The 56,905-nt window shown below is 63.1% G+C and carries 51 protein-coding genes and 4 tRNA genes (2 of these 55 only partly in view); 35 read left to right on the forward strand and 20 right to left on the reverse strand.

Going from position 1 to position 56,905, the window contains the following annotated elements:
* The 3 genes from gyrB to dnaA all read right to left on the reverse strand — a co-directional run.
* Positions 1-146: the start of a DNA topoisomerase (ATP-hydrolyzing) subunit B gene (gene gyrB, locus CQ050_RS04480; protein ID WP_105555640.1), read on the reverse strand. 2,302 nt of this gene lie to the left of the window's left edge; 146 of the gene's 2,448 nt are visible here — the first part of the coding sequence; it begins with the start codon at positions 144-146; its stop codon lies off the left edge, out of view.
* Positions 147-241: 95 nt separating this feature from the next.
* The gene (gene dnaN / locus CQ050_RS04485; RefSeq protein ID WP_006227714.1) at positions 242-1,351 is read right to left on the reverse strand and encodes a DNA polymerase III subunit beta; all 1,110 of its coding nucleotides are present in this window, start codon (positions 1,349-1,351) and stop codon (positions 242-244) included.
* A 2-nt stretch (positions 1,352-1,353) separates the two neighbouring features.
* Complete coding sequence (gene dnaA, locus CQ050_RS04490; protein WP_105555641.1) at positions 1,354-2,808, reverse strand: chromosomal replication initiator protein DnaA; 1,455 nt, start codon at positions 2,806-2,808, stop codon at positions 1,354-1,356.
* Between the two features lie 404 nt (positions 2,809-3,212).
* Here dnaA and rpmH point away from each other — a divergent pair, with 404 nt between their 5' ends.
* From rpmH to CQ050_RS04515, 5 genes are all read left to right on the forward strand, one after another.
* Positions 3,213-3,347: a 50S ribosomal protein L34 gene (rpmH, locus tag CQ050_RS04495; protein ID WP_006228069.1), complete on the forward strand. Its 135-nt coding sequence runs from the start codon at positions 3,213-3,215 to the stop codon at positions 3,345-3,347.
* Positions 3,348-3,458: 111 nt separating this feature from the next.
* Positions 3,459-3,830 carry a ribonuclease P protein component gene (locus CQ050_RS04500; RefSeq protein ID WP_105555642.1) on the forward strand — a complete coding sequence of 124 codons (372 nt, stop codon included), beginning with the start codon at positions 3,459-3,461 and terminating at the stop codon, positions 3,828-3,830.
* A complete protein-coding gene (gene yidD, locus CQ050_RS04505; RefSeq protein WP_233213807.1) occupies positions 3,830-4,102 on the forward strand; it encodes a membrane protein insertion efficiency factor YidD in 273 nt (90 codons plus the stop codon). The genes CQ050_RS04500 and yidD overlap by 1 nt, the downstream gene beginning before the upstream one ends.
* 48 nt (positions 4,103-4,150) lie before the next feature.
* Positions 4,151-5,830 carry a membrane protein insertase YidC gene (gene yidC, locus CQ050_RS04510; RefSeq protein WP_105555644.1) on the forward strand — a complete coding sequence of 560 codons (1,680 nt, stop codon included), beginning with the start codon at positions 4,151-4,153 and terminating at the stop codon, positions 5,828-5,830.
* Positions 5,831-6,111: 281 nt separating this feature from the next.
* Entirely contained in the window at positions 6,112-7,557 is a 1,446-nt protein-coding gene (locus CQ050_RS04515) for a catalase (protein WP_105555645.1), read from the forward strand.
* A gap of 63 nt (positions 7,558-7,620) precedes the next feature.
* Here CQ050_RS04515 and CQ050_RS04520 read toward each other — a convergent pair whose 3' ends face one another.
* The 10 genes from CQ050_RS04520 to CQ050_RS04565 all read right to left on the reverse strand — a co-directional run bounded on the left by CQ050_RS04520 (position 7,621) and on the right by CQ050_RS04565 (position 18,388).
* Positions 7,621-8,499, reverse strand: a complete 879-nt coding sequence (locus tag CQ050_RS04520; protein ID WP_105555646.1) for an ABC transporter permease — start codon at positions 8,497-8,499, stop codon at positions 7,621-7,623.
* Positions 8,500-8,533: 34 nt separating this feature from the next.
* Entirely contained in the window at positions 8,534-9,361 is an 828-nt protein-coding gene (locus tag CQ050_RS04525; protein WP_105555647.1) for an ABC transporter ATP-binding protein, read from the reverse strand.
* 1 nt (position 9,362) lies between these two features.
* On the reverse strand, positions 9,363-10,406 hold the full coding sequence (locus tag CQ050_RS04530) for an ABC transporter substrate-binding protein (RefSeq protein WP_105555648.1): 1,044 nt from the start codon (positions 10,404-10,406) through the stop codon (positions 9,363-9,365).
* A gap of 47 nt (positions 10,407-10,453) precedes the next feature.
* Complete coding sequence (locus tag CQ050_RS04535; RefSeq protein ID WP_105555649.1) at positions 10,454-11,362, reverse strand: TauD/TfdA family dioxygenase; 909 nt, start codon at positions 11,360-11,362, stop codon at positions 10,454-10,456.
* 204 nt (positions 11,363-11,566) lie between these two features.
* Positions 11,567-12,766: a M20 aminoacylase family protein gene (locus CQ050_RS04540; RefSeq protein ID WP_105555650.1), complete on the reverse strand. Its 1,200-nt coding sequence runs from the start codon at positions 12,764-12,766 to the stop codon at positions 11,567-11,569.
* Positions 12,767-12,843: 77 nt separating this feature from the next.
* On the reverse strand, positions 12,844-13,869 hold the full coding sequence (locus CQ050_RS04545) for an ABC transporter ATP-binding protein (RefSeq protein ID WP_105555651.1): 1,026 nt from the start codon (positions 13,867-13,869) through the stop codon (positions 12,844-12,846).
* Positions 13,866-14,876, reverse strand: a complete 1,011-nt coding sequence (locus CQ050_RS04550) for an ABC transporter ATP-binding protein (protein ID WP_105555652.1) — start codon at positions 14,874-14,876, stop codon at positions 13,866-13,868. The genes CQ050_RS04545 and CQ050_RS04550 overlap by 4 nt, the downstream gene beginning before the upstream one ends.
* 11 nt (positions 14,877-14,887) lie before the next feature.
* On the reverse strand, positions 14,888-15,808 hold the full coding sequence (locus CQ050_RS04555; RefSeq protein WP_105555653.1) for an ABC transporter permease: 921 nt from the start codon (positions 15,806-15,808) through the stop codon (positions 14,888-14,890).
* Entirely contained in the window at positions 15,805-16,779 is a 975-nt protein-coding gene (locus CQ050_RS04560) for an ABC transporter permease (RefSeq protein ID WP_105555654.1), read from the reverse strand. The genes CQ050_RS04555 and CQ050_RS04560 overlap by 4 nt, the downstream gene beginning before the upstream one ends.
* 22 nt (positions 16,780-16,801) lie before the next feature.
* A complete protein-coding gene (locus CQ050_RS04565) occupies positions 16,802-18,388 on the reverse strand; it encodes an ABC transporter substrate-binding protein (RefSeq protein ID WP_105555655.1) in 1,587 nt (528 codons plus the stop codon).
* Between the two features lie 115 nt (positions 18,389-18,503).
* Here CQ050_RS04565 and mnmE point away from each other — a divergent pair, with 115 nt between their 5' ends.
* Positions 18,504-19,856, forward strand: coding sequence for a tRNA uridine-5-carboxymethylaminomethyl(34) synthesis GTPase MnmE (gene mnmE, locus CQ050_RS04570; RefSeq protein ID WP_105555656.1), 1,353 nt, complete (start codon positions 18,504-18,506; stop codon positions 19,854-19,856).
* Position 19,857: 1 nt separating this feature from the next.
* Complete coding sequence (locus CQ050_RS04575) at positions 19,858-20,301, forward strand: GNAT family N-acetyltransferase (RefSeq protein WP_233213790.1); 444 nt, start codon at positions 19,858-19,860, stop codon at positions 20,299-20,301.
* Between the two features lie 27 nt (positions 20,302-20,328).
* Here the strand turns inward: CQ050_RS04575 and CQ050_RS04580 are convergent, their stop codons facing one another.
* Positions 20,329-21,705 carry a ClcB-like voltage-gated chloride channel protein gene (locus CQ050_RS04580; RefSeq protein ID WP_105555658.1) on the reverse strand — a complete coding sequence of 459 codons (1,377 nt, stop codon included), beginning with the start codon at positions 21,703-21,705 and terminating at the stop codon, positions 20,329-20,331.
* A gap of 490 nt (positions 21,706-22,195) precedes the next feature.
* Between CQ050_RS04580 and CQ050_RS04585 the strand changes: the two genes are divergently transcribed.
* The 5 genes from CQ050_RS04585 (at position 22,196) to CQ050_RS04605 (ending at position 27,540) form a co-directional block, all read left to right on the forward strand.
* Positions 22,196-22,873 (forward strand): response regulator, encoded by a 678-nt coding sequence (locus tag CQ050_RS04585; protein ID WP_105555659.1) that lies wholly within the window; start codon positions 22,196-22,198, stop codon positions 22,871-22,873.
* Entirely contained in the window at positions 22,863-24,347 is a 1,485-nt protein-coding gene (locus tag CQ050_RS04590) for a sensor histidine kinase (RefSeq protein WP_369868247.1), read from the forward strand. The genes CQ050_RS04585 and CQ050_RS04590 overlap by 11 nt, the downstream gene beginning before the upstream one ends.
* A gap of 115 nt (positions 24,348-24,462) precedes the next feature.
* Positions 24,463-25,461 carry a tripartite tricarboxylate transporter substrate binding protein gene (locus CQ050_RS04595; RefSeq protein ID WP_105555660.1) on the forward strand — a complete coding sequence of 333 codons (999 nt, stop codon included), beginning with the start codon at positions 24,463-24,465 and terminating at the stop codon, positions 25,459-25,461.
* A 118-nt stretch (positions 25,462-25,579) separates the two neighbouring features.
* On the forward strand, positions 25,580-26,017 hold the full coding sequence (locus CQ050_RS04600) for a tripartite tricarboxylate transporter TctB family protein (RefSeq protein ID WP_105555661.1): 438 nt from the start codon (positions 25,580-25,582) through the stop codon (positions 26,015-26,017).
* Entirely contained in the window at positions 26,014-27,540 is a 1,527-nt protein-coding gene (locus tag CQ050_RS04605; protein ID WP_105555662.1) for a tripartite tricarboxylate transporter permease, read from the forward strand. The genes CQ050_RS04600 and CQ050_RS04605 overlap by 4 nt, the downstream gene beginning before the upstream one ends.
* Before the next feature lie 131 nt (positions 27,541-27,671).
* On the opposite strand, the gene CQ050_RS04610 is transcribed toward CQ050_RS04605, so the two are convergent.
* Positions 27,672-28,838, reverse strand: coding sequence for a pyridoxal phosphate-dependent aminotransferase (locus tag CQ050_RS04610; RefSeq protein WP_105555663.1), 1,167 nt, complete (start codon positions 28,836-28,838; stop codon positions 27,672-27,674).
* Between the two features lie 114 nt (positions 28,839-28,952).
* Between CQ050_RS04610 and CQ050_RS04615 the strand changes: the two genes are divergently transcribed.
* From CQ050_RS04615 to CQ050_RS04650, 8 genes are all read left to right on the forward strand, one after another.
* Positions 28,953-29,987 (forward strand): AbrB family transcriptional regulator, encoded by a 1,035-nt coding sequence (locus CQ050_RS04615; protein ID WP_105555664.1) that lies wholly within the window; start codon positions 28,953-28,955, stop codon positions 29,985-29,987.
* A 234-nt stretch (positions 29,988-30,221) separates the two neighbouring features.
* The gene (locus tag CQ050_RS04620) at positions 30,222-30,428 is read left to right on the forward strand and encodes a cold-shock protein (RefSeq protein WP_006216596.1); all 207 of its coding nucleotides are present in this window, start codon (positions 30,222-30,224) and stop codon (positions 30,426-30,428) included.
* A 2,446-nt stretch (positions 30,429-32,874) separates the two neighbouring features.
* Positions 32,875-34,794, forward strand: a complete 1,920-nt coding sequence (gene mnmG, locus CQ050_RS04625; protein ID WP_105555665.1) for a tRNA uridine-5-carboxymethylaminomethyl(34) synthesis enzyme MnmG — start codon at positions 32,875-32,877, stop codon at positions 34,792-34,794.
* Positions 34,791-35,504 carry a 16S rRNA (guanine(527)-N(7))-methyltransferase RsmG gene (gene rsmG, locus CQ050_RS04630; protein WP_105555666.1) on the forward strand — a complete coding sequence of 238 codons (714 nt, stop codon included), beginning with the start codon at positions 34,791-34,793 and terminating at the stop codon, positions 35,502-35,504. The genes mnmG and rsmG overlap by 4 nt, the downstream gene beginning before the upstream one ends.
* Positions 35,501-36,301, forward strand: a complete 801-nt coding sequence (locus CQ050_RS04635; protein WP_105555667.1) for a ParA family protein — start codon at positions 35,501-35,503, stop codon at positions 36,299-36,301. The genes rsmG and CQ050_RS04635 overlap by 4 nt, the downstream gene beginning before the upstream one ends.
* Before the next feature lie 8 nt (positions 36,302-36,309).
* Positions 36,310-37,134: an N-acetyltransferase gene (locus tag CQ050_RS04640; RefSeq protein ID WP_105555668.1), complete on the forward strand. Its 825-nt coding sequence runs from the start codon at positions 36,310-36,312 to the stop codon at positions 37,132-37,134.
* Positions 37,135-37,177: 43 nt separating this feature from the next.
* A complete protein-coding gene (locus CQ050_RS04645) occupies positions 37,178-38,101 on the forward strand; it encodes a ParB/RepB/Spo0J family partition protein (RefSeq protein WP_105555669.1) in 924 nt (307 codons plus the stop codon).
* Positions 38,094-39,098 carry an asparaginase gene (locus CQ050_RS04650; RefSeq protein ID WP_105555670.1) on the forward strand — a complete coding sequence of 335 codons (1,005 nt, stop codon included), beginning with the start codon at positions 38,094-38,096 and terminating at the stop codon, positions 39,096-39,098. Before CQ050_RS04645 ends, CQ050_RS04650 begins: the two co-directional genes overlap by 8 nt.
* Here the strand turns inward: CQ050_RS04650 and CQ050_RS04655 are convergent.
* Positions 39,092-39,985 carry a LysR substrate-binding domain-containing protein gene (locus CQ050_RS04655; RefSeq protein WP_105555671.1) on the reverse strand — a complete coding sequence of 298 codons (894 nt, stop codon included), beginning with the start codon at positions 39,983-39,985 and terminating at the stop codon, positions 39,092-39,094. The genes CQ050_RS04650 and CQ050_RS04655 overlap by 7 nt on opposite strands.
* A gap of 118 nt (positions 39,986-40,103) precedes the next feature.
* Here CQ050_RS04655 and CQ050_RS04660 point away from each other — a divergent pair, with 118 nt between their 5' ends.
* The 4 genes from CQ050_RS04660 (at position 40,104) to CQ050_RS04675 (ending at position 44,682) form a co-directional block, all read left to right on the forward strand.
* A complete protein-coding gene (locus CQ050_RS04660; protein WP_105555672.1) occupies positions 40,104-40,691 on the forward strand; it encodes a cysteine dioxygenase family protein in 588 nt (195 codons plus the stop codon).
* A 2-nt stretch (positions 40,692-40,693) separates the two neighbouring features.
* On the forward strand, positions 40,694-41,884 hold the full coding sequence (gene metC / locus CQ050_RS04665) for a cystathionine beta-lyase (RefSeq protein WP_105555673.1): 1,191 nt from the start codon (positions 40,694-40,696) through the stop codon (positions 41,882-41,884).
* Positions 41,884-43,479 carry a rhodanese-like domain-containing protein gene (locus CQ050_RS04670; protein ID WP_369868256.1) on the forward strand — a complete coding sequence of 532 codons (1,596 nt, stop codon included), beginning with the start codon at positions 41,884-41,886 and terminating at the stop codon, positions 43,477-43,479. The genes metC and CQ050_RS04670 overlap by 1 nt, the downstream gene beginning before the upstream one ends.
* A 195-nt stretch (positions 43,480-43,674) precedes the next feature.
* Positions 43,675-44,682 (forward strand): tripartite tricarboxylate transporter substrate binding protein, encoded by a 1,008-nt coding sequence (locus CQ050_RS04675; protein WP_105555675.1) that lies wholly within the window; start codon positions 43,675-43,677, stop codon positions 44,680-44,682.
* Between the two features lie 47 nt (positions 44,683-44,729).
* Here the strand turns inward: CQ050_RS04675 and CQ050_RS04680 are convergent, their stop codons facing one another.
* From CQ050_RS04680 to CQ050_RS04695, 4 genes are read right to left on the reverse strand one after another with little or no spacing between them, the layout of a single operon-like run.
* Positions 44,730-45,491 (reverse strand): DeoR/GlpR family DNA-binding transcription regulator, encoded by a 762-nt coding sequence (locus CQ050_RS04680; protein ID WP_105555676.1) that lies wholly within the window; start codon positions 45,489-45,491, stop codon positions 44,730-44,732.
* A 17-nt stretch (positions 45,492-45,508) separates the two neighbouring features.
* Entirely contained in the window at positions 45,509-47,191 is a 1,683-nt protein-coding gene (locus CQ050_RS04685; protein ID WP_105555677.1) for an ABC transporter permease subunit, read from the reverse strand.
* 22 nt (positions 47,192-47,213) lie between these two features.
* The gene (locus tag CQ050_RS04690; protein ID WP_105555678.1) at positions 47,214-48,221 is read right to left on the reverse strand and encodes an ABC transporter ATP-binding protein; all 1,008 of its coding nucleotides are present in this window, start codon (positions 48,219-48,221) and stop codon (positions 47,214-47,216) included.
* Between the two features lie 48 nt (positions 48,222-48,269).
* Positions 48,270-49,280, reverse strand: coding sequence for an ABC transporter substrate-binding protein (locus CQ050_RS04695; RefSeq protein ID WP_105555679.1), 1,011 nt, complete (start codon positions 49,278-49,280; stop codon positions 48,270-48,272).
* Positions 49,281-49,429: 149 nt separating this feature from the next.
* On the opposite strand from CQ050_RS04695, the gene hisN reads away from it, so the two are divergent.
* From hisN to nusG, 11 genes are all read left to right on the forward strand, one after another.
* The gene (gene hisN, locus CQ050_RS04700) at positions 49,430-50,236 is read left to right on the forward strand and encodes a histidinol-phosphatase (RefSeq protein WP_105555680.1); all 807 of its coding nucleotides are present in this window, start codon (positions 49,430-49,432) and stop codon (positions 50,234-50,236) included.
* A 58-nt stretch (positions 50,237-50,294) separates the two neighbouring features.
* Entirely contained in the window at positions 50,295-51,680 is a 1,386-nt protein-coding gene (locus CQ050_RS04705; RefSeq protein WP_105555681.1) for a glutamine synthetase family protein, read from the forward strand.
* 29 nt (positions 51,681-51,709) lie between these two features.
* Positions 51,710-53,098 (forward strand): aldehyde dehydrogenase family protein, encoded by a 1,389-nt coding sequence (locus CQ050_RS04710; RefSeq protein ID WP_105555682.1) that lies wholly within the window; start codon positions 51,710-51,712, stop codon positions 53,096-53,098.
* 24 nt (positions 53,099-53,122) lie between these two features.
* Positions 53,123-54,286 carry an iron-containing alcohol dehydrogenase gene (locus CQ050_RS04715; RefSeq protein ID WP_105555683.1) on the forward strand — a complete coding sequence of 388 codons (1,164 nt, stop codon included), beginning with the start codon at positions 53,123-53,125 and terminating at the stop codon, positions 54,284-54,286.
* Positions 54,287-54,399: 113 nt separating this feature from the next.
* Positions 54,400-54,486: transfer RNA gene (locus CQ050_RS04720), tRNA-Tyr, on the forward strand.
* A gap of 145 nt (positions 54,487-54,631) precedes the next feature.
* A tRNA-Gly gene (locus CQ050_RS04725) sits at positions 54,632-54,705 on the forward strand.
* Positions 54,706-54,717: 12 nt separating this feature from the next.
* Positions 54,718-54,792: transfer RNA gene (locus tag CQ050_RS04730), tRNA-Thr, on the forward strand.
* Between the two features lie 56 nt (positions 54,793-54,848).
* The gene (tuf, locus tag CQ050_RS04735; RefSeq protein ID WP_057285896.1) at positions 54,849-56,039 is read left to right on the forward strand and encodes an elongation factor Tu; all 1,191 of its coding nucleotides are present in this window, start codon (positions 54,849-54,851) and stop codon (positions 56,037-56,039) included.
* Positions 56,040-56,237: 198 nt separating this feature from the next.
* Positions 56,238-56,313: transfer RNA gene (locus CQ050_RS04740), tRNA-Trp, on the forward strand.
* A 64-nt stretch (positions 56,314-56,377) separates the two neighbouring features.
* Complete coding sequence (gene secE, locus CQ050_RS04745; protein WP_105555684.1) at positions 56,378-56,758, forward strand: preprotein translocase subunit SecE; 381 nt, start codon at positions 56,378-56,380, stop codon at positions 56,756-56,758.
* Positions 56,759-56,767: 9 nt separating this feature from the next.
* A protein-coding gene (gene nusG / locus CQ050_RS04750) for a transcription termination/antitermination protein NusG (RefSeq protein ID WP_105555685.1) crosses the window boundary here: on the forward strand, positions 56,768-56,905 show its start. It continues 396 nt past the right edge of the window; only the first 138 of its 534 coding nucleotides appear in the window; its start codon is at positions 56,768-56,770; its stop codon lies off the right edge, out of view.

The following is a 56,905-nucleotide window of genomic DNA, read 5'->3' on the forward strand; positions in this document are numbered from 1 at the left end:
ACCATGTGGTGCAAGCCGGTGCCGTCGGACGTGTCGCCGATGTACATGCCGGGGCGCTTGCGCACGGCCTCCAGCCCCTTGAGCATCTTGATCGAGTCAGCGCCGTAGCCGCTGTTCTCGGAAGTAGTGTTCTGCTGATCTGACATGTCTGGTTCGATAACGCTTTAAAGAACGGCCTGGCGGCCGGACCGCTCGCGGGCCAAGGCCCGCTAGCGGCACAAACCCACAAATGGGGCGCGGATCAGATCCGCATGGGCATGACGACGTACTTGAACTGGTCGTCTTCGGGCAAGGTGATGAGCGCCGACGCGTTCGCATCAGGCATGACCGACCACTGGATGTTGTCGACCTTCACGTTGGCCAGCACGTCGAGCAGGTAGCCCACGTTGAAGCCCACGTCCAGGGCTTCATGGCCGTAATCGATGTCGATTTCTTCCTGCGCCTCTTCCTGCTCGGCGTTGGAGGACGAGATCTTCATCTGGTTCTGCGCCAATTGCAGGCGCACGCCCTTGAACTTGTCGGTGGTCAGGATGGCGGCGCGCTGCAGGCTGCCCTGGAGCGCTTCGCGGCCCACCATGAAATGGCGCGTGTAGTTCGTGGGAATCACACGCGTGAAATCGGGGAACTTGCCTTCGACCAGCTTGGACACCAGCTCCACGTCGCCGAAGCGGAAGCGGATCTGGCCCGGCGCCACATCAATGGAGACCACCTCGTCGGAGTCTTCCAGCAGGCGCTGCATTTCCAGCACGGTCTTGCGCGGCACGATCACTTCGTGGCGTTCGGCGATGCCGTCGGCTTCGGTCGAGCAATGCGCCAGGCGGTGACCATCGGTAGCGACGGCGCGCACGCGGCCGGGTTCAAACACCAGCAGCATGCCGTTCAGGTAGTAGCGGATGTCCTGTTGCGCCATGGCGAAGTGCACCATGTTGAACAGGTGGCGCAGCGTGCGTTGCGGCATGGTCAGCGAGACGTCCCACTGCTCGGGCTGAGCAACGGTGGGGAACTCGCTGGCGGCCAGCGTCTGCAACGCGAAGCGGCTCTTGGCCGACTGCACCGACAGCTTGTTGCTGGCCAACGCCAGGCGCACGTCGCCGGTGTCCGGCAACGCCTTCAGGATGTCCAGCAGCTTGCGCGCCGCGACCGTGGTGGACTCGTTGTCCTGGCCCACGCCGAAATCGGCGTGCGTGGTGATCTGTACTTCGAGGTCAGTCGCAATGAAGGCAACCTTGTTGCCTTCCTTGCGCATCAGGATGTTCGCCAGGATGGGCAGGGTATGGCGTCTTTCGACGATGCCCGCCACGGTCGACAGCGGTTTCAGCAATGCATCGCGTGTGGTTTGTACGAGTTGCATGTTCATCCTTTTAGAGTTTGTTCCAACACGTGCAGGGTATGGTTGAGCTCCGCTTGCTTTGCGCGGGCGTCGGAAATCTTGCGGACGGCGTGCAGCACGGTGGTGTGATCACGACCACCGAACAGATCGCCGATTTCCGGCAGGCTTTTCTGCGTCAGCTCCTTCGCCAGGTACATCGCGACCTGACGCGGCAATGCGATATTGGCGGGCCGGCGTTTCGAGTACATGTCGGCGACCTTGATCTTGTAGAAATCCGCAACCGTCTTCTGGATGTTTTCCACAGTGATCTGGCCGTTGGACACAGACAGCAGGTCCTTCAGGGCTTCCTTGCAGACATCCACCGTCAGCACGTCGCGGCCGTGGAAGCGGGCGTAGGCCAGGACCTTGCGCAGCGCGCCTTCCAGTTCGCGCACGTTGCTGCGCAGATGCTTGGCAATGAAGAACGCCACTTCCTCGGGCATGGGCACGCCTTCGGATTCCGCCTTGCGCAGCAGAATCGCCACGCGCATCTCCAGCTCCGGCGGCTCGATCGCCACCGTCAGGCCGGAATCAAAGCGCGAGATCAGGCGGCTGTCGATGCCCGACAGTTCCTTCGGATACGTGTCGCTGGTGATGATGATCTGCTTGCGCTGGGCCACCATCGCCTCGAACGCGTAGAAGAACTCTTCCTGCGTGCGGTTCTTGCCGGAGAAGAACTGGATATCGTCGATCAGCAGCAAGTCCAGCGAATGGTAGTAGCGCTTGAAGTCATCGAACGCCTTGCGCTGGTACGCCTTCACCACGTCGGACACGTATTGGTCCGCATGCACATAGCGCACGCGCACCCCCGTGCCCGCCGCCACCATGGCGTTGCCGATGGCGTGGATCAGGTGGGTCTTGCCCAGGCCCACGCCGCCGTACAGGAACAGCGGGTTGTACGAGGTGCCCGGGTTCTCGGCCACTTGCAGCGCAGCAGCGCGCGCCAGCTGGTTGGCCTTACCCGTCACGAAGTTCTCGAACGTCAGGTCCGTGTTCAGCCGCGAGCGCTCGTACACGATGTTGGCCGCGTCCGCCGTCACCGCCTGCGCCGCCACGGTGGTGGCGGGGGGCGGGGCGGCCGGTGCCGCGGCCTGCATGGGCGGCGCGCCGCCTGAGGGCTGTGCAGCGGACAGGTGCGTTTGCTCGGGCGCCTGGGCACGCACGGGCGCGACCGGCATGCGGGGCGCGGCGCCGTGGGACGGCAACTCGAACAAGACCTGTACCGGTCGCTTGAACCACTCCGCGGCCAACGCTTCGATCTGGTGGGAAAAGTTCTTGCGCACCCAGTCCAGCTTGAAGCGGTTGGGCGCGGCAACGCGCAGCACCGCCTGCGTTTCGTCGTACGCAAGCGGGACCAGCGGCCGTATCCACGCGCTGATTTGTTGGGGGGGGAGTTCCTGCTCAAGACGACTGACGCAGGTCTGCCAGAATTCTTTCATGTCGCTCTTATTCAAACCTCGATTCTACCTTGCCTGGGCACGGGTTATCCACAGGGTAGGACATAAGCGTCTACACTGCTCAGGCTTAACTGTTTGACAAGACAGGGAAAACTTGCTGAAATGGTGGGCTTTTCCGAATTCTGTCTGTCAGAAGGTTTCACAGAGAGCTTAGCCGGAGTTGTGGCAAGTACCCTCCTTTCATAGGTCGGGGCGCTTACCGCACTGTCCGGTTTTTAGCTTTGCTGAATAGGTCGCCTGGGAAGAAATTCCCAGTACAGAGCCCCGTCTATGCGTTGTTTTTGCACCTGTTGCAAAAATGCGTACGAGATACCCGCTTCTGAATGCGCGACCTGGAACCCTCCGGGCAGGTCCCTTCTGACTTTTGTTCTTTTTGTGGATCGTCCATGAAACGTACCTACCAACCTTCCGTTACCCGCCGCAAGCGCACCCATGGCTTTCGCGTGCGCATGAAAACCCGCGCTGGCCGCGCCATCCTGAGCGCCCGTCGCGCCAAGGGCCGCAAGCGTCTGGCCGTCTAAGTCCTGGATTTCCGGTTTTCCGGAAAACCTGACTATTTGCACGGACCGGCCATATTGCAAGACCTCTCGCAATCTCGTTCCGGTTCCGCGCAAACGCCTGACCCGCAGTCCATGCCGCGCTCCACGCTTCCCCCGGAGGCGCGGCTGCATCGCCCCTCCGAGTTCGCCGCTGCCCTAAAAGGCCGGCGTCTTGCTCGAGGGGCGTTATTCATTGTGACTTCGGCTCCCAATGATCTGCCCCCCGGCCAGGATGCCTGTGCCCGCTTGGGGCTCATCATTGCCAAGCGGTTCGCCGCCCACGCCAGTACGCGCAACGCCATCAAGCGGGTCATCCGCGAAGCGTTTCGCCACCGGCGTCTGGCGCTGCCCGCCAAGGATTACGTCGTGCGCCTGCATAGCAAGGTCGCTCCCACCACGCTTACCTCGCTTAAACGCTTGGTCAGAGCCGAAGTGGACGCTCACTTCGAGCGGATCGCGCGATGATTTTCAAAGCACTGCTCATCGCTCCCATCCGGTTCTACAGGTTCTTCCTGAGTCCCTGGATCGGCAGGCAGTGCCGTTTCACCCCGACTTGCTCGGCGTACGCGATTGAAGCAATCGAACGCCATGGCGCCTGGCGCGGCTTCTGGCTGGGCGCCCGGCGCATTGGCCGATGCCATCCGTGGTCGCCCGGGGGCTGGGATCCGGTTCCGCCGGGCCCGGGAACCAAAGGCCCCGCTTGCTGCTCCCACAGCCACCGCACCGAGCACGATTGACGCTAAACTGGCGGGCTTTGCTGGCCCGTATTCACTTCAGTAGGCACCATGGATATCCGACGAACCGTCCTCTGGATGATTTTTTCCTTTTCGCTGTTGCTCCTTTGGAATAACTGGCAAATCCATAACGGCAAGCCGTCGCTGTTCGGGGGCCCGACGCCCGCGGCCAGCACGGCTGAACCGCAGGCCGGCGCCAATAGCGCCACGCCTTCGGTGCCCAGCGCTCCCACTTCCACGGCCACCACGCCGTCGGCCGTGCCTGGCGCCACCGCACCCGCTGCCGCGCGTTCGGAAGAAATCGTCATCACCACGGACGTGCTGCGCCTGACGTTCGACACCATGGGCGCCCAGCTGGTGCGCGCCGAGCTGCTGAAGTACCCGGCAACCGGCCAGGCCGACAAGCCCACGGTGCTGCTGGACCGTTCGGCCGGCCTGAACTACGTCGTGCAATCCGGCGTGGTCGGTGCCCCCAACGGCCAGAGCTTCCCCACGCACCAGACGCCTTTCCGCCTGGTGACGTCGGAACGCCAACTGACCGGCGACAACCTGGTCGTCTCGTTCGAAGGCGAATCGGGCGGCGTGAAGGTCACCAAGTCGTTCACGCTGCATAAGGGCCGCTACGACATCGACGTGCGCCACGATCTGGCCAACGTCGGATCCGCCCCCGTGACGCCCGCGCTGTACCTGCAGCTTGAGCGCGACGGCAACGACCCGGCCGATACGTCCAGCTTCTATCACACGTTCACCGGTTTCGCCGTCTACTCCGAACAGGACAAGTTCCAGAAGAGCACGTTCAGCGACATCGAAAAGAAGAAGGCCAACTACGTCAAGCAGGCGGACAACGGCTGGATCGCCGTGGTTCAGCACTACTTCGCCACCGCCTGGGTGCCGCCGCAAGGCAAGCCGCGCACGAACGAACTGCTGGAAGTGCAGAAGAACCTGTACGCCGCCCGCAGCATCGAAGCCGTCGGCGAAATCGCCCCGGGCGCCGCGTCCCGCGTGGACTCGCACCTGTGGGTCGGCCCGCAAGACCAGAAGGCCATGGCGGCGCTCGCCCCCGGCCTGGAACTGGTGGTGGACTACGGTTGGCTGACCATCATCGCCAAGCCGCTGTTCACGCTGATGACCTGGCTGCATTCCCTGCTAGGCAACTGGGGCTGGACGATCGTTGCGCTGACCGTGCTGATCAAGGCCATCTTCTACCCGCTGGCCGCCGCAAGCTACCGCTCGATGGCCCGCATGAAGCAAGTGGCCCCGCGCCTGCAGGCCCTGAAGGAAAAGTACGGCGACGACAAGCAGAAGCTCAACGCCGCCATGATGGAGATGTACCGGACCGAAAAGATCAATCCGCTGGGCGGCTGCTTGCCGATGGTGGTGCAGATCCCGGTGTTCATCTCGTTGTACTGGGTGCTGCTGGCCAGCGTGGAAATGCGCGGCGCGCCGTGGATCCTGTGGGTGCACGACCTCTCGATCCGCGACCCGTTCTTCATTCTGCCCGCCATCATGATGGCCACCATGTTCCTGCAGATCAAACTGAACCCGACGCCTCCGGACCCCATCCAGGCCAAGGTCATGATGATCATGCCGCTGGTGTTCGGCGGGATGATGTTCTTCTTCCCGGCCGGCCTGGTGCTGTACTGGTGCGTCAACAACACGTTGTCGATCGCGCAGCAGTGGTCCATCACCCGCGCCATGCAGCGCAAGACGGAAGCCTTGGCCAACCGCTGAGCCTGACGCTTGCAAGCACGAAGGACCGGCCCTTGAGGGGCCGGTTTTTTTTGTGCCCACGCCCGCGCCAAAGGCCCGATCCTGTTGCTGCACCGAGACATCATTGCGTCACCAAAATAGTTAATATCTATTAAGATTTACTATTCAATCAACTTCACAAACATCACCTTGACCCCTATGATGTGTCGGACATGTCCCCCAGGCGGTAACGCGGAGGCATCGACAACACCGCGCGGGCCGACCCGGCCCGGCGCATTCCAGAATCACGCAGGGAGTGAGCTATGACCGACAAGAAGCATCTGACCACCGCAGCAGGCGCGCCGGTGGCGGACAACAACAACACGCTGACCGCCGGCCCTCGCGGTCCCGCGCTGTTGCAGGACTTCTGGCTGATTGAAAAGCTTGCCCACTTCGACCGCGAACGGATTCCGGAACGCGTCGTCCACGCCAAAGGCTCCGGCGCCTACGGCACCTTCACCGTCACGCACGACATCTCGCGCTACACGCGCGCCAATATCTTCTCCCAGGTGGGCAAGCAGACCCCGCTGTTCCTGCGCTTTTCCACCGTTGCCGGCGAACGCGGGGCAGCGGATGCCGAACGCGACGTGCGCGGCTTCGCCATCAAGTTCTACACGGAAGAGGGCAACTGGGACCTGGTGGGCAACAACACCCCGGTCTTTTTCATCCGCGACCCGCTGAAGTTCCCCGACTTTATCCACACCCAGAAGCGCGACCCCAAGACCAACCTGCGCAGCGCCACCGCCGCATGGGACTTCTGGTCGCACAGCCCCGAATCGCTGCATCAGGTCACCACGCTGATGAGCGACCGCGGCATTCCCGCCAACCTGCGCCAGCAGCATGGTTTCGGCTCGCACACCTTCAGCTTCGTGAACAGCAGCAACGAACGCTTCTATGTGAAGTTCCACTTCAAATCGCAGCAGGGCATCGCCTGTCTGACCGATGAGGAAGCGGCGCAGGTGGTCGCTCACGACCGGGAAAGCTCGCAGCGCGACCTGTTCAACAACATCGCGCAAGGCAACTTCCCGAAGTGGTCGCTGAAAGTGCAGATCATGCCCGAGGCCGAAGCCCAGACTTATCACATCAACCCGTTCGACCTGACCAAGGTCTGGCCGCATGGCGACTACCCGCTGATCGACGTGGGCGTGCTGGAACTGAACAAGAACCCGGAAAATTATTTCGCGGAAGTCGAACAGGCCGCCTTCACGCCGGCCAACATCGTCCCCGGCATCGATTTCTCGCCGGACAAGATGCTGCAGGGGCGCTTGTTCTCGTATGGCGACACGCACCGGTACCGCCTGGGCATCAATCACCATCAGATCCCGGTGAATGCCGCGCGCTGCCCGGTCCACAGCTTCCACCGCGACGGCGCCGGCCGCGTGGACGGTAACGCGGGTGGCACGCTGAACTACGAGCCCAACAGCGCAGGCGAGTGGAAGGAAACCCCGTCCGCTGGCGAACCGCCGCTGGCGTTGGACGGCCAGGCCGCCACGCGCTGGAACCACCGCGAGGACGACGACTACTACTCGCAGCCGGGCGCTCTGTTCCGGTTGATGACGCCCGCCCAGCAGGAATTGCTGTTCGGCAACATCGGCCGCCACATGGCGGGCGTGCCGGAAGAGATCCAGCGTCGCCAGCTGGAGCACTTCAGGAAGGCCGATCCGGCATACGCCGCCGGCGTGGCCCGTGCGCTGGGTTTGAAGATCTAAGCCCCGGGTAGACCGGCAGGTAGCAAAGCGGCCCCTTGTCGGGGCCGCTCTGCTTTCATCACTTCAACGCTGCATCCCCCAGCGGCGCACCGTCAGCCGTTCCAGCGTATCGAACCCCAGGTTTTCCACAAGCAGGCCGATGATGACCACGGCCGCGAGGCCCGCGAACACACGGTCTGTGTATAACTCGTTGCGGTTCTGAAAGATGTACCAACCGAGCCCGCCCTTGCCGCTGGACGCGCCGAACACCAGTTCCGCCGCGATCAGGGTGCGCCACGCGAATGCCCAGCCGATCTTCAAGCCCGCCAGGATGGCCGGCAGCGCAGCCGGCACCAGGATCTGCAACACGTAGCGCAAGCCCGTCAGCCCATAGTTGCGGCCCGCCATGCGCAACGTTTCCGACACGCCCAGAAAGCCGGCATACATGTTCAGCGCCAGCGCCCACAGGACGGAGTGGATCAGCACGAACACCAGACTGCCTTCGCCCAGCCCGAACCACAGCAAGGCCAGCGGCAATAGCGCGATGGCCGGCAGCGGATTGAACATGGCCGTCAGCGTGGACAACAGGTCGCGTCCGAACCGCGTGGACACCGCCAGCGTCGTCAGCACGAACGCCAGCGTCACGCCGGCCAGATATCCCTGCACCAGCACGCGCAGCGATTGCGCCGCGCGCGCCAGCAGCTCGCCGGTGGCGATGCCCTGCGCAAAGGCCTGCGCCGTTTGCCACGCGCCCGGCAGCAGCAGATCGTTGTCGGTATAACGCGCGGCCAATTCCCATAATCCGGCCAACAGCACCAGGATCACAAGCTTGCGCAGGCTGGCGTGCTGCCACAGCCGTTCATGCCTGGGCAGCGGCGTTTCCGCCGCCTGCGCGGGCAACGGCGGCAGGACGTACTCGACTTCGGGACGGATGGGGGGCGTCGCGGGATAGGCGCTGCTCATCGGACAGGACTCATGGAAGGGGCGCGCAATGCGTTCAAGCCGCCGCGCGCTCGGCCAGCGGCGGGGGCGATTCGAACAACAGGTCGTGGATGCGTTGGGCCGCCGATTGAAAGGCGGCGGAGCCCTGGCTGTGCAGCCCGAAGGCGTGCGCGTTCAGTTCAGCGCGCACCCGTCCGGGATGCGGCGACAGCAGCAACACGCGGCTGCCCAGCACCAGGGCCTCTTCGATCGAATGCGTGACGAACAACAAGGTGAAGCGCACGTCTTCCCACAAGGCCATCAGCTCTTCCTGCATGCGGCGGCGGGTCAGCGCATCCAGGGCGGCGAAGGGCTCGTCCATCAGCAGCACGCGCGGCTGCATGGCCAGCGCCCGCGCGATCGCCACGCGCTGCTTCATGCCACCGGAAAGCGTGTGGGGATAGGCGTCGGCGAACGCGGCCAGACCGACCTTGTCCAGATAGTGCATGGCGCGCTCGTCCGCCTCGCGGCGGCTGAGCTTGCGCGCCGCCACAAGCGGGAACGCCACGTTTTGCCGCAACGTTTTCCACGGCGGCAACTGGTCGAATTCCTGGAATACGACGATACGGTCCGGCCCGGGACCCTGCACCGCCTGCCCGTTGATCGCGATGCGTCCTTCGGTAGGAGGCATGAAGCCGGCCACCGCTTTCAGCAGCGTCGATTTGCCGCAACCGGAAGGCCCCAGCAAGATGAAACGGTCCGCGCCATGGACGTCAAAACTGACCTGATGCGTGGCGCGAACCCGCCGTTCGCGCGTCTTATATTCGATCGTCACCTTATCCACAGCCAGCAGCGGCGACGCCTTTTCAACGTTATCCACAGGCCTGGCGGCGGTTACCGGCATCTCAGCTACCCTTGGCCGTCAGCACATCGTCGAAGAAGTAGTCGCGCCAGTTGGCCGGCGCATTCTTGATGGCGCCCACCTTGTGCATGAATTCGGCCAGCGCAAAGGTATTCTGCGGCTCCAGCTTGAATTGCACGTCGGGGTTCTTGATCACTTTGATCAGGAAATCGCGGTCTTGCTTGGCGCCCGTGACACGCAGGTAAATATCCGCGGCCTTTTCCGGATTGGCCGTGGCAAAAGCCGCCGCTTCCTTCAGCGCTTCCTGGAATGCCTTGTACGTCTTGGGATTTTCCTTGCGGAATTTCTCGGTGGCGAACAGCACGGTGGACGAACTGGGGCCGCCCAGCACGTCATAGGAATTCAGCACGATGCGGGCCTTGGGGTTCTCGGCCAGCTCTTGCTCCTGGAAGGGCGGGTTGCCAAAATGGCCCGTGATTTCCGTGCCGCCAGCGATGATGGCCGCCGCCGCGTCCGGATGCGGCAGCGCGACCGAAATCTTGTCCAGCTTGTTGAATTGCGCATCGCCCCACAGCTTGGCGGACGCCAGCTGCAGCACGCGCGACTGCACCGACACACCGACGGCCGGCACGGCGATGCGGTCCTTGTCCGTGAAGTCCGCGATGCTCTTCACATTGGGGTTGTTCGTGACCAGGTAGTAGGGAAAGTTGCCCAGCGACGCCACGCCCTTCACGTTCTGCTTGCCGCGGGTGCGGTCCCAGATCGTCAGCAGCGGCCCCACGCCCGCCCCCGCGATATCCACGGCGCCCGACAGCAGCGCATCGTTCACGGCCGAGCCGCCGGACAACTTGGCCCACTCGACCGAGATATCCACACCCTCGGCCTTGCCGTGCTTTTCGATCAGTTGCTGGTCGCGCGCCACGTTCAGCAACAGGTACACGATGCCGTACTGCTCCGCGATGCGGATGCGGCCTTCGGCCAGGGCGGGCGTGGGCGAGGCCAACGCCAGAACCCCCAGAATCAACGCCAGGCCGACGGCGGTAACGGTTTGGACCAGACGATCCCGTAGGGCGGAGGACATGCGCATGGAATTCCTTGTGGATAAGTGCTTGGCGTCGAATACCGCGTATGGCCTCAGAAGGGCGTATCGCCTTCGATGGTGGTCCGGTACAGCTTGCGCCGCAGATGGTCCGGCGTGCCGCCCGCCAGATGGATCAGCGAACGGTTGTCCCAGAACACAAGGTCATGCGGCTGCCAGCGGTGGCGGTACGTGTTTTCCGCGCGCACGCTGTGGGCAAACAACTCGGCCAGCAATGCGCGGCTTTCATCTTCCGGCACATCAAGGATCCGCGTCGTGAAGCCTTCGCTCACGAACAGCGCGCGGCGGCCGTTCTCGGGGTGCGTGCGAACGACCGGGTGCACCACCTCCTGCACCTGCGCGATCTGCTGCGCGCTTAATGTGGGACGCCAATTGCCTTCTTTTTGCAGTTGCCCGTATTGCGCCAGATACGAATGCACGGCGCGTTTTCCCTCGACCGCATTGCGCAGCGCCGCAGGCAAGGTGTCGTAGGCCAGGTGCATGTTGGCGAACAAGGTGTCGCCGCCTTCGGCCGGCAGTTCCTGCGCGTGCAGCAACGAGCCCAGGCTGGGCAGTTCCTTGTACGAGATGTCTGAATGCCAGTACTTGCCCGCGTCGCCCAAACCAATCGGTTTGCCGTCTTCCACGATGTTGGAAACGATCAGGATCTCGGGGTGGCCCGCCAGGTGAAATTGATGCAGCACATGGATCATCAAGCGGCCAAACCGGCGGCTGAAATCGATGTGCTGTTGCGGCGTGATGCGCTGGTCGCGAAACACCAGCAGGTGATGGTCCAGATGCGCCTGGTGCACGCGGGCGAAATCGGCCGCCGCCAGTTCGCGCGACAAATCCAGGCCGATGATCTCGGCGCCCACGGGGCCGGGAAGAGGGCGCAGTTCAAAGGCCTGCGCCTGGGGGACGGGGGCGGCGTCTACTTCGCGCCGCAAGGCGTTGCTCTGGGACATCGATCGCTCCGGTTCGCCTTGCGGCATGTCTGGAACGATCGATTATGGAAAGCGCGCCTTGTATCTCAAACGAAGTTATCGGCGTTTGAACAAAGCTCCACGTCATATAGAAAAGCCGCAGGGGGAAACCCCGCGGCCTCATGCCGGATGCCTATAAGCAAATAGCGCATCGATCGATGTTAAGCGTCGGCCAGCGTCGGCCCGTCAGGCGGCCGGCAGATAGGCCTCGACCAGCTTCACCCAGTACGTTGCGCCCACCGGCAGCAGGGCATCATTGAAATCGTAGCTCGGGTTGTGCAACTGGCACGGGCCCATGCCGTGATAGCTTTCCATGCGGTGGTCGCCATCGCCGTTGCCCAGGAACAGGTAGGCGCCCGGAATCGCTTCCAGGAAGAAGGAAAAGTCTTCCGCGCCCATGAAAGGCGGCATGTCGCGCAGCACGTTCTCGGCGCCGAACGCGTCTTCGGCGACCTGGGCCGCGAAGGCCGTTTCCTTTTCCCAGTTGACCAGCGGCGGATAAGCCCGCACGAAGTCCAGTTCGCCCGTGCCACCGTACACCTGCGGCAATGTCGTGGCGATGCGGCGCATGTCGGCTTCTATCTTGTCCAGCGTTTCGACGGAGTACGTGCGTACCGTGCCGCGCAGCACGGCTTCGCCGGGAATCACGTTGTACGCGTCGCCGGCATGGATCTGCGTGATCGACAGCACGGCCTGATCCAGCGGGTTCTTGCTGCGCGAAATCACCGTCTGCAACGCATGCACCAAGTCGGCCGCCACGATGATCGGGTCCACCGACGCGTGCGGCTGCGCCGCGTGGCCGCCCACGCCCTTGATGACGATGTCCCAGCGGTTGCTGGACGCCATCGTCGGCCCCGCACGGAAACCGAACTGGTTCACCGGCATGCCGGGCATGTTGTGGATGCCGAACACCGCGTCGCAAGGGAATTTTTCGAACAGGCCGTCCTGCATCATGGCGCGCGCGCCCGCATTGCCGCCTTCCTCGGCGGGCTGGAAGATGAACACGACGGTACCGTCGAAATTGCGGTGCGTGGACAGGTATTGCGCCGCCCCCAGCAGCATGGCGGTGTGGCCGTCGTGGCCACAGCCGTGCATGCGGCCGCTGATGGTGGACTTGTGCGCGAAGCGGTTGTGCTCGGGCATGGGCAGCGCGTCCATGTCGGCACGCAGCCCCACCGTCGCCTTGCCGCTACCCGCGCGCAGCACGCCCACCACGCCGGTCTTGCCCAAGCCCGTGTGAACTTCCAGGCCCCATTCCCGCAGGCGTTCGGCCACCAGATTCGACGTGCGCGTCTCCTGGAAGGCCAATTCAGGGTGGGCATGGATATCCCGGCGCAAGGCCGTCAGTTCGGGGTGCGCGCGTTCGATTTCGGCAATGGTTTTCATGGCGGTGGATAACAGTAGGTGTGATCGGGAATTCTCGCGCTTCACCCATTCCGCGTCCAGTACCCATGCGGACGGGTCTACGCCGCATCATTCAAATGGCAGGCGCTTTGCTGGCCAGGCGCGATCTCGCGCAGCAGCGGACGTTCCGTCTTGCAGCGCGCCATGGCGTGCGGGCATCGCGGGTGGAACGCACAACCACTGGGCGGGTCCAGCGGCGATGGCAGCTCGCCCTTGATGGGCTGGTAGTTGCGGCGTCCGGGAGTCAACGTCGGCAGTTCTTTCAGCAGCGCCTGCGTGTAAGGATGGTTCGCGCGCTGGAATACGGTGTCCGTGGGCGCAAGCTCCACCACACGGCCCAGATACATGATCGCCACGCGGTCAGAGATATGGCTGACGACGCTCAGGTTGTGGCTGATGAACAGATACGTCAGGTCCAGGTCATCGCGCAGCTGCTCGAACAAATTCAATACCTGGGCTTGTATGGACACGTCCAACGCGGCCACGGCCTCGTCGCAGACGATCACCGACGGCTTCAGCGCCAGGGCGCGAGCGATGCCGATGCGCTGACGCTGCCCCCCCGAGAACTGGTGCGGATAACGCTGTGCGAACGTCGGATCCAACCCCACCTGGCGCATCAGGCCCGCGACATATTCCGCCTTGTCGCGCGCGCGAATCAGGCCATGCGCCACCGGCGCCTCGCCGATGATCTCGCGCACTCGCATGCGCGGATTCAGGGATGCATAGGGGTCCTGGAAGATCATCTGCACGCCCAGCTCGTAGGCACGCCGCTCGGTGCCCGTCATCGCCTTGACCGCTTTGCCGTGGTAGTGCACATCGCCCGCCGAAGGCGGCAGGATGCCCGACACGATACGGCCCAAGGTGGATTTTCCACAGCCCGATTCGCCGACGATGCCAATCACTTCGCCACGCTGCACTTCCAGGTCCACGCCGCCCACGGCGTGCACCACCTGCGTCTTCAACCCCGCGCCAAGCAGGTTCGCGATGCGTCCGGCCAGGTCCACGGGCTGCACGAAGCGAAGTTCAACGCCGCGCAGGGACAGGATAGGGGCGGGGGCGGCGGCGCCGCGTTCTGCTGCGCTCATTTGATGTCTGGGTCTCCGGCATGCCAGCAGCGCACCCATTGCGCCGGGCGGACTTCCACGGGCTGCGGTTCGATCAGACAGGCGTCGGTCGCGCGCGGGCAGCGCCCGCGGAACGCACAGCCCTGCGGCAGGTTCAACAACGACGGCGTCATGCCCGGAATCGGCACCAGCGGCCTGCCGCGTGATTCCGGCGTGGGGATGGAAGCGATAAGCCCGTGCGTGTACGGATGCATGGGATGGGTGATCACATCGCGCGTGCTTCCGGTCTCGACGACACGACCGGCATACATTACCGATACCCGGTCCGCTAACCCGGCCACCACCGCCAGGTCGTGCGTGATCCAGATCAGGCCCGTGCCCGTTTCGCGGCACAGCTTTTGTACTTCGAAAAGAATCTGGCCCTGGATCGTCACATCCAGCGCGGTCGTGGGTTCGTCCGCGATAATCAGACGCGGCGAATTCAGCAACGCGATCGCGATGGCCACGCGCTGCCGCATGCCGCCCGACAACTGATGGGGGTACGTGCGCAGGCGTTCCTGCGGCGACGGGATGCCCACCATCGTCAACGTTTGCAGGGCGCGCTGGCGCGCCTGTTCACGCGACACCTTATGGTGCGCCTGCACCGCTTCAATCATCTGCGTATCCACGCGCAGCACCGGATTCAGCGTCATCATCGGGTCCTGGAAGATCATCGCGATCTCCTGCCCCCGCAACTGTCGCCAGCGCGCCGGCGTCGCGCCGCGCAGGTCTTCGCCGTTCAAGCGCAACTGCCCGTCCACGATGCGTCCGGGCTCGTCCAGCAAGCCCATCAATGAAAATCCGGTGATGCTCTTTCCAGATCCCGACTCGCCCACCAGGCCCAGGATCTCGCCTTCCGCAAGCGTCAGGTCCACGCCGTCCACCGCGCGCACGACGCCATTGCGCGTGAAGAAATGCGTCTTCAGACCTTGAACTTCCAGGATGGGCCGGGGCGCCGCCAACGGTTTATCCACAGCTTGCGTCTGCATCGCGTCCGCCTTCAATTCGCGTGGCGCGGGTTGAGCACATCGCGCAGGTGGTCGCCCACCAGGTTGATGGCGATGATGGCCAGCGCCAGGGCGATGCCGGGGAAGAACGAAATCCAGTACTGGCCCGACAACAGGTATTCAAACCCGTTGTAGATCAGCATGCCCAGCGACGGTTCAGTCACCGGCACGCCCACGCCCAGGAACGACAGCGTGGCCTCTAGCGCAATCGCGTGCGCCAAATCGATGGTGGCGATGACAATGAGCGGCGGCATGCAGTTGGGCAACACGTGTCGGAACAGCACGCGCCCCCAGGACAAGGACATGCAGCGCGCGGCCTCTACATACTCTTTGCCGCGCTCCACCAGCGCCGCGCCACGCGCCGCCCGGGCAAAATACGCCCATTGCACGACGATCAGCGCAATGATGACCTTATCCACACCCTTGCCCAGAATCGCCAACAGCATCAGCGCGACAAGAATGGCGGGAAACGACAGCTGGATATCCACAATGCGCATCAGCAACGCATCGATGCGGCCACCGAAGTAGGCCGCGATCAAGCCCACGGTGGCGCCGATGCCGAAGGCCGCCAACACCGAAACGGTCGCCACCAACAGGCTGGTTCGCATGCCGTAGAGGATGGCCGAGAACAGGTCGCGCGCCTGCCCGTCGGTGCCCAACAAATAACGCATGGAACCGTCGCCGCTTTCGCTACCCGGCTTGAGCTTGGAATCCATGATGTCCAGCGACGCCAGGTCATAGGGATTCTGCGGCGCGATCCAGGGCGCCAGCAATGCGGCGCCCACGATCACAACCAGCATCACCAGCCCCAGCGTGGCCAGCTTGCTGGCGAAGAAATCCGAAACGAAACGCCGCCAGGGAGTCTGTTCCTTGGATGCCGCGGCAGGCGCGGCCGTGGTGGCAGGGCTGTTCATCGGCGGCTATCCAAACGTACGCGGGGGTCCAGCACCGTGTAGATGATGTCCACCACCAGATTCAACATGACCAGGAAAAACACGATCAGGAGCAAATACGCGACCACCACCGGCCGATCCAGATTGATGATCGAATCGATCAGCAGCTTGCCCATGCCCGGCCACGAAAACACCGTTTCCGTCACGACCGCGAACGCCATCACCTGTCCGAATTCCAAGCCCGCGACCGTGACCACGGGGATCAGGATGTTCTTCAACAGATGCACGCCCAGCACGCGCTTTTCCGACAAGCCCTTGGCGCGCGCGAACTTGATGTAGTCCATGGGCAGCGCTTCGCGCGTGGCCGCTCGCGTCACGCGAATGATCATGGCGCACTTGGCGAACGCGATGGTGGCCGCGGGCAAGGCCAGGCTCAGCCAGCCGTTGAACGTCAGGACGCTCAGTTCCAGCGAGCCGATGTTGACCGTCTTGCCACGCCCGCCTGCGGGCACCCAGCCCAATATCACGGCGAACACCATGATCAGCATCAGGCCGACCCAGAAATTGGGCAGCGAAAAGCCCAGCACCGACCCCGTCATGATGGCGCGCGAGCCCGGCGCCTGAGGCTTGAGCCCGGCCAAAATGCCCAGCGGCACGCCGATCAGCACCGACAGCAGCATGGCCACACAGGCCAGTTCCACCGTGGCCGGCATGCGCTCCAGGATCAGATGCATGGCGGGCTCGCCGGTCAGGAAGCTGTTGCCGAAATCGCCACGCACCGCCTGGCTCATGAAGATCAGGTACTGCCGCCACAACGGCAGGTCCAGGCCCAGCGATGCGCTGATCGCCGCGCGCTGCGCCTCGGTGGCCTCGGGGCTGGCCAGCATCGACACCGGATCGCCCACCATGTAGATGCCTGCAAAGACCAACGCCGACATGACCAGCATGACGACGATGGTTTGCAGCAGTCTTCTTACGATTGTTGCCAGCACAGGAGACCGCCCGCGATGCGCGTTACTTCTTCAAGGTCGCGAACTGCGCCAGCGTGACCTGGTCAGGACGGCCTTGATAGCGGATATCGCCCTTCATGGCCCATACCGACAGTTCGAAATGCACCGGCAGCATGGCGTAATCGTCCATGGCCATATTGCTGGCCTTCGCAAGCAGTTCGGCGCGTTTGGCATTGTCCATCGTGGACGACGCTTCCTTCACCAGCTCGTCCATCTTGGGGTTGGAATAGCGGCTGCGGTTGGTCGTGCCCAGTCCGGCTTCCGGATTGCGCGTCACCAGCAGCGAGGTAAGCGCGTTGGACATCTCGCCGCTGGTCACCGACCAGCCTGCCAGATAGGCCGAAAACGCGTAGCTGTCGCGGTTCTTGAAGAACACCGGAGGCGCCATCGCGTCCACGCTGGTCTTCACGCCGATGCGAGTCCACATCGATGCGATGGCCTGCGCCACCTTCGAATCGTTCACGTAACGGCCCGACGGCGAACCCAGCGTGATCGAAAAGCCGTTGGGATAGCCGGCCTCCTTGAGCAGGGCGCGGGCCTTCTCGACGTCAGCCTTGGGCGCCTTGGAATGCTCTTTGCTGGAACCGAACATCGGGTAGGGCAGCAGGTTGCCGGCAGGCAGCGCCACACCGCCCATCACGCGTTCCACCAGGGCGTCGCGGTTGATGGCAAGCGACAGCGCTTCGCGCACCCGCTTGTCCTTCATCGGATTCTTGTCCGTGCCCTGGATGCCGGGCGAAGGCTCCGCGTGCTGGTCCAGCGCGACGTACACGACGCGCACCGACGGGGTTTCCTCGACAAAGAGCTTTTTGTCGCCCTTGAGCTTGGGCAAATCGTCGGTGGGGGGATCTTCGATCATGTCCACGTCGCCCGCCAACAGCGCGGCTACGCGCGCCGCGGCGTTGCTGATCGGGCGATAGACCACGCGATCCCATTCCGGCTTTTTGCCCCAATAATTGTCATTGCGGGCCAGCACGAATTCCGCGCCGCGCTTCCACGATACGAATTTGTACGGGCCCGTTCCCACCAGGCCATCGCCGCTGTTCAGTTCGGTGGTGGTCTTGCCTTCGGCCGCGGGGCCGGAGGCGGCCTTCTTCGACATGATGGGCAACTGCGCCAGGTTCACGAGCAGGTTCGGCGCGACTTCCTTGGTGGTGATGCGCACGGTCATGGGATCGACCGCTTCGGTTTTGGCCACCGATCCCAAATACAGCGTGAAAGGCGACGGGCTGTTGGGCACCTTCGGCACGCGGTCATACGTAAACACCACGTCTTCGGCGGTAAACGGCGTGCCATCCGAGAACTTCACGCCGGGACGCAGTTTGAACGTCCAGACCTTGCCATCCACGGTCCACGATTCCGCCAAGCCGGGCTGCGGCTTCAATTGCGCATCGGTGGCGACCAGCGTGTCGAAAATGGTTTGGGAGATCTGCGTATTCGGCGTCAGCGCGTGGTACTGCGGATCCATCGATGAGGGCTCGGTCTTCAGGGCGATCACCAGATCGCGAGCCAATGCGGAACTGAAGGTGCCAAAGGCCAACATCACCGCGGCCGAGCCGCAGGCCAAGACACGCGAAAACCGAGATGCCATCGTGATCTCCCAGAGTTGTTTCGGGTTTTGAACCTCTGGGGCACATTAACCAGCAAACAAGGGGCCGCGCAACAGTTATATTCCCCTATTGTCCTTGCCTCGCCCCCGCTCAGATATGTCCGCTTATTCCCCCATTACCGCCATTGCCACCGCCCCCGGAAGAGGCGGCATCGGCGTCGTGCGCGTTTCTGGTGCGGACCTGTCCGAATTGGTGCGGCGCTTGTTCCAGCGCGAGCTCACCCCGCGTCACGCGCATTACCTGCCGTTCAAATCCGTCGATGGCGAACTGCTGGACGAAGGCATCGCGATCTACTTCCGCGCGCCGCATTCATATACCGGCGAAGACGTTCTGGAACTGCAAGGCCACGGCGGCCCCGCCGTGCTGCGCCGCGTGCTGGACAGCTGCCTTGCCGCAGGCCGCGACCTTGGCCTGCGCCTGGCCGAACCCGGCGAATTCACGCGCCGCGCCTTTCTTAACGATCGCATGGATCTGGCCCAGGCCGAAGCCGTGGCGGACCTGATCGAAGCCTCGTCGGTGGCGGCGGCGCGCGGCGCGGTGGCCTCGCTGTCCGGCGAATTTTCGGCGCGCGTGAACGACCTGTCCGACCGCATCATCCACCTGCGGATGCTGGTTGAAGCGACGCTGGATTTTCCCGAAGAAGAAATCGACTTCCTTGAGAAATACCAGGCTCGGCCCACGCTGGATGCGCTGACGGCAGACCTGTCCAACCTGATCGCGCAAGCGCGCCAGGGCGTCATCCTTCGCGAAGGCTTGCACGTGGTGTTGGCCGGCCAGCCCAACGTCGGAAAGTCCAGCCTGCTCAATGCGCTGGCGGGCGACGACATCGCCATCGTCACCCCCATCGCGGGCACGACACGCGACAAAGTGGTGCAGGAAATCCATATCGACGGGGTGCCGCTGCATATTGTGGACACGGCCGGCCTGCGCGAAACCGAGGACACCGTCGAAAGCATCGGCATCGCCCGCACCTGGCAGGAAATCGAACGCGCCGACGTCATTCTGCATCTGCAGGATGCCACGCAGCCGGGCGACGAACTGGACGCGCAGATCACCGCGCGCCTGCCACCCCGTACCCCGGTGTTGAAAGTGTTCAACAAGGTAGACCTGTTATCCACAGCGTTCACGCCGGGCGCGGGTGAACTCGGTATCTCCGCCAAGCGCGGCGCCGGCCTGGATGCATTGCGCGCCGAGTTGCTGAACATCGCCGGCTGGAACCCGGGCGCTGAATCCCCCTGGCTGGCGCGCGAACGCCACCTGCATGCGCTGCAGGACGCGGCCGAACATCTGGCGCTTGCGGGTGAACACGCGGGGCAGGACGACCGGGTTCTGGACCTGTTCGCCGAAGAGCTGCGGCTGGCCCATGACAGCCTGTCGAGCATCACCGGAAAATTCACCAGCGACGACCTGCTGGGCGAAATTTTCTCCAGCTTCTGCATTGGAAAGTGAAGTGATAAGACTCGCCGCGTCCGACGATATTCCGGTCATCGAACGGATCGTGGCTGAGGCTTACTTTCCATATATTGCACGCATCGGCGCCACGCCGGGCCCCATGCGCGATGACTATGTGGCGCGCGTCGCGCAAGGCGTGGTGCACGTCTTGCAGGAAGACGACGCCATACAGGCCGTGCTGGTTCTGGTTCCCGAGCAGGACTGTCTGCTGCTGGACAACATCGCGGTATCTCCGGCCGCGCAAGGCAGGGGGTATGGACGCGTGTTGATGCACTACGCCGAAACCTTTGCGCGCCAGAAGGGCTATTCAGTCATCCGCTTGTACACGCAAGAAAAAATGACCGAGAACATCGCCATCTATCTGCGATACGGCTACGTGGAAACGCATCGCGCGCAAGAGGCGGGATTGCATCGCGTCTTCATGAAAAAACGGCTGGGCTAAACGTCTCATCCCCCAATATGCGAGTCTTTACTCGCTTTTATTTGAAGCCACTTTCACCACCGCCCGCTGCGCACGACGGTTGTTCGCCAACGATTTCGCGTACACCGATTCCGGCCGTATTCGATGCGCGACCACGTAGCCGGTAATACAAGCCAGCATCAGCGGCAGCATCACTTCATAGCTCAGCGTCATCTCGAAAATCATCAGAATCGACATCAACGGCGCATGCGTCGTGGCAGCCAGCAGTGCGCCCATGCCCACGACGGCATAACTGGACACCGCCGACACGTCGCCCGCAGGCAGCACAGCCTGCAGTCCATTTGCATATAGCGCGCCCAGCGCCGCCCCCACAAACAAGGTCGGCGTGAAAACGCCGCCCACCGCCCCCGATCCCACGCTGGCGCCGGTTGCCAACATTTTCATCAGCAAAATGGCCGCCACGGCCTGCCACGCCCATTGCGTGTGCAGCATGCTGTTGACGACGCTATAGCCGTTGCCCCAGACCTCCGGGTTGATCACCGACAGCGCGCCGACCAGCAACCCGCCAAGCACCATGCGGATCCACAGCGGGCACGGCATGCGGGAAAAGGCGGCGCGCGACAGGTCCAGGAACCGTAGAAATTGCGGCGCGACCAGGCCGGCCACGATGCCCAGCACCAGATAGTTGGCCACCTCCCAGCCCGACACAAATTCAAAGTGCGGCAGATGGAACACCGCGTCGTAATGCAGGATCTGCCGCGTGACGATGTTGGCGACCACCGACGACACCACCAGCGGCACTAACGTATCGGACGAAATAACCCCGAATACGATTTCAGAGATGAACAACGCGCCGGCGATCGGCGCGTTATAGGCCGAGGTAATGCCTGCCGTCGCCCCGCAAGCCACCAGCAGACGCAAATGGCGGGGCGGCAGCAGCAGGAATCGCCCGGCCAGCGATGAAAACATGGCCGCCAGCTGCACCATGGGGCCCTCCCGGCCGATGGAAGCACCCGATCCGATCGAAAAAATGGACGACAGGCTGCGGGCAAGCGTCTGCCGCAGGCCAATGACGCCCCGGCCAACGGAAATGGCCTCCATATAGTCTGCCGCGCCCCGTTTAGGCAGCCATCGCGCGGCCATTTGCAAGATGGCGCCGGCGATCGCCCCGCCTGCGGCAGGCATCAGCAAGCGTTGCCAGGAATCCAGTCCACGGGCTAACGACACCATGCCGTGGGGAACATCTTCACCGGTAAGCAGCATTTGCAGCCATCCCAGCAGTTCCCGGAACCCCACCGTGGCCAATGCGCCGAACAGCCCCATCAATGCCGCCGCGGACAAGGTTGCGGGCAGATTATTGGTCAATAAACGGGCTCGAAGGGCGTTCGCCCAGCCCAATTTCCTGATTCTGATTTCTGTCGCCATAGCCGGATTCTACGGCGGAAGTTGCTCACTTTTTGTTCAGTCCCCTGTCAACAAAACGGGTGGCTGCCCCCCTCGAATCCCCCGTTTCGCGGACGCCTCCGAGGCCGTTTTGAGGCCGCTGCAAGGGCGAAAAACCGGGTAGGCAACGGGCGGTTTTTCGGGGTAAAAGTGCCCCTCTTCAACCCCGTTTCCAGAAATCGCCCTGTGGATAACTCCTAAGTAGCCAGGTTGTGCACATTGTGTGGAGGCAAGTTGAACAAGCGGGGGTTTTTGGGGGTGGCCGAAATGTTGTCCAACTTCAACTTTTTTCCCACACAGAGTTCTTGCACAGGCAAAAACGGCTGCAAGCTGATGAAAAGAATGAGGTTTTCAAGGTTAAGGTAGTTATCCACAGGCCTTATTAATCATTAGTCTTTATATAAAGAGAAATAAAGGAAAAGCCAAACATGCTTTCCCATTCCGCCCAGCCACTCCCCCCCGGACTCCGTCCATGCGCATCCTCCTGATAGAAGACGAAGCCGAACTTGCCCGTTGGCTTTCCAGAAGCCTGGCCAGACATGCGGGCTTTGTCGTTGAATGGGCTGACGACGGATTGGTCGCCGAAAGAAGGTTGGCAATCGAAGAATTCGATGCCGTCGTCCTCGACTTGGGACTTCCGGGCATGGACGGGCATGCTTTGCTGGCGAAAATTCGCGCGCGGGACGACCGTACGCCGGTGCTGGTCTTGACCGCGCGCGATTCGCTAGCCGAAAAAATCGGCACCTTGCACCAGGGAGCGGACGATTTCCTGCCGAAACCCTTTGTTGTGGAAGAGTTGGAAGCGCGTTTGATCGCACTGATCCGGCGTAGCCGTGGACGCGAACATCCGCGTTTGGCGCTGGGAAACCTGGTTTTCGACTCTGCAGCGCAAAAATTCACGGCCTCTGGACACGCTTTGCAGTTATCCCCACGTGAACATGCCGTTCTGCGGGTACTGATCCAGAAAAGCGGCGAACCCATCAACAAGCAGCAGATTCTTGACCGCATCGTCACGGACGACGCGGACATCAACCTGGAAGCCATCGAGGTCCTGGTTCACCGTTTGCGCAAAAAATTGGCGAAAACCGGTGTTCAGATCGTGACCATGCGCGGCATGGGCTACTGCCTGGAGAACCTTGTTGACAACTAGAAGTCCGAAAAAAATCGCTTTTTTTGCGGCAAAAAAACGTAATCGCACCCTGAAAACCCAGTTGCTGTGGTGGTTGATCCCCACGCTGGTGTTCGTGATGATGGCGGCGCTGTGGTTGTCGAACCACCAGTTGCGCAACCAGGTAGACATTGCCTACGACCGATCGCTTTCCGGAGCGCTTCGCGCGATCGACCACAACATATCCACAGCTAGCGGTGGATTAGCCATGGAGCAGCCTTACCTGATGCTGGAATTTTTCGAGCTGACGGCCAATGGCAGCGTGTTCTACAGGGTGGCAACAGAGGACGGGCTGGCAGAAATCGGCCATCCGGGTCTGCCGCTGCCGGACGAGCCCCTGGTATCTGGCGAACCGCGCTTTTTCTACGCGGACTATCAGAGCGCCCCCGTCAGGGTTGCGGCGCTGGCGCGCCCGATGGATCCGCCGCTGTACGCCAACAAAGGGGGACGGGTTATCGTGCAGGTCGCCGAAGGCCTGGAAAGCCGCCAGGCGTTCTTGCACAAGGTGCTGCTGCGCTCGGTCGAGCGGGACCTGGCGGTGATTCTCATCAGCGTTCTGGTGATCATCCTGGGGGTTTTCATGGCGCTGCGCCCCCTGGTCCGGCTTCGGCAAGAGGTGGAAGGGCGTTCTGGAGACGATTTAAGCCCCGTCAGCGCGTCCGAGATGCCAGGTGAGGTCCTGCCCCTGGTTGCGGCTGTAAACCTCCACATGGCCCGTTTTGCGGCCCAGGCGAGGGTCCAGAGTCAGTTCCTGGACGACGCGTCGCACCAATTGCGCACGCCGTTATCGGTTTTGCGGACCCAGACGGCGTACGCCCTGCGCGAAACAGACCCCCAGGAGGTCCGTACAGCCCTTCTGGCGATGCAAGAGGGGTTGGACAGGGCTGTGCGCACCACCAACCAGATGTTGGCTCTGGCGCGCGCTAAGGACGCTTCCCTGGCGGAAGGGGGTTTCACCGCCGAAACCGTCGACTTGGTGGAATTGGCCGACGGGGTGATCCGCGGATTGTTACCGGCCGCTCGTGCTCGCCAGTTGGACATCGGCCTGGAGGCCGCCGTGCGCCCGATCCCTGTCATCGGCACCGAGTGGCTGCTGCGCGAAGCCGCCGTCAATCTCGTCGATAACGCGATCCGCTACGCGTCGCCGTCCGGCGAGGTGACGGTGACCGTGCAGACCGGCGACGGCCTGGCCCGCCTGGTCGTCGAGGACGATGGCCCCGGCATGTCGGCCGAAGACATCGCCCGCGCCTGCGTGCGCTTTCGCCGGGGAGCGGCGGGCAAGAACAAGCCCGGGGCCGGGTTGGGCCTGGCCATCGTGGGAACCATCGCCGATATCCTCGGGGCCCGGCTGGTTCTGGAAAACCGTGCCCCGTTGCCCGGCTTGCGGGCAGCCTTGGTGTTTTCCCTTGAAGCAGCGGCCGATGCTGCGCCGCATCATGAAAACGGCAGTTTTTGAAAGGTGTTGGAAAGCTTCGATTTTGTACGGTAGCGTCCGCTGGGTCCGATCAGGCGTCACCACGCCGTGCGGCCATCCAGCCATACCAAGACCTATAAATCTCGGAGACACAAGAATGCAGACCAGCCTGAAGCTGCGCACGGCCGCCTTGGCGGCGCTTGGCGCGATCACCCTTTCCCTGGGCGCCGCCCAGGCGGCCGACGAGCCTCGTCGCCCCGAGTGCATTGCGCCGGCGCAGCCCGGCGGCGGTTTCGACCTGACCTGCCGTCTGGCCACCGAGGGGTTGAAGCAGAGCGGGGCGCTCAAGAGCACCATGCGCATCGTCTACATGCCGGGCGGCATCGGCGCGGTGGCCTACAACAACATCGTGGCCCAGCACCCCAACGAGCCCGGCACCATCGTCGCGTTTTCGGGTGGATCGTTGCTGAACCTGGCCCAGGGCAAGTTCGGCAAGTACAACGTCGACGACGTGCGCTGGCTGGCCGCCATCGGCACCGACTATGGCGTTGCCGTGGTTCGCAACGATTCCCCGTACACCGACCTGAAGAGCCTGATGGACGCCTTCAAGCAGGATCCGACCAAGATCGTGCTGGGCGCGGGCGGCACCGTGGGTAGCCAGGACTGGATGAAGGCAGCGCTGACGGCCAAGGCCGCCGGCGTGGATTTCAAGAAGATGCGCTTCGTGGCGTTCGAAGGCGGCGGCGAAGCCGTTACCGCATTGCGCGGCGGCCATATTCAGGCCTACATGGGCGATGCGGCGGAAGCCTTCACCATGCTGGAGGGCGGCGCGCCCATTCGCGTGCTGGCAGTGTTCAACGACCAGCGCCTGCCGGGCAAGCTGAGCACCGTGCCGACCGCCAAAGAGCAGGGCTATGACATCGTCTGGCCGATCATCCGCGGCTTCTACGTCGGCCCGAAGGTGTCGGACAACGACTATCAGTTCTGGGTCAAGGCCTTCAACACCGCGATCGCGTCGCCCGAGTTCGACAAGCTGCGCCAGCAACAGGGCCTGTTCCCGTTCAACAAAACGGGCCCCGAACTGGACGCCTACGTGAAGAACCAGGTCAAGGTCTACGGCGAGCTGGCCGATTCCTTCGGCTTGTTGAAGAAGTAAGCGGGCCGCAAGGCTTTCCCTCCCGATCGCGCCCACTCGGGCTCCTCGCCGCCGGACGGTTCCAGCGGCGGCGGGGGCGGCTGCGCCGCGCGGTCCCACCACAACGGAAAAGTGGATCATGAATGATCGAATCCTAGGTGTCGGCGCCCTGGCGCTGGCCGCCTTCATGACGGCGGCGGGGTGGGGCATTGAAGCCCCGTTCGCCTACGAACCCGTGGGCCCGCGCGCCTTCCCGCTGCTGCTGGCCGGCATTATCGGCCTGTGCGGGCTGTGGCTGGTCTACAAGGGCGGCCATGCGGTCGAAGCCAACCCGCCGGGCGCCAACGGGCGCATCGCGCTGATGATGGCGTTCACCGTGGCCTATGCCTTCTTGTTCCAGTGGCTGGGTTTTGTCGTTGCGACTTCGCTGATGACCGTGTTCGTGGGACGCCTGTTCGGCGGCGGCTGGGTGAAGTGCGCAATCGGCGGCGTCGTCATGAGCCTTTTCTTTTTCGTGCTGTTCGACAAGGTGCTGGACGTCGTCCTGCCGGGCGGACTGCTGGAGACCCTGATATGAGCGGCATTCTTGATCATCTGTCGATCGGCTTTGGCGTGGCCTTTTCGCTGACGAACATCCTGGTGGCCATGATTGGTTCGTTCATCGGCACCTTGGTTGGCGTGCTGCCGGGCCTGGGGCCCGTGAACGGCGTGGCGATGCTGATCCCGATTGCCTTCGCGATGAACCTGCCGCCTGAAACCGCGTTGATCCTGCTGGCGGCGGTATACGTGGGCGCCGAGTACGGTGGCCGCATCACGGCCATTCTGCTCAACGTGCCGGGCGAGGCCAGCGCCATCATGACGACGCTGGACGGCTATCCGCTGGCGCGGCAGGGCATGGCGAACGTGGCGTTGTCGCTGTCGGCGTGGTCGGCCTTCTTCGGCGCGATCGTGTCGGTGGTGGGCATCATCCTGCTGGCGCCGATGCTGGCAAAGTGGGCGCTGGCCTTTGGCCCCGCCGAGTACTTCGTGCTGATGATTTTCGCGTTCTGCTGCCTGACCAGCCTGCTGGGAAAACAGCCGGTCAAGGGCGTGCTCGCGGCGATGATCGGGTTGTCGATATCGGTGGTGGGCGTGGACGCGAATTCAGGGGTATACCGCTATACCTTCGATTCGGTGCACCTGGCCGACGGTGTCGATTTCGTGGTGGTGGTGATTGCGCTGTTCGCGGTCAGCGAAATGTTGGAGATGCTTGAAAAGGTAATGGCGGGCCACAGCGTGGAGGTCACCTCCAGCGGCCGCAAGCTCTTTAACCTGAAAGAAATGGCGTTTACGTGGTGGAGCGTGGTGCGCAGCGCGCTGGTCGGGTTTGGCGTGGGCGTGCTGCCTGGCGCGGGCGCCAGCGTGGCGGCGGCAGTGGCCTATTCGCAGGAAAAGCGCATCATCGAAGCCAAGGATCCGGATGCGAAGTTCGGCAAGGGCGACATGCGCGGGCTGGTCGCGCCGGAAGCCGCCGCAACCGCTTCCGCTATCGGTTCATTCGTGCCGATGCTGACGTTGGGCGTGCCGGGTTCGGGCACCACCGCCGTCATGATGGGCGCGCTGACGCTCTACAACATCACGCCCGGTCCGGTGCTGTTCGAAACCAAGCCGGAACTGGTGTGGGGGCTGATCGCATCGCTCTTCGTCGCCAATGTGCTGCTGTTCATCATGAACGTGCCATTGGTTCGCCTGTTCTCGAAAGTGCTGTCGGTGCCTGGCTGGCTGATGGTGCCGGGCATCCTGTGCATCAGCTACATCGGCGTCTACGCCATCAACGCGGGCACGTTCGACCTCTTGCTGGTGGCTGGCATCGGCGCGTTGGGTTACTTCCTGCGCAAGTTCGGCGTGCCGATGGCGCCGCTGGTGCTGGGCGTCGTGCTGGGCAACATGATGGAGCAGAATCTGCGCCGCGCGCTGTCAATGACTGACGGCGATGTCGCGGTGCTGTTCGCCAGCCCGGTGTCGATCTCGATGTGGATTGGCGCCGCCGCAGTGGTGGTGGTGCCGCAGTTGATGCGCCGCATGCGCCAGGCCAGGAAGATTGCCGCTGGTCCGGTTTGAACCGCGGTGCGGGGTTGCCGAACTGATCGGCCCCCGCGTCGGCTGCCGCCGGAAATTGCAAAGGGGCGCTTAGAGGCGCCCCTTTTTTTGTTCAAGAATATGAGTGAATGCTCATATTTCGTTTCGAGGCGTCAGACGTTCGCCAGGCGCTCCAGCGCCGTATCCAGCGTGGCGTCTTTCTTCGCGAAGCAGAAACGCACGATGCGGTGATTGGATTCGGCGGCATCGGGCTGGCGGTAGAAGGCCGAAACGGGAATCACCGTGACGCCATGGTTCACCGTCAGGTCACGCGCGAAGTCGGCTTCGTTCTGCTTTGATATCTGGCTGTAATCGGCCAGCAGGAAGAACGTGCCGGGGCTGGGCAGGGGGCGGAAACGCGTCTTGGCCAGCCCTTGCGACAGCCGGTCGCGCTTGGCTTGGTAAAACGCCGGCAGGTCCAGGTACGGCTTGGGGTCACGCATGAACTCGGCCAATGCGAATTGCATGGGAGAGGGCACCGTGAAGACCATGAACTGGTGCACCTTGCGCAGCTCGGCGCTTAGCTGGCGGGGCGCGCAGCAGTAACCGATCTTCCAGCCGGTGGTGTGGTAGGTCTTGCCGAACGACGAGATCACGAATGCGTGCTCGGCCAGCAAGGGGCGGCGCGCCACGCTGGCGTGCGGTTTGCCGTCGAAGACGATGTGTTCATAGACTTCGTCGGACACCAACAGCACGCCGGTATCGCGCACGATGGCCTCCAGCGCGTCCAGGTCGCTTTCTTCCAGCACGGCGCCAGTGGGATTGTGCGGGAAGTTCAGCATCAGCAGGCGTGTCTTGGACGTGATGGCGTCACGCACACGCTGCCAATCGATGCGGTAGTAGGGGTCGGCCTCGGTCGGGGCGCGCAGCGGCACAGGCACTGCCGTACCGCCTGCCAGGCGGATCGCCGGCAGATAGGAGTCATAGCAGGGCTCGATGACGACCACTTCGTCGCCACTGTTCACCGCGGCCAGCACCGTCGCCATCAGGGCTTCGGTAGCGCCGCTGGTAACGGTGATTTCGGTTTCCGGATCGTAGGCATGGCCGTAGAGTTCGCGCGTCTTGGCGGCGATGGCTTCGCGCAGCGGCGCGACGCCCGGCATGTAGGGATACTGGTTATGGCCTTCAGCCATCGCGCGGGTCACCAGCGCGCACAGCGCCGGATCCGGATCGAAGTCCGGAAAGCCCTGGCCCAGGTTGATGGCCTTGTGTTCGATGGCCAGGCGGCTCATCACGGTGAAGATGGTGGTGCCGACGTCGGGAAGTTTGGATCGGATCATGGTGGACGCGAAGGTGAACGCTGGTAGGCAAAGAAAGTTTTCGTAAGTATCCCACTAACTCATAATTCGTTTTTCGTATTAGCTAAGCACGTGGATGGGATCGTGGGTCAAAACATGTTGTTGAGGGTGCTGGGCGGATTGTTGATCGCGTTGGCTGGCGCGCAGCTGGCGGTGTGGGCGCATATGCCCTTGCCGTGGATGCTGGGCGCGTTGCTGGTGACCGCGGCGACACGTATCGCGGGCTTGGGCACGGTGTGCCCGCGGCCTGCGCGCAACGGCGGGCAATGGGTCATCGGCACGTCACTGGGCCTGTACTTCACGCCGCAGGTGCTTGGCCACATCGGCACCAACGCGGGGCCGATCATCGTGGGGATGCTGTTCGCGTTGGCGCTGGCGTTCATGGGCACCGCAATGTTGCGCCGGTTTACCGACGCCGACTTCAAGACCGCCTGGTTTTCGTCGGCCATCGGGGGCGCCAGTGAAATGGCCAGCCTGGCGGAACGCCACGGGGCGCGAATAGACCGTGTAGCGACCGCGCACAGCGTGCGCGTGCTGCTGGTCGTGGTCACCGTACCGTTCATTTTCCAATGGTGGGGCGTGGCGGGGCTGGACCCCACGGTGCCAGGTCCCAAGACGGTGGATGTCGCAGGCCTGGCCGCGCTGGTTGCATTGACTTGCATTGGCGGCCTGTTCTTCATGAAGCTGCGCCTGCCGAATCCGTGGGTGCTTGGACCCATGCTGGTGGCGATGTTGCTGACCGCTTCCAGCATCGAATTGTCGGCTTTGCCCGACTTCGTTCCGAAGGTCGGGCAGCTGTTCATCGGATGGTCGTTAGGCGATCGCTACCGCCCGGATTTCTTCCGCGCGGCGCCCCGCTTCATCGCCGTCGTCGCGGCATTCACGATGGGGGCTTTGGCGTTGGCTTTCGGGTTGGGGGCTCTGCTGTCCTATTGGTCCGCAGCGCCCGTGCCCACCCTGATCCTGGGCACCACGCCGGGCGGCATCGCCGAAATGGCGATCACCGCCAAGGTGCTGCAACTGGGCGTGCCGGTGGTCACTGCGTTTCACGTCACGCGCATGGTGTTTGTCGTGATCGTGACAGGCCCGATATACGCCTTCCTGGCGCGCCGGCAGCCAAATTCCGCCTAGCGGTAATTCGCTTCCAGTCAGAAAAATGCGACATTGGGGTAAACAACAATATGAGCGCGTAATGCGGGGTGAGTATGCTGATTCCGCAGTTGATTCAAGCAGCGCGCGGACTCGTTCTGTTGCTTGGCGACGGGCGGGAACGCAGCAGCAACGCAGGTATTTCTACCGGTCGTTCAGTTCTCACGGCGTCCTTGATTCATTGCAATTCGATTCAATTACAGGACGCTAGAAAAAATGGCTCAGAAGGGCAAAGTTAAGTGGTTCAACGCTGACAAGGGTTACGGTTTCATCACGCCGGACGTTGGTGGCACCGATGTTTTCGCACACTTTTCCGCCATCCAGGGCCGCGGCTATCGCAGCCTGAACGAAGGCCAGGAAGTCGAATTCGAAGTTAAGGATGGTCCGAAAGGACCTCAAGCGGCCGAAATTCGCCCGCTCTAAATCGGGAAATCCCGCTTTCCCGTCCGCCAGGTCCGACCTGGCTACAACGCCCCAAGACTTTCGAGTCTGGGGCGTTGTTTCGTTTGGGCTGTCGAAACGTTCTCCCCCCGCCGCGATGTTCTGATCGCACGGCTTCGATGCGGAAGTTAGTAATCACTAACATATCCTCTAGCCTTGGATAAGTCTGTGGATAATTATTTTGGGGCCTTCAGATTTTTGTGGTCAGTAATGAATCACCGGCATCACTGAACCGAGGGTTTTGCACAGATTTTCAATATTGCTTATAAGCCATTCAACGCGCACCGTTTAGACGCCGGTGGCCCGGACTGATGGCGGCTGCTTAACGTGAAACGTGGCGTTTCCCCAGGGAAAACGGGCTTTTGGAGCCATTTTCCGGCGGCGGTGGCAGGCAGGCAGTGGCATTACCCATTATCTTTAGCCGCCCTCACAGGCCATTTTTTAGGCCGGAAAAAGAGGGTTGTTCACAAAGATATCCCCATCCCGGTTATGCACAGAAAAACCCCCGGATTAGCCAAAATCGGAGGGTCTCTGCCTGTGGATAGAAATGGGGATAGTGCGGTCCCAGTGCGAGCGGGGCGGTCGTTTTTATCGGCCCGATCGAGTATGCCGAACCAGGTCGGCGGCGGCTGGCCGCATGGGCGTTGACATGGGCGTTGACGTTTCCACGTCTGACCGCGAATTGTCATCTGAAAGAAAAACCGAGTTTTCCACAGGATTCACATGAAACCGCTGGCCTCGTCCAAATGGATGATGGCGCGGCCGCTCCGGCTCTAGCAAGATACTTGTAGCGTCAATGATCTGGTGGCGGCAGCTCGACGTTGCGGCTGATACGCAGACGTGAGTGTGAAGCAAGGCGGGACAACCATGGGGATAACTTGCCTCATTACCCTTCGCGGCATTTTGACTCGGCGGCGGGTATGGAGTTCCCTTCAAGTGCTTGTTCCGTTCGGTGGTTTGAAGGACTTATCGACTCGATAGCTCAATCTTATCCACAAAGTTTTCCACGTCTTTTTCTCTGTATCCCTACGCGGAAAATGCCGCCCGTATTCGGGGCTCTTCAGGCCCATTCAGTGTCTGTCTTTGAACGCCGCTCCCTATGACACGGGGTGGATATTTGAGGCTTTTCGAATATCTGGGCGGTTAGCGCGCGAAGCAGGTTCGGTGGTCTTCCCTGCTTGCCTTGGCAGCCCGGATTAGCAAGTTATCCCCAAAGTTGTTCCACGTGAATTCTCTCCAAGGCTCATCGCTTCTGATGGTCGGGTTGTTGATAAGTGGAAAGTTAGGCAGGGATAAATTCGCGTCATTTTCTGCCCCATGGTTATCCACTGCTTGCTGTGAATAAACACGATTACGGACGGCGGCAGAATTCCTGAAATTCGCTGGCTGCTGCAGAACGGAACCCAGCCGAATGGATCTTGTCGGGTTGCACAGGCATGTCTTTTTTTGTGGTTGGACCGAACCTGTTTCACGTGAAACCTAAAAAATTAACGATATTTTCGGCAAGGGGTAGGGTAGGGGTAGAAAAATCGCTTTTTTTTCACTCCACCTTTCTTTTCTAATCACTGATCCCAAAGGTGTGGGCACACATTTTTCCGTCTGGATTGGTGTGTTGAAACGATGAATCCGCCATCGCAATCCCTATTACCTGGGTTTCAATGTCCCCAAATTGCCGGTGTTTCACGTGGAACAACTGGAAGTTCTTGATGGCGAGGCTCGCAGCGCGACGTATTGTGAATACGTTTAACGTGGAAGACGCGCACTGCGCGCCTAATTACCGACGGCGACGTGCTTCCATTCAAGCGCTATCAGTGGTGTTTCACGTGGAACAATGCAGCTAGAAGCCGAGTCAATGTTCTGCACGTGATGTTCCACGTGAAACAGCAACGGCGTTGATGCGCCTAGCGCGACGAGTAGGAGCGAACCGCGATGTCTTCCACTGCAGCACCTCGACGCTGGCGGGCATAGTCCAGCAGAGTCACCGAGATGTCGATCCACATACGGGCGGTTTGAGTTGGTAGGGGCCGATGAACTGTACGGGCGCGCCATGTTTCACGTGAAACAACCGGGTTATGGCGACGCCCAATGCCAAGGTGCGGGAGGTTTAGCCGCATAGTTGCCTCCCGCTGTCCGCCGGGGACGGCAATAGCACCGATGTTTCACGTGGAACATCGATCGATGACGTTCGTGTTCCGTGTACGTGGTTCGCTCACCTTCCCCCCATGACGTGTTCCACGTGAAACATCGCCGGCCGGAAACCGGCAGATGCCGACATATTCGTGGCGTTAGGGTCGGCTTCCGTTGCCAAATGTCGACGTCAAGTGGAGGACAGGCACCCAATCCTGGCCCGTTATATGTTTCACGTGAAACATGCCACCCCTGCCTCTATAATGAGCACCGAACGCTCTCTTATCTTTCTCTCCCCATCATGGACTATCCCCGCGAATTCGATGTCATCGTCGTCGGTGGCGGCCACGCCGGCACTGAAGCGGCGCTGGCAGCAGCCCGCGCAGGCGCACAGACGCTGCTGCTGACGCACAACATCGAGACCCTTGGCCAAATGTCTTGCAATCCCTCCATCGGCGGGATTGGGAAGGGCCACCTTGTCAAAGAAGTCGACGCCCTGGGTGGCGCGATGGCCTTGGCAACGGACGAGGCCGGGATTCAGTTCCGCATCCTGAACAGTTCCAAAGGCCCCGCCGTCCGTGCAACACGCGCGCAAGCTGACCGGGTGCTCTACCGCCAGGCCATCCGCGGCCGTCTGGAAAACCAGCCGAACTTGTGGTTGTTCCAGCAGGCGGTCGAGGACCTGATGGTGGAGGGCGACAAGGTGGTGGGCGCGGTGACCCAGGTCGGCCTGAAGTTTCGCGCCAAGACGGTGGTCTTGACTGCCGGCACGTTCTTGAACGGTCTGATCCACGTGGGCCTGCAGAACTACTCCGGCGGCCGTGCCGGCGATCCCCCGGCAATTTCGCTGGGCCAGCGTCTGAAGGAACTCAAGCTTCCTCAAGGACGCCTGAAGACAGGTACCCCGCCGCGCATCGACGGGCGTTCGATCAACTACAGCATCCTGGAAGAACAGCCGGGTGACCTGGATCCCGTGCCCGTGTTCTCGTATATGGGCAATGTGGCCATGCACCCGCGTCAGCTGCCGTGCTGGATCACGCATACCAATGCCCGGACGCACGACATCATCCGCGGCGGCCTGGATCGTTCACCGATGTACAGCGGTGTCATTGAAGGGGTGGGGCCGCGCTACTGCCCGTCCATCGAAGACAAGATCCACCGCTTTGCCGACAAGGAATCCCACCAGGTATTCCTGGAACCGGAAGGGCTGGATACGCACGAGGTCTATCCCAACGGCGTGTCCACCAGTTTGCCGTTCGATGTGCAGCTGGAATTGATCCATTCCCTGCGGGGGTTGGAGAACGCGCACATCATGCGCCCGGGCTACGCGATCGAATACGACTACTTCGATCCACGTGGATTGAAGAGCACCCTTGAGACGAAGGCGATCGGCGGCTTGTTTTTCGCCGGGCAGATCAATGGCACGACGGGCTACGAAGAAGCGGCTGCCCAGGGCCTGCTGGCTGGCGTGAATGCCGCGCTGCAATCGCTGGGCCGTGATCCCTGGACGCCGCGCCGCGACGAAGCTTATCTGGGCGTGCTGGTCGACGACCTGGTGACGCGTGGCGTCACCGAACCCTATCGCATGTTTACCTCGCGCGCCGAATACCGCCTGAGCCTGCGTGAAGACAATGCCGATCTGCGCCTGACCGAAATCGGACGCCAATTGGGCATCGTCGACGACGCACGCTGGGATGCATTCAACCGCAAGCGCGATGCAGTGGCGGCGGAAGTCGAACGGTTGAAGTCATCGTGGGTGAATCCGCGCATCATGCCGGTTGAGGTAGCTGAACCGTTGCTGGGCAAGGCAATTGAACGTGAGTACTCACTAGCAGACTTGCTGAAACGCCCGAATGTTTCATATGAAGCATTGATGGCCGCGCGCAACGCCGACGGCTCGCTGCTGGCCGGCCCGGGTGTCGTCGAAGACGACGTCCTGGCGGAGCAGGTCGAGATCCAGGTGAAGTACGCCGGCTACATCGCCCGCCAGCAAGACGAAGTCCAAAAGCAGATCTCGCACGAGCAACAGCCTATCCCCGCGGACGTCGACTACGACGCGGTGACGAGCCTGTCGTTCGAGGTGCGTCAGAAGTTGAAGACGCATCGCCCGGAAACCGTCGGCCAGGCCGCACGCATCTCTGGCGTCACCCCCGCCGCAATCTCGTTGTTGCTGATCCACCTGAAGCGCTTGCATTACGGCTCGCGCAAGCAAGCCGCATGACCGCGCATACCGATCCGGCCGGCGCGGACATGGCCGGCCGCCTCTCTCGCGCATGCGAGCAGTTGGGGCTGCCCGTCGACAACGCAGCGCACGCCAAGCTGCTGAATTACCTGTCCCAGATGCAACGCTGGAACCGGACGTACAACCTCACCGCCATCCGCGATCCCCAGCAGATGCTGATCCAGCATTTGTTCGACAGTCTGGCCGCCGTGGGCCCCTTCAGCCAGGCGCCGGGCGTCGCTGACGCCTCGGCCAAGGTCTACGACGTCGGATCGGGTGGCGGCCTGCCTGGCGTCGTTCTGGCGATCATGCGGCCCATGTGGTCCGTGACGTGCATTGATGCCGTTGAAAAGAAAACCGCGTTCGTGCGTCAGATGAGCGGCGCGCTGGCCTTGCCCAACTTGCAGGCGCTCCACGCGCGCATCGAAACGCTTGCGCCGGCCGAGTGCGACATCGTTACCTCCCGAGCCTTCGCGTCGTTGGACGATTTTGCGCAGCTCGCGGGTCGCCATGTGCGCATCGATGGTACCCTCGTCGCCATGAAGGGCAAGGTCCCCGATGAAGAAATTCAGGCGTTGCATGCGCGCGGGGAATGGCAAGTCGACCATATTCAGCCGCTCCGGGTACCGGAGCTGCAAGCAGAGCGCTGCCTGATCTGGATGCGCCGCGGCGAAGAGCGCGGTGAAGGACGCAGTCAAGGAACCCTATGAAGAACTTACCCCCCAGCACAACCGCCCGCGTCTTCTGCATCGCCAACCAGAAGGGGGGTGTGGGCAAGACGACGACCGCCATCAATCTGGCGGCGGGCCTTGCCACGCATAATCAGCGCGTGCTGCTGGTGGACCTGGACCCTCAAGGCAATGCCACGATGGGCAGCGGTATCGACAAGAACGCGCTGGAATCCAACCTGTACCAGGTGCTGATCGGCGAGGCCACCATTGAACAGGCCCGCGTGAAGTCGGAATCCGGCGGCTATGACGTGCTGCCCGCCAATCGCGAGCTGTCCGGCGCCGAGATCGACCTGGTGCAGATGGACGAACGCGAACGCCAATTGAAAGCCGCGCTTGATACGGTCACGGGCCAATACGATTTCGTGCTGATCGATTGCCCGCCGACGCTGTCGTTGCTGACGCTCAACGGATTGGCCGCCGCTCATGGGGTCATCATTCCGATGCAGTGCGAGTACTTTGCGCTGGAAGGGCTGTCTGACCTCGTCAATACCATCAAGCGGGTCCACCGCAACATCAATGACGACCTGCGCGTCATCGGCCTGCTGCGCGTGATGTTCGACCCGCGCATGACGTTGCAACAGCAAGTGTCCGCCCAGCTGGAAGCGCACTTCGGCGACAAGGTCTTCAAGACTGTCGTACCGCGTAATGTGCGCCTGGCCGAAGCACCCAGTTACGGCATGCCCGGCGTCGTGTATGACCGCGCGTCACGCGGGGCGCAGGCCTACATCTCGTTCGGTGCCGAAATGATCGAACGCGTCAGGAAAGACCTGAAGTAAGTCTTGCCATGTCTGTTGCCGCGCTCTTTTCCCCGACCGCCACGCACGTTTCCCGCACGCCGCCCGCCGATGTGCGCGACCGCCTGCGCGTGCGTCTGGAAGAGGCCGCGTTGAACGCGACAGCGGTCGGTGCGCAGGTGCTCTATGATGGTTGGCTGGTGCGCTTTGCGCACTCGGAAGCCAAGCGCGTACGCAGCGTGAACGTGCTGGGGTTATCCACACGTCCGCTGGACGAGCGGCTGGCGTATTGTTCTTCGTTGTATGCGCGCCATGGTTTGCCCATGGTGCTGCGCATTACCTCCATCGGCCCCGATTTTTCGCTGGACGCCGAACTGGAGGCCCGCGGCTACACCTTTACCGGCGAGACCCGAGTCATGAGCATGTCGCTCGCCCCCAGGCCCAGCGTCCGGGGCGATCTGCATTTCAGGATAGTCGACACCAGCCGCTTCGCGCAGGCGGTTGGGGCCATGCGTGGCTCGGCGCCGGGACACGCCGGTGAACATCAAGCGCGTCTGCAAGGACTGGCTGTGGATAAGCAGCCGGTGCTGGCGTTCGACGCGGCGGGGCAGTGCGTTGCTGCGGGCCTGGCCGTCCGCGATGACGACCTGCTGGGCCTGTTCGACATCGTCACGGACCCGGGGCAACGGCGTAAAGGCTACGCCGATGCCCTGGTGGATTACCTATTGACCGAAGGCGCCGCCAGCGGCGCGACAACGGCGTACTTGCAGGTCGAGCCGGAGAACACCGCCGCGCGCGTCTTGTATGGCCGCTACGGCTTCAAAGACTGTTACGCGTATTGGTACCGCCTGCCCGCCGAGCAGACGGACGCCTGAGCCAGGCTCGGGATACAAAAACAGAAGGAAAGAGGATTTAACTATGGCCACCAAGAAACCCAAGGGATTGGGTCGCGGACTGGACGCCTTGCTCGGCGCGGACGCGCCGGCGATCGACAACATCGGCAAGGCCGTCGCGGCCAAGCCCGAGGGTCCGCCATCCACCTTGCTTATCTCGAAGATGCGCGCCGGCAAGTATCAGCCGCGCACGCGCATGGACGAGGGCGCCCTGGGTGAGCTGGCCGAATCGATCCGCACGCAAGGCATCATGCAACCCATTCTTGTGCGCGCGCTGGGTGACACCGCGCCCGGCCATTACGAGATCATCGCGGGTGAACGCCGCTTTCGCGCCGCGCAACTGGCGGGTTTGAAAGAAGTACCGGTGCTGGTGCGCGACGTGGCGGACGAGAACGCGGCCGTCATGGCGCTGATCGAAAACATCCAGCGCGAAGACTTGAATCCGTTGGAAGAGGCGCATGGCGTGCGCCGCCTGCTGGATGAATTCGGGCTGACGCACGAACAGGCCGCGCAGGCGATCGGCCGCTCGCGTTCCGCCACCAGCAACTTGCTGCGCCTGTTGAATCTGGCGGCGCCCGTTCAGACGATGCTGCTGGCCGGCGACGTGGACATGGGCCATGCTCGTGCGCTGCTGGCCGTCGACGCCGCGACGCAGATCCAGTTGGCCAACCAGATCATCGCGCGCCGCCTGTCGGTGCGCGAGGCCGAAAAGCTGGTCACCAAGACCGCCAAGGAAACCGAATCGGCTTCCTCGCCGCGCAAGAAGGCCAACGGCGTCTCGCGCGATCTGACGCGTCTGGAAGAAGCGCTGTCCGATCATCTGGGCACGCGGGTCGCCCTGAAGGTGGGCGCCAAGGAAAAGGGCCAGATCGTCATCGATTTCCACGGGTGGGAACACCTGAATTCGCTGCTGGAACGCCAAGGCCTGTCCGGAGTCGTGGATGCCTGAGCACGCGCTGCCGGTTGTCGCGGTGCTGGCTACCGGCGGCACCATCGCAGGCGCGCAGGCCGACGCCACGTCGGCGGGCTACAAGGCGGGGTCGTTCTCCGTCAACGATTTGCTGGCTGCCGTGCCGCAGTTGGCCGGCATTGCCGACATTCGCGCCGAACAGGTGGCGAATGTCGGTAGCCAGAACATGACGCACGAGGTCTGGCGCGCGCTGGCCGAACGTGTGGAAACCCTGTGCCAGGACGCCTCGGTGGCGGGTATCGTCATCACGCACGGTACCGACACGCTTGAAGAAACGGCGTACTTCCTCAGCTTGGTGATTCCGCACGACAAGCCCGTCGTCCTGGTGGGCGCGATGCGTCCTGCCACGGCGCTGGGCGCCGAAGGGCCGGCCAACCTGTATAACGCGGTGGCGCTGGCGCGCCACCCCGACGCCCGCGGACGCGGACCGCTGGTCGTGATGAACGAAGACGTGCATTACGCGCGCGAGATCCAGAAGATCGCCAGCGCAGGCCTGTGCGCCTTTGCTTCGCCCAACCGTGGCCGTGCGGGCGTCATGCATGGCGGCGTGCCGTGCTTCTATTCGCGCAACACCACAACCCACACCACGCAAAGCGAGTTTTCACTCGCATTGCTGCAACAGGCCGGCTGGCCGCGCGTGGACATCGTCTACGCGCATGCCAATCTGCAGGCCGACCTGATCGACTTCCTGGCTGGCCTGGCCGACGGCATCGTGCTGGCCGGCGTGGGCGACGGCAACGCCACCGATCTGGGCGTCGATGCTCTGAGCCGCGCGGTTGCCGGCGGCACGGCCGTGGTCCGCGCGAGCCGTACAGGCAGTGGATTCGTGGCACGCGATGTCGAACTGGACGACGCCAGCCTGGGCTTCATCGCTGCTGGCGACCTGAATCCGCAAAAGTCACGCATCTTGCTGATGCTGGGCCTGTCCGTCACCCGCGACACGGCCGCCCTGCAGGCCATCTTCGACCGTTACTGATCGGGCGGCGGCGTGCCGCCCGCGTCGCCTTGTTGCGCCAGACCCAGGTTGGCGCGCAGCATGTCGTAGACCTGCCGCGTCAGCGGGTTGATCAGATCCCGCCTTATCCACAGGAAGTAAGTCACGTCCGGCAAGGGCGGAAGCCCTTCCTTTTCCCCCAGCACGCGCATTTCGGGCCCCAGCAGTTCCACGCTGCGGGCCGTCACCCCCAGGCCGGCGCGCAACGCGGCTTTGATCCCGACCAGATTGGGCGCCACATAGTTGGTGTGCCAGCGTACGCGCGCCTGCTCCAGCGCGTTCAGGGCCAGCCGGCGGAAGATGCTGGGCTCGTCCGCCAGCACCAGCGGCACCGGCGCGTGCACGTCATGCACGTAGTCGGCGGAGGCCAGCCAGACGGTGGGCGACGTGCGCAGCGCCACGCCTTCGAAGTCCTGGTCGAAGCGTGTGGATATCGTCAGGTCGATCTCGCCGGCACGCAAGGCATCCATCAGGAACGGGCTTCGGTCCACGCGGATCTCCAACTTCACGCGGGGAGCCGAACGCGCGATATGCGTCAGCAGCGTGGGCAGGATGGTGTCCGCCACGTCCAGCGGCGCGCCCAGGCGCAGGTCTCCCTCCAACGGCCCATCCTGTAGCGCGCGCAACGCCTCATCGTTGATCGCCAGCATGTGACGCGCGTATTCCACCAGCCGCCGCCCATGCGACGACAGCACCTTGTTGCGCCCCTGTTTTTCGAACAGGGGCAGGCCGATGGTGGATTCCAGCCGCTGCATTTGCTGCGTGATGGCCGACTGCGTCTTATGCAGCCGGTTGGCCGCTTCCGAAAACGTGTCGTGCTGGGCGATGGCTGTCAGCGTGCGAAGCAGGTCCAGATCCAAATTGCGCATGTCAGCCTCTAAAAGTATTAGCGTTGCTAATGGAATGTTAAGGCAATTTAAATTGTTGATGCGCGGCCTGGGCGATACAGTAAACGCAATAACTCATGAAACAAGAGGAAAATCCAAAGTGAGCACCCCGCACCCCCACCAGGCCGGCATCGATGCCGCTATTGGAAATATTAAAAAAACTGTAGGAAATAAGGGGCTGAACCGCGACAGCCTCGACGAGGTCCTGCAAGAGCTGGTGGGCTTGGCCAGCCACACCGACTGGTGGACGGGCGAGCGATACGCTGCGCCCGAAGACGGTGAACGCCAGGCGCGTTACCTGATCGCCGAAGACGACGACAAGGGCTATGCGCTTTACCTGAACGTCATGCGTCCCGGCAACAAGATCGTGCCGCACAATCACACCACCTGGGCCTGTATCGCTGCCGTGGAAGGCGTGGAATACAACTACGTCTACGACCGCACCGACGACGGGTCGGTGCCTGGGGTGGGGCGGCTGGAGAAGACCGGAACGGTCGTGGTCGGCCCCGGTGCCGGTATCGCCTTGATGCCCGACGACATCCATGCCGTCGAAATCCAGGGCGACAGCGTCATCCGCCACCTGCACATGTACGGCCGCGCGCTCGAGACGCTGAACGAGCGCCTGGGCTTCGACCTGGAAGCGGGCACCTGCAAGATCATGCCCATCGGCGTGAAGACCCGCCGCTGACCATGAGCAAGCCCTACCGGTCCGCCACGCGCCTGCTGCGCGCGGGACGCCCTCATCAAGGGTGGGTCAACACCCCCGTCACGCGTGCCAGCACCTACGTCTTCGATAGCGTCGCCGCCTGGCGCGACACGCGGGAACGCCGCGAGCAAGAGCGCCTGCCGTCCTACGGCGCGCGCGGCACCGACAGCACGCATGCGCTGGAAGACGCGCTGGTGGAGCTGGAACAGGGCTATCGCGCCGCGTTGTACCCCACGGGGCAGGCGGCGATCGCAACCGTGCTGCTGGCCTATCTACGGACCGGCGACCACGTGTTAGTGACCGACGCCGTATACGAACCCGTGCGTCGCTTCTGCGTCGAGCACCTGACGCGGCTGGGCATCGAATACACGTTCTACCGGCCGGACGGCGCCGGCATCGAGGCGCTGATCCGGCCCAATACCCGCATGATCTATGCAGAGTCCCCCGGGTCGCTGACTTACGAGATGCCGGACCTCACCGAGTTATCCACAGCTGCGCGAAAACACGATTGCTGGCTGGCTGTGGATAACACGTGGGCGTCGGGTTTGATACACAAACCACTCACGCTGGGCGCCGATATCTCTCTGCTGGCGGCCACCAAATACCTGGGCGGACATGCCGATGTGATGATGGGCGCTGCCGTCGTCAACCGCCGCGCCTGGCGCGCATTGGAACGCGCCTCCATCGACTTCGGCCAGACGGTCGGGGCCGACGACGCGTTCCTGGTGCTGCGCGGCATGCGTTCGCTGCCGCTACGCATGGCGCAGCACGCCAGGAACGCGTTGCGGGTGGCGGAATGGCTGCAAGGCCGCGCCGAGGTGGCGCGCGTGCTTTGTCCGGCCCTGCCCAGCCACCCGTCGCACGCGATCTGGCGACGCGATTGCACCGGCGCCAATGGTCTGCTGACGATCGAATTGAGCGAAGCGTTCGACATGGCGGATGCCGAGCGGCTGATCGACCGCCTGCGTCTGTTCGGCATCGGCGCATCGTGGGGCGGATTTGAAAGCCTGGTGATCCCGGCGCAGCTGAATTCACGTGCGCTGCCTGACCCGACGCCCCGCGGCGCGATGCTGCGCCTGCATATCGGCCTGGAAGACCCCGACGACCTGATCGGCGACCTTGAACAAGGCTTGTCCGCGCTGACCCATTCCCCCCGTTCCCTACGAATCTCATGATGCATTCCACCTCCGCCCCTGGCGCCGCAGATATCGGCTCGCACACGCTCAAGCAATGGCTGCATGACGGCCGCGAGATCGCCTTGCTGGATGTGCGCGAACACGGCCAATACGGCGAGTCGCACCTGTTCTACGCGGCGCCGGTGCCATACAGCCGGCTTGAAATCGATATCGTCCGCCTGGCCCCGCGTCGCGATGTTCGGGTCGTGGTGTACGACGATGGCGGCAGCGACCGCACCGCCGAGCGTGCCGCCCGGGCGCTGGCAAAGCTGGGCTACCGCCAGGTGCATCGCCTGGCGGGCGGCATTGCGCAGTGGCAGCAGGACGGCTATGCCGCCTTTGCCGGCGTGAATGTGCCCAGCAAGACGTTCGGCGAACTGGCCGAAGAAGTTTTCCACACGCCGCGTATCGGCGCGCGTGAACTGGCCGAGCGCCAACGGCGCGGCGACGACCTGATCGTGCTGGACGGCAGGCCCTTCACGGAATACCAGAAGATGAGTATTCCCGGCGGCATCTGCTGCCCGAACGGCGAGCTGGCGCTGCGCGCCCACACGCTGGTCAAGGATCCCGGCACCACCATCGTCGTCAATTGCGCGGGCCGCACGCGCAGCATTATCGGTGCGCAGACCCTCATCAACCTGGGCGTGCCCAATCCCGTCTATGCGCTGGAGAACGGCACGCAGGGCTGGTATCTGGAAGATCTGCAACTGGAACACGGCGCAAGCCGCCGCTACGACGACGGCGTGGCGTCCGATGAACTGCCGACGCTTGCCGCCCGCTCGGCGCAACTGGCTGAACGCCATGGCGTGCCGATGGTCGATGCGGGCGCGGTACAGGCATGGCTGCGCGACGACACGCGCAGCACCTTTCTGTGCGACGTGCGCAGCGCCGAGGAATTCGCGCAGGGTTCATTGCCCGGCGCCCAGCACACGCCGGGCGGGCAACTGGTGCAGGCCACCGACCAATACCTGGCCGTGCGCGGCGCCCGCATCGTCGTGTTCGATGCGGAAGGGGTGCGCGCGCCGGTCGTGGCCAGCTGGCTGCGGCAGATGGGCTGGGATGCCTGCGTGCTGAAAGAGGGCGTGCTTGCTGAACTGAAAAACGACGCGCCGGCCACGGACACCCCCGTCGTGTCGGCGCTGTCCGATGCCGGCGTGGCCGCGGCGTTGGCGCAGGGCGCCCAGGCCGTCGATTTGCGCCCGGGCATGCGCTATCGGGCCAGCCACATCGTGGGGGCGCGTTGGTCGATCCGCCCGCGCCTGGACCGCCTGGCGTTGGATCCCGCCCGCCCCGTCGTCCTGCTGGCCGAAGACGCGGCCATCGCGGCGTGGGCAATGGAAGACCTGACCGCCTTGGGCTTGACGGACGTCAAGGTAAACACCGGCACGCCAGCCGGTTGGGCAGCAGCGGGCATCGCGTTGGAATCCACCCCTGCCGTTCCCACCGACACCGAGTGCATCGATTACCTGTTTTTCGTGCACGACCGCCACGACGGCAACAAGGCCGCGGCGCGTCAGTACCTGTCCTGGGAGACCAACCTGGTCAAGCAGATCGATGAACGCGAGCTGGCGGGCTACCGGTTTCCCGCTGGCTGACGCCGTGCATTGACGCTGCCCGTCCAGGGCACAAGCGCCACAGTGGCCCGTAGAGGCCGCGCGGCGCGACGACAGATGCATCAACCCGATCAATACGCCCCGGCGGCTTTTGCCGACGGGGTGCGGACGGTTCATGGCGAACCGGAATGCAAAGGACGGCCGAGTATCCGGCCGCCGACTCAAGGGGAAATCCAGATGAAGCACCATGCATTGCACGCTTGCGGGACAGCCGCCCTGGCCATGGCCGGCCTGATGTGGAGCGCAAGCGGCCAGGCCCAGGCTCAGGCGCTGAAAGCGCCAGCCGATTATCCCAAGCAGGCCATCACCGTGGTCTCGCCGTTTCCGCCCGGGGGCGGCAACGACAACGTGGCGCGCCTGATCGCCCAGGAGCTGGGCGTCATCACGGGCCAGAGCGTCGTGGTGGAAAACCGCTCGGGGGCGGGCGGCAACGTGGGCACGGCGCAGGTGTCACGCGCCAAGCCCGACGGCTATACCCTGGTGATGTCGCAGACCAGCGTCATGGCCGTCAACCCGCGCCTGTACAAGAATGTCGGCTTCGATCCGGTGAAGGACTTCACGCCGATATCGCAGATCACGTCCGCGCCGCTGGTGCTGGTGGCCCGCACCGAAAGCCCGTACAAGACGCTGGGCGACTATCTGGACGCCGCGCGCAAACAGCCGGGCATCATCACGTACGCCACGCCGGGCAACGGCACCATGAGCCATTTGATGGGCGCCCTGGTGTCCAAGAAAGCGGGCGTGAACCTGGTGCATGTGCCGTATCGCGGCGCGGCGCCCGCCATCACCGACCTGATGGGCGGCACGGTGGACATGCTGATCACGTCGCCGGCGTCGGCCGAACCCATGGTGACCGCGGGCAAGCTGCGTATCCTGGCCCTGAGCCACGAAAACAGCATCGGCGTTTTCAAAGGCGCGCCCACGCTCAAGCAAAGCGGCCTGGACGGCATCACCGCCGATGATTGGTATGGTTTGTTCGCCCCTGCCGGCACGCCGCCCGAGCGCGTCGCTTATCTGGCAGGCGCGGTGGCGCAGGCGATGAAGTCGCCCACCGTGATCGCCAAGATCAACAGCGGCGGCAGTTGGCCGGTGGGCAGTCAGCCCGACGCGTTCAAGACGCGCCTGCAGGAAGACACGGTGTATTGGGCGGACATGGTGAAGACGGCAGGGGTGTCGCTCGACTGAGGCCTCGCTGCCACCGGCCCCTGAACCGGTCCTGTACTGCCGGCTTCCTACACGGCCAGCACGTTGCCCGCCGCGGCCTTCAGCGCCGCGAATGCGGGCATTTTTTCCGCGCTGGTGTTGGTGACCAGATGATCGATGCGGTCCGCGCCGCAAAACGACACGCGGCTGCACAGGCCGATCTTGCTGAAGTCCGCCAACAGCACCAGCTGCTTGGCATTGCCCGTCATCGCGCGGGCGACTTCCGCTTCGCGCAGGTCGTAATTGGTGGCGCCGCACTCCGCGTCGACGCCTACCGGCGACAGCAATGCCAGGTCGGCGCGGTAGCGGTGGATCTCGGCGATGGTGATGTCGCCGGCGGTGGCGCACACGGGCCCGCCAACCGCGCCGCCCAACATGATCAGTTGATTGGCGCCGCTGCCTGCCGCGCCCACCTTCAGCGCCACGTCGAACGAGTTGGTGATGATGGTCAGGCCGGACAGCTTGGCCAGTTCGTCGGCGAGCACGCTGGTGGTGCTGCCCGCGTCAAGGAACAGGGTGTGTCCGCTGGACACGAGACCGGCCGCGGCGCGCGCGATGGCGCGCTTGTACTTCACGCGCGTGTGCACGCGCTCGGCGAACGGGGGCTCGCTGTGCACCGGCACGGCGCCGCCGTGCACGCGCCGCAATTCGCCCATCGCCTCCAGTTCAAGCAGATCCCGTCTGACGGTTTCGCGCGACACGCCCAGCTCTCCGACGATGCGGTCGGTCGATACCTGCTGCAATGACGACAGCAGCGCGCGGATTCTCTGATACCGCTCTTCTTGCCACATATCCGATGCTTCCTAATCTATCTTCGCCGCCGCGACGCCCCGGCGATCAACGCGCGCATGGCCAGCAAAGAACCTCCAACGACCAGCATGATAAGCGTGGAATACGCCGCCGCCTGCGAAACGAACCCGGCCTCGTCCAGCCGCAGTACCGACACCGGCGCCACGCTGATGGTCGGCGTTACCAGGAAGATCACCGCCGACAGCGTCACCATCGACCGCATGAACAGGAAAAAGAACACGCCCAGCACCGTGGGCGCGATCAGCGGCAGCACCGCATCGCGCAGGACTTGCACCGTGCCGCCGCCCAGGCAACTGACGGCTTCCTCCAGCGCCTGCGGCACGGCGCGCATGCCCGTCATCATCGTCAGGAACCCTTGCGTGTGATAGTGGTAGAAATTGCATAGCGCGATCAACGCCGCGCTGCCGTACAGCGCATACAACGGCGTGCCGGGCGCATTGAACGCGAAGATGTAGGACAGCCCCAACACCAGGCCCGGCACCCCGACGGGCAGCACGGACAGCAGGTACACAACCTTGGCCCAGCCGCGTCCGATGCGGCACACACCGAAGCACAGGAAGAACAACAGCAGCACGCCGCCGCTGGCAGCCGCCAGCGACAGGTACAGCGACGTCCACAGGGGGGCGTAGCCGCCGCTGACGGTGATGTCGTAGTGCTTCAGCGTCCATTCCATGCGGTAGGGCCACAGCCGCATGAAACTGGCGAAGACGACCGTCGCCACGGTCAGGATGATCGTGCCGCAGGCCAGCAGCACGCCGATGCCGAACACCGCATCGCGAACGGGGGCGGGTTGCGGGGCCACCCGCACTCCGCTGGGTGACGCCGACCCGAACTGGCGCTGCGAGGCCACGCGTTCTATCTGCACGGAGATCAGCGACGGCAACAACAGCAGGATGCCCACGACGGACCCCATGCCGAAATTCATCTGGCCCGACACCTGGCTGTAGATTTCCGTGGCCAGCACCCGGTAATTGCCGCCGATCACCGCCGCGTTGCCGAAGTCCGTGATGGTGATGACGAACACCACGAACGCGGCGCTCAGCAGTCCGAACTTGCAGTTGGGCAAGGTGATATCGAAGAATTGCCGCGCGCTGGACGCGCCCATGACTTCGGCTGCGTCGTAGTAGCGGGCGTCCATGTTGCGCAACGCGGCCTGCAGGATCAGCACGGCCTGGGGCAGGGCGTAGAACACGTTCGAGATCAATAGCCCCCAGAAGCCATAGATATCGACCTCCCAACCGGTCCAGCGGTGCACCAGCCCGTTGCGTCCCAGGATGAATATCAGGCCCAGACCCTGCACCAGCGACGGCGCCAGCAACGGCAGCACCAGCGCCAATCGCACAAGCGCCTTGCCGCGCATGCAGCTGCGGTCAAGGCCATAGGCGATGGCGAATCCCAGCGTGATGCTGACGGCGGTGGTGGCGGCGCTCATTACAAGGCTGTTGACGGTGGCGGTCAGGATGCCGCGTGTGGCGAACACCTCGGCATAGTTGCCCAGCCCGATCGATCCATCCTTTTCCACCAGGCTGCGCCACGCCACGGCCGCCAGCGGATACAGGAAAAACAGCGCCAATCCCGCCAGAGGGATCGCCACACAGGTCCACAGCAGCAGCCGGTCCGCGGACCACGGCGCGCGCCCCGCAGGCGCCGCGACGGCCGCATCCGCATGTAGCGTGCTCATCGCCGGCTCCCGCCGCGCGGGGTCATACGCTGACCCAGGCGCATTCGCCGGGTTCCACGTCCAGCCGAACGGGCGCGCCGCGGGACAGCCCAGCCGCGCCATGTTGCTCGACAACCAGCTCACGTCCCAGCCACGCGACGCGCAACCGCGTCAGGTTACCCATGAAGGTCATGTCCTGTACGCGGCCCGGACCTTGCTCGTCGGCGGCGATGCGCAGGTTTTCCGGGCGCAGGCAGGCTTCATAGCGTTCATTCGCGCCCTCGGGCCGCGTCGCCAGCAGATGGGGCATCGCATCGCTTACCCAATCGGTGGGCAGCAGATTGCTCAAGCCCACGAAGTTGGCCACGAAGCGCGTGCGGGGCCGCAGATAGAGGTCGGAGGGGGACCCGACCTGTTCGATGCGCCCGTCGTTCATGCAGACGATCTTGTCGGCCAGCGTCAGCGCTTCTTCCTGGTCGTGGGTCACCATGATGGTCGGGATCTTCAGCCTGCGTTGCACGTCGTGGATCTCGGCGCGCATGTCGGTGCGCACGCGCGCATCCAACGCCGACAGCGGTTCGTCCAGCAGGATCAGCGCCGGGTCCACCGCCAGTGCGCGCGCCAGCGCCACGCGCTGTTGCTGTCCCCCCGAAAGCTGGTGCGGATAGCGTGGCGCATAGTCGGGCAGCTTGATCAGGGTCAGCAGTTCAGCCACACGCGCGGCGATGCGGTCGCGCGGTTCGCCGCGGACGCGCAAGCCGTAGCCCACGTTTTCGGCCACCGTCATGTTGGGGAACAACGAGTACGACTGGAATACGATGCCAAAGCCACGCTTGCGCGCCGGCAGCTTGCTCAGGTCGCGCCCGCCCAGCGTGATGGTGCCGCGGTCGAACGGCAGCAGGCCCGCCACGATGCGCAGCAAGGTCGTCTTGCCGCAGCCGCTCGGGCCCAGCAGGCACACGAATTCATGTTCGCCGACGGACAGGTCGATGTCCTCCAGCGCGACCGACGCGTCGAAGGTTTTCCGTATGCCGCGCAGTTCCAGATACATGGCGTCTCCCAGACGCGAGAGCGGCGGGCGGGCCCCGCCGCGCCAGCCTCAGCGCTTGATGGTGTCTTGCCAGGTCTTGATCGTGGCGTCGCGCTCGGCGGCCGACTTCTGGAAATCCACCGGATACAACACGGCGGTCAGGTCCTTCGGCAGGCCCGCGGCTTCGGCCGCCTTGTTGGGGGCGGCGCCCGGGATGGTGACGAGTTCCTTGTACTTGCTGTACAGGCCGCCGGCCTGCGCGGAGAGGGTCCAATCCAGGAAGCGTTTGGCATCGGCGGGGTTCTTCGCTGTCTTCATCAGGCCGGACGCCTCCAGCTCGTACCCCACCCACTGCTTGGGGATCACCATCTTGACCGGATAGCCCTCTTCGATGGACTGCATGGCCGGGAAGGCGAACGATACGCCGATCGCGTATTCGCCGGCGCGGGCCATCTTGCAGGGGCGCGACCCCGACGGCGTGTATTGCGCCACGTTCTTGTCCAGGTCCTTCAGCAGCGCCCAGCCCTTTTCCTTGCCCAAGCCCTGCAGCAACGCGACGATCTGCAGGTAGCCCGTGCCGGAGGCGGCCGGGCTCGGGATGACGATCTCGCCTTTATAAACGGGGTTGGCCAGGTCTTCCCAAGACGTCGGCATGGGCAGCTTCTTGGACTTCAGCCGGTCGGTGTTCACACAGAACGCCGCAACATAGCCGGTGGCGGCAAACCACTTGTTGTCCGCGCCCTTGTACTGGGCGGGCAGGGTGTCGATCCCCTTGGCCGCATAGGGCTCCAGCAGGTTCTGCAAGCGCGGATCCAGCATGTTGCTGACGGCAAAGCCCCAGATCACGTCCTGCTGAGGGTTCGCCGCTTCGGCGATCAGCCGGGCGCCCAGGTCGCCGGTAGACAGGCGCAGCACGTTGACCTTCACATCCGGCATGGCCGCGTTGGCCGCCTTCAGATAGGCCGCGATCTCGTCTTCCTCCAGCGCGGTGTAGACGGTGATGGGACCGGCGTGGGCGACGTGTGCAAAACCTAGGGAAATTACTGCAACCACAACGCTAAGCTTCTTCATACATTGCATGATGGGACTCCGGTGGGGAATACATGGCAACGGTGCGAGCTACTGATGCGGACGGCGACCCTGCCGTAGGGGGCGAGGTTGCAGTTTTAGGTATATTTGCAAATTTGGGGCAACGTGTCTAGACTGGAAAAACCCCTGGGAGCACCGTGATGCAAACCTCCGCCGCGCTGCCGGCGCAGCAATTGGCCGAATATTCCTCGTTCGCGCAGACGCTCGCGGACCGCGTCCGGCCCTTGTCCCGCAAGTGGTTCCGGCACCCGCTGTCCGTCGACACCAAGGCCGACGAAAGCCCCGTGACGCAGGCCGACCGAGAGGTCGAGGCCGCGCTGCGCGACGCGATCGCGCAACACTATCCCCAGCACGGCATCTTCGGCGAAGAGTTCGGCGCGCTGCACGCCGAAGCCGAGCTTGTGTGGTCGCTGGACCCCATCGACGGCACGCGCGCATTCATCTCGGGCAACCCCTTGTGGGGCACGTTGCTGGCGTTGCTGCATCGGGGCCGTCCGGTGCTGGGCCTGATCGACATTCCCACGTTGCAGGAACGCTGGATCGGCGCGGCCGGTTCGCCGGCGCGGCTGAATGGCGACCTCTGCCAGGCCAGCGCCTGTACCGAACTGCGTGACGCGATCCTGTACGCCACGTCGCCCGACATCTTCGAAGGCGCTGAACTGGCTGCCTTCGATGCCTTGGCCCGTGCCGCGCGCATGCGCCGCTACGGCGGCGATTGCTACAGCTACGGGCTGCTGGCCAGCGGCCACATCGACCTGGTGGTCGAAGCCGGCCTGCAACCCTATGACTATCTGGCGCTGATGCCCGTGATCGAAGGCGCGGGCGGCGTCATCACCGATTGGGCTGGGCAGCCGCTCAGCCTCGAATCGCAGGGCCGCGTCGTCGCGGCCGCCACGCCGCAGCTGCATCGCCAGGCGATGCGGGTGCTGGGGGCGGCCATGACCTGAACGCCGCGCCGCCCGCCCGCAGGTCAACGCAACGCTTCAGCCACAAAGGTGAACGAGCATGCATGCACTAGGGGTAGCAACGGTGGAAGACGCAGAGCGGCTGGTGCAAGCCAGCCCGCTCTCGCATATCAAGGTGGGGTTGTCCGACGTCGACGGTGTGATGCTGGGCAAATACTTGCGGCGCGACAAGTTCCTGAGCGCGCTGCGCTCGGGGTTGGCGTTCTGCGACGTGGTGCTCGGCTGGGACCTGGACGATCAGCTCTACGACAACACCCAATACACCGGTTGGCACACCGCCTACCCCGATGCCAAGCTGCGCATCGTGCCGCAGACCGGGCGTCGGCTACCGCTGGAGCAGGGCCCCGGCGGCGAAGACATGCTGCTGTTCCTGGCTGAATTCGACGGCGATGCCAGCGCCATCTGTCCGCGCCGGCTGCTGCATCGCACGCTGGACCGCGCGGCGGGCATGGGCTACGAGGTCTACGCCGCGCTGGAATACGAGTTCTTCATGTTCCGCGAGACCCCGCATTCGGTCCGTGCGAAAAACTACCGCAACATGGAAAACTGGACGCCGGGCAACTTCGGCTACTCCGTGCTGCGCAGCACCGTCGAGGGCGACTTCTACCGCAAGCTGCTGGACATGTGCGAACGCATGGACATGCCAATCGAGGGCCTGCATACCGAAACGGGGCCGGGCGTGCTGGAAGCGGCCATCGCGGTGGACCAGGCCGCCGCCGCCGGCGACAAGGCGTTTCTGTTCAAGACCTTCACCAAAGCGCTGGCGCAGCAGAACGGGCTGATGGCAACCTTCATGGCCAAATGGTCGCATGATCATCCCGGCCAGAGCGGCCATATCCATTTGTCGCTACGCGACAGGAAAAGCGGCCGTTCGGCCTTCTACGACGAATCGCAGCCGCACGGCATGAGCGCGACGCAGGTCGCGTTCATGGCCGGCGTGCAACGCTACCTGCCGGAGTTCATGGCGCTGTACGCGCAGACGATCAACAGTTATTCGCGTCTGGTGCCGGGCTATTGGGCGCCGCTGGATGCAACGTGGGGCATGGAAAACCGCACGACCGCGCTGCGCCTCATCCCGGGCAGCGACAAGTCGCAGCGCGTCGAGGTGCGCATCGGTTCGGCGGACGCCAATCCCTACCTGGCGTTGTCCGCCGCGCTGGCCTCGGGCCTGTACGGCATCGAGCAGGGCTTGACGCCTGAACCCATGGTGCAAGGCAATGCCTACACGCAGCAATTCCCGGCCCATCTGCACCTGCCCACGACCTTATGGGAGGCGGCGCAACGCCTGCGCGGGTCCGAAGCGGCTCGCCACCTGTTCGGCGATCCATTCGTCGAACACTACGCCGCGACGCGCGAGTGGGAAGAACGGCAGTTCCGGCGGCACGTGACCGACTGGGAGCTGGCGCGCTACTTCGAAATCATCTGAACCTGTCCAACCGCTTGCATAGGGCGATCATGACCCAGGAACTCATCACCATCAGTCCCATCGACGGGCGCGAGGTCGTGCGCCGCGCCTACGCCAACGATGCGCAGATTGCGCAGGCGCTGACGCAAGCCCAGTCCGCGCAAGTGGCATGGCAGGCGCTAGGCGTGGCAGAGCGGGGGCGCATGGTGTCCGCCGCGGTGGACCGCTTCGTTGCGGCCAAGGACGAGATTGCGCGGGCCATCACGATCCAGATGGGGCGCCCATTGCGTTACACGCCGGGCGAAGTCGCCGGTTTTGAAGCGCGCGCGCGCCACATGATTTCGATCGCGGATGCGGCGTTAGCGCCCGTGCGCGTGCCCGAGCAGGCCGGATTCACGCGTTTCATCAGCCGTGAACCCATCGGCGTCGCGTTGACCGTCGCGCCGTGGAACTACCCCTTGCTTACGGCAGTAAACAGCATCGTCCCGGCCTTGATGGCGGGCAACACCGTCATCCTGAAGCACTCCGACCAGACGCCGTTGTGCGCCGAGTTGATGGATCGCGCGTTCCGCGACGCCGGCGTGCCGAAGGGCGTGTTCCAGTACCTGCATGCCAACCACGACACCGTCCAGCGGCTGATCCGCGCGCCCGAGATTGGCTACGTGTCATTCACGGGGTCGGTGCGCGGTGGACGCGTCGTCGAGGAAAGCGCGGCGGGGCGCTTCATCGGGGTGGGCCTGGAGCTGGGCGGCAACGACCCTGCCTATGTGCGCGCGGACGCCAGGTTGGATCACGCCGTCGAGACGCTGGTGGACGGCGCATTCTTCAATTCGGGGCAGTCCTGCTGCGGTATCCAGCGCATCTACGTCGCGCGGCCGCTTTACGACGAGTTTGTCGAACGCGCGGTTGCACTGACAAACGGTTACGTACTGGGCAATCCGCTGCACCCCGAAACGACGCTGGGGCCGGTCGTCCGTGCCCGAGCCGCAGCCGAGATTCGCGACGTCATCGCGGAAGCCGTGTCGGCCGGCGCGCAAAACATGATTGATCCCTCGCATTTCAATAATGCGAGTGAAAGATCGCCTTATGTCGCGCCCGCAATCCTGACGCGAGTAAACCATCGCATGCGTGTCATGAACGATGAGTGCTTCGGACCGGTCGTCGGCATCATGCCCGTCGATACCGACGACGAGGCCGTCGCGTTGATGAACGACAGCCCCTATGGGTTGACGGCGGCGGTGTTCACGCAAGACGAAAGCGCCGCCCTGGCGTTGGGCCGTCAAGTGCGTACCGGAACCTTCTTCATGAACCGCTGCGATTATCTGGACCCCGCGTTGGCCTGGACCGGCGTCAAGAACACGGGCCGCGGCGTGTCCTTGTCCGCCATCGGCTACGAGCAACTCACGCAAGCCAAATCCTTTCATCTGCGCAGCGTCTGACAACGCGTCTTCAGGAATCGAACCATGACCGTGCCCAGCGTCAATTGGAACTATCCCACTGCAATCAAGGCGGGTCCCGGCCGCATCAAGGAGCTGGCCGATTGGTGCGCCGAACTCGGCATGAGGCGGCCCCTGCTCGTCACGGACCCGGGACTCGCGGCATTGCCGATGGTGGGCGACGCCGTGCGTGCGTGCCGTCAGGCCGGCCTGGAATGCGGCCTTTTCCACGAGGTCAAAGGCAACCCCACGGGACGCAATGTCGAAGATGGCGTGGCGGCCTATCGGCAGGGCAGGCACGACGGTGTCATCGCCTTTGGTGGCGGCTCGGCGCTGGACGCTGCCAAGGCCATCGCCTTGATGGCAGGCCAGAAGCGGCCCTTATGGGACTTCGAGGACGTCGGCGACAACCATCTGCGTGTGAACGTGGCCGGGATGGCGCCCGTCGTCGCGGTGCCGACCACGGCCGGCACGGGGTCGGAAGTGGGCCGCGCATCGGTCATCACGGACGAGGCCGCGCAGGTCAAGCGCATCATCTTCCATGCGCGCATGCTGCCCTCCATCGTCATCCTGGACCCGGAGCTGACGGTGGGGCTGCCGCCGAAGATCACCGCCGCGACTGGCATGGATGCCTTGTCGCACAACCTGGAGGCGTACTGTTCGCCGTTCTTCCATCCCATGGCGGCGGGCATTGCGATGGAAGGCATGCGCCTGGTCAAGGAATACCTGCCGCAGGCCGTGGCCGACGGGGCCGACCTCCAGGCGCGCCAGCAGATGCTGGTGGCCTCGTGCATGGGCGCCACCGCTTTCCAGCGCGGCCTGGGCGCGATGCACGCGCTGGCGCATCCGCTAGGCGCCCTGTACGACGCACACCACGGCATGCTGAACGCGATCCTGATGCCTTATGTATTGAAGGCCAACCAGCACGCGGTGGCCCCCCGGCTGGAAGCACTGGCGCGCTACCTGGACCTGCCCGCCACGGGCCCGGGGGCAGTGCTGGACTGGGTGCTGCGCCTGCGTGAGGCGGTGGGCATTCCCCACTCGCTGGCGGAAATCGGCATCGACGAGGCCCAGGCCGAACGAGTCGGCCGTATGGCCAGCGAAGATCCCTCGGGGGGAACGAACCCCATTATTTTCACGGCCGACCAATATTCACAACTTTTGCGTGCATCAATTCGCGGAAACCTGTAAGCTTCGCCCCCTCTGCGCGGAAACGCGGGTGGCTGAACGAAAGTTTTTGAAGATTTTCATCCGAATGGTTTGACACCGGATTTGAAAGTGTTCATAATCTCAAGTTCTCCGCTGGAGGGGTGCCCGAGTGGTTAAAGGGGGCAGACTGTAAATCTGTTGGCCTTGCGCCTACATTGGTTCGAATCCAATCTCCTCCACCAGAGACCCAACTCTTGAATCCAGGCGATGTCTGCCTGGATTTTAAAATTAGGCCTAGGGAACTGGGCGACCTTCGCAAAGAAGGTTGTAAGGTTCTCCAGGCCTTGATTTTGAGGGTTTGGGAAAGAGAAGGTGAATGGGTATGCCGCGGGTGTAGCTCAATGGTAGAGCAGAAGCCTTCCAAGCTTACGACGAGGGTTCGATTCCCTTCACCCGCTCCAAGATTTTTAAATGCCCATGTGGCTCAGTGGTAGAGCACTCCCTTGGTAAGGGAGAGGTCGCGCGTTCGATCCGCGCCATGGGCACCACAAATTTCCAAGTACTTTTCTTCAGTCTGAAGCGCAATCCAGGTCAGGAGTCAGCCATGGCAAAAGGCAAGTTTGAACGTACCAAGCCGCACGTGAACGTGGGTACGATTGGTCACGTTGACCACGGCAAAACGACGTTGACGGCAGCTATCACGACCGTTCTGTCGAACAAGTTCGGTGGCGAAGCCAAGGGCTACGACCAGATCGATGCGACTCCTGAAGAAAAGGCTCGCGGCATCACGATCAACACCGCCCACGTCGAGTACGAAACGGAAGCGCGTCACTACGCGCACGTTGACTGCCCGGGCCACGCTGACTATGTGAAGAACATGATCACGGGCGCCGCTCAGATGGACGGCGCGATCCTGGTCGTGTCGGCCGCTGACGGCCCGATGCCGCAAACGCGTGAACACATCCTGCTGAGCCGCCAAGTTGGCGTGCCGTACATCATCGTCTTCCTGAACAAGGCTGACATGGTTGACGACGCCGAGCTGCTCGAGCTGGTGGAAATGGAAGTTCGCGAACTTCTGTCGAAGTACGACTTCCCGGGTGATGACACCCCGATCGTCAAGGGTTCTGCCAAGCTGGCGCTGGAAGGCGACAAGGGCGAACTGGGCGAACAGGCCATCATGAACCTGGCAGCTGCGCTGGATTCGTACATTCCGACGCCTGAGCGTGCTGTTGACGGCGCGTTCCTGATGCCGGTTGAAGACGTGTTCTCGATCTCGGGTCGTGGCACGGTGGTGACGGGTCGTATCGAACGCGGCATCGTCAAGGTCGGCGAAGAAATCGAAATCGTGGGCCTGGTGCCGACGGTCAAGACGACTTGCACGGGCGTTGAAATGTTCCGCAAGCTGCTCGACCAAGGTCAAGCTGGCGACAACGTGGGCATTCTGCTGCGCGGCACCAAGCGTGAAGACGTCCAGCGTGGCCAAGTTCTGGCCAAGCCGGGCTCGATCACCCCGCACACGGACTTCACGTCCGAGGTGTACATCCTGTCCAAGGAAGAAGGCGGCCGTCACACTCCGTTCTTCCAGGGCTATCGTCCCCAGTTCTACTTCCGCACGACGGACGTGACGGGCACGATCGAGCTGCCGGCCGACAAGGAAATGGTTCTGCCGGGCGACAACGTGGCCATGACGGTCAAGCTGTTGGCTCCGATCGCCATGGAAGAAGGCCTGCGTTTCGCCATCCGTGAAGGCGGTCGTACCGTCGGCGCCGGCGTCGTCGCCAAGATCCTGAAGTAAGCAATACCCAAGTGGGTAGAGTGGACGAAATGTCCCTCTACCCATTTTTGCTGTAAAAGTGTTATGATGTTTGGCTCCGCGATCATTTGCGCCAAATTGCCTGAAATGGCAGTCTGAAAAACGGCCTGCAAGGCTGTTTTGAGCGGCAACGGTAGGTCACGGAAAGTCAGTGAATGTAGTGCAAGCCAGTAGTGTTTTAGGGGCATAGCTCAATTGGCAGAGCGTCGGTCTCCAAAACCGAAGGTTGTAGGTTCGATTCCTACTGCCCCTGCCACCGCCAGGATAAACCCGCGGGAGATCATCGCGAGTTACGCATTCACGGCGGCTCGCGTCGCAATATGTCTAATACCAGCGTAGAAACCGTAACCAGTACCGCCGACCGGGTCAAGCTCGGGCTGGCGGTTCTCGTCGTTATTGCTGGCATCGTCGGGTTTTCCGTGCTTAGCGCACAGCCGATGCCCGCACGTGTCGGCGTGTTCGTTGGTGGCCTCGTGATCGCAGCCGTGATCGCCTGGTTCAGCGAGCCCGGCCGCCGCACCCTGAGCTTTGCCAACGAGTCCTACAACGAAGTCAAGCGTGTCGCGTGGCCCACCCGCAAGGAAACGACCCAAATGACGGGTATCGTTTTTGCGTTCGTGGCGGTCATGGGCATTTTCATGTGGGTGCTCGACAAGGGCATCGAATGGATTCTTTACGGCCTGCTGTTGGGCTGGAAATAAGGACGGCGAATGAGTAAGCGTTGGTATGTCGTCCATGTGTATTCCGGCATGGAAAAGAGTGTTCACAAGGCCCTGATCGAGCGCATCGAGCGCGCGGCCTTGCAAACGTCTTTTGGCCGAATCCTTGTGCCCTCCGAAGAAGTCGTC

Origin of the sequence: Achromobacter sp. MYb9 (assembly GCF_002975275.1) — a bacterium.
Taxonomy (GTDB): Bacteria; Pseudomonadota; Gammaproteobacteria; order Burkholderiales; family Burkholderiaceae_B; genus Achromobacter.

What these genes read in the sequence shown, in the direction of transcription:
- CQ050_RS04645 (WP_105555669.1), top strand. Translation starts at nt 37,178, where the DNA reads ATGGCCACCAAGAAACCCAAGGGATTGGGTCGCGGACTGGACGCCTTG.
- dnaA (WP_105555641.1), bottom strand. Translation starts at nt 2,808, where the DNA reads ATGAAAGAATTCTGGCAGACCTGCGTCAGTCGTCTTGAGCAGGAACTC.
- CQ050_RS04540 (WP_105555650.1), bottom strand. Translation starts at nt 12,766, where the DNA reads ATGAAAACCATTGCCGAAATCGAACGCGCGCACCCCGAACTGACGGCC.
- rsmG (WP_105555666.1), top strand. Translation starts at nt 34,791, where the DNA reads ATGACCGCGCATACCGATCCGGCCGGCGCGGACATGGCCGGCCGCCTC.
- CQ050_RS04640 (WP_105555668.1), top strand. Translation starts at nt 36,310, where the DNA reads ATGTCTGTTGCCGCGCTCTTTTCCCCGACCGCCACGCACGTTTCCCGC.
- CQ050_RS04580 (WP_105555658.1), bottom strand. Translation starts at nt 21,705, where the DNA reads ATGGCGACAGAAATCAGAATCAGGAAATTGGGCTGGGCGAACGCCCTT.
- CQ050_RS04715 (WP_105555683.1), top strand. Translation starts at nt 53,123, where the DNA reads ATGACCGTGCCCAGCGTCAATTGGAACTATCCCACTGCAATCAAGGCG.
- CQ050_RS04610 (WP_105555663.1), bottom strand. Translation starts at nt 28,838, where the DNA reads ATGATCCGATCCAAACTTCCCGACGTCGGCACCACCATCTTCACCGTG.
- CQ050_RS04500 (WP_105555642.1), top strand. Translation starts at nt 3,459, where the DNA reads ATGCCGCGCTCCACGCTTCCCCCGGAGGCGCGGCTGCATCGCCCCTCC.
- CQ050_RS04710 (WP_105555682.1), top strand. Translation starts at nt 51,710, where the DNA reads ATGACCCAGGAACTCATCACCATCAGTCCCATCGACGGGCGCGAGGTC.
- secE (WP_105555684.1), top strand. Translation starts at nt 56,378, where the DNA reads ATGTCTAATACCAGCGTAGAAACCGTAACCAGTACCGCCGACCGGGTC.
- CQ050_RS04650 (WP_105555670.1), top strand. Translation starts at nt 38,094, where the DNA reads ATGCCTGAGCACGCGCTGCCGGTTGTCGCGGTGCTGGCTACCGGCGGC.
- CQ050_RS04535 (WP_105555649.1), bottom strand. Translation starts at nt 11,362, where the DNA reads ATGTCCCAGAGCAACGCCTTGCGGCGCGAAGTAGACGCCGCCCCCGTC.
- CQ050_RS04675 (WP_105555675.1), top strand. Translation starts at nt 43,675, where the DNA reads ATGAAGCACCATGCATTGCACGCTTGCGGGACAGCCGCCCTGGCCATG.
- CQ050_RS04595 (WP_105555660.1), top strand. Translation starts at nt 24,463, where the DNA reads ATGCAGACCAGCCTGAAGCTGCGCACGGCCGCCTTGGCGGCGCTTGGC.
- CQ050_RS04695 (WP_105555679.1), bottom strand. Translation starts at nt 49,280, where the DNA reads ATGCAATGTATGAAGAAGCTTAGCGTTGTGGTTGCAGTAATTTCCCTA.
- CQ050_RS04605 (WP_105555662.1), top strand. Translation starts at nt 26,014, where the DNA reads ATGAGCGGCATTCTTGATCATCTGTCGATCGGCTTTGGCGTGGCCTTT.
- CQ050_RS04655 (WP_105555671.1), bottom strand. Translation starts at nt 39,985, where the DNA reads ATGCGCAATTTGGATCTGGACCTGCTTCGCACGCTGACAGCCATCGCC.
- CQ050_RS04525 (WP_105555647.1), bottom strand. Translation starts at nt 9,361, where the DNA reads ATGCCGGTAACCGCCGCCAGGCCTGTGGATAACGTTGAAAAGGCGTCG.
- dnaN (WP_006227714.1), bottom strand. Translation starts at nt 1,351, where the DNA reads ATGCAACTCGTACAAACCACACGCGATGCATTGCTGAAACCGCTGTCG.
- CQ050_RS04685 (WP_105555677.1), bottom strand. Translation starts at nt 47,191, where the DNA reads ATGAGCACGCTACATGCGGATGCGGCCGTCGCGGCGCCTGCGGGGCGC.
- metC (WP_105555673.1), top strand. Translation starts at nt 40,694, where the DNA reads ATGAGCAAGCCCTACCGGTCCGCCACGCGCCTGCTGCGCGCGGGACGC.
- rpmH (WP_006228069.1), top strand. Translation starts at nt 3,213, where the DNA reads ATGAAACGTACCTACCAACCTTCCGTTACCCGCCGCAAGCGCACCCAT.
- CQ050_RS04705 (WP_105555681.1), top strand. Translation starts at nt 50,295, where the DNA reads ATGCATGCACTAGGGGTAGCAACGGTGGAAGACGCAGAGCGGCTGGTG.
- CQ050_RS04615 (WP_105555664.1), top strand. Translation starts at nt 28,953, where the DNA reads ATGTTGTTGAGGGTGCTGGGCGGATTGTTGATCGCGTTGGCTGGCGCG.
- hisN (WP_105555680.1), top strand. Translation starts at nt 49,430, where the DNA reads ATGCAAACCTCCGCCGCGCTGCCGGCGCAGCAATTGGCCGAATATTCC.
- CQ050_RS04545 (WP_105555651.1), bottom strand. Translation starts at nt 13,869, where the DNA reads ATGAGCGCAGCAGAACGCGGCGCCGCCGCCCCCGCCCCTATCCTGTCC.
- CQ050_RS04555 (WP_105555653.1), bottom strand. Translation starts at nt 15,808, where the DNA reads ATGAACAGCCCTGCCACCACGGCCGCGCCTGCCGCGGCATCCAAGGAA.
- CQ050_RS04520 (WP_105555646.1), bottom strand. Translation starts at nt 8,499, where the DNA reads ATGAGCAGCGCCTATCCCGCGACGCCCCCCATCCGTCCCGAAGTCGAG.
- CQ050_RS04620 (WP_006216596.1), top strand. Translation starts at nt 30,222, where the DNA reads ATGGCTCAGAAGGGCAAAGTTAAGTGGTTCAACGCTGACAAGGGTTAC.
- CQ050_RS04635 (WP_105555667.1), top strand. Translation starts at nt 35,501, where the DNA reads ATGAAGAACTTACCCCCCAGCACAACCGCCCGCGTCTTCTGCATCGCC.
- mnmG (WP_105555665.1), top strand. Translation starts at nt 32,875, where the DNA reads ATGGACTATCCCCGCGAATTCGATGTCATCGTCGTCGGTGGCGGCCAC.
- yidC (WP_105555644.1), top strand. Translation starts at nt 4,151, where the DNA reads ATGGATATCCGACGAACCGTCCTCTGGATGATTTTTTCCTTTTCGCTG.
- CQ050_RS04600 (WP_105555661.1), top strand. Translation starts at nt 25,580, where the DNA reads ATGAATGATCGAATCCTAGGTGTCGGCGCCCTGGCGCTGGCCGCCTTC.
- tuf (WP_057285896.1), top strand. Translation starts at nt 54,849, where the DNA reads ATGGCAAAAGGCAAGTTTGAACGTACCAAGCCGCACGTGAACGTGGGT.
- CQ050_RS04680 (WP_105555676.1), bottom strand. Translation starts at nt 45,491, where the DNA reads ATGTGGCAAGAAGAGCGGTATCAGAGAATCCGCGCGCTGCTGTCGTCA.
- CQ050_RS04565 (WP_105555655.1), bottom strand. Translation starts at nt 18,388, where the DNA reads ATGGCATCTCGGTTTTCGCGTGTCTTGGCCTGCGGCTCGGCCGCGGTG.
- CQ050_RS04670 (WP_369868256.1), top strand. Translation starts at nt 41,884, where the DNA reads ATGCATTCCACCTCCGCCCCTGGCGCCGCAGATATCGGCTCGCACACG.
- mnmE (WP_105555656.1), top strand. Translation starts at nt 18,504, where the DNA reads ATGTCCGCTTATTCCCCCATTACCGCCATTGCCACCGCCCCCGGAAGA.
- CQ050_RS04550 (WP_105555652.1), bottom strand. Translation starts at nt 14,876, where the DNA reads ATGCAGACGCAAGCTGTGGATAAACCGTTGGCGGCGCCCCGGCCCATC.
- CQ050_RS04530 (WP_105555648.1), bottom strand. Translation starts at nt 10,406, where the DNA reads ATGCGCATGTCCTCCGCCCTACGGGATCGTCTGGTCCAAACCGTTACC.
- CQ050_RS04515 (WP_105555645.1), top strand. Translation starts at nt 6,112, where the DNA reads ATGACCGACAAGAAGCATCTGACCACCGCAGCAGGCGCGCCGGTGGCG.
- CQ050_RS04585 (WP_105555659.1), top strand. Translation starts at nt 22,196, where the DNA reads ATGCGCATCCTCCTGATAGAAGACGAAGCCGAACTTGCCCGTTGGCTT.
- CQ050_RS04690 (WP_105555678.1), bottom strand. Translation starts at nt 48,221, where the DNA reads ATGTATCTGGAACTGCGCGGCATACGGAAAACCTTCGACGCGTCGGTC.